Genomic DNA, 56,783 nt, shown 5'->3' with positions numbered 1-56,783 from the left:
CGACGGAGACGTTGTTGCGGTCCAGGTACGCCAGCATGTACATGATCGCCGCGACCGGGATGACGTAGACCCAGCGCTTGGCCGGCACCACACCGGCCGGTGCGGTGGCGGTCGGTGCGGTGGCGGCCGGGTGGTCGCCGCCGGCCCGCGGAGCGTCGTTCATCGGGCCACTGCCGTCCCGTAGGCGGCGCGGATCCGGTCCGTGCAACGGCTGAAGTCGGCGGCGGCGCGGAAGGCGGCGGCCATGGTGGCGTGCGAGGCGCGCCCGCTGCCGGCGAGGTCGAAGGCGGTGCCGTGGTCGACGGAGGTCCGCAGGATCGGCAGGCCGACGGTGACCGAGACCGTACCGGCGAAGTCGACCGTCTTGGCGGGGATGTGGCCCTGGTCGTGGAAGTGCGAGAGCACGCCGTCGAAGCGGCCTTCGAGCCCCTGGTGGAAGACCGCGTCGGCGGGCACCGGTCCGGTCACGTCCAGTCCGTCGGCCACCGCACCGGCCACCGCGGGGCCCAGCACGGTGATCTCCTCGTCGCCGAAGTGGCCGCCCTCGCCGCCGTGCGGGTTGACCGCGGCGACCGCGAGCCGCGGTGCGTCGTGGCCGAAGACCCGCAGTGCGGTGACCGCATGGCGGATGCTCGCGGCCACCCGGTCCTCGGTGAGCTGGTCCAGGGCCTTGCGGAGCGCGAGGTGCCGGGTGGTGAAGAAGATCTTCAGGCCGCGCACCACGAACATGGTGTCCACGCGGGCCGCCCCGGTCAGCTCGCCGAGCATCTCGGTGTGCCCCAGGTGCCGGGAACCCGCCGCCCAGATGGCCTCCTTGTTGATCGGTGCGGTGACGACGGCGTCGACCTCGCCGGCCAGCGCGGCCCGGGTGGCCGCCTCGATGGCGGCCACCGCCGAGCGGCCGGCGACCGCGTTCACCCGCCCCCAGGGCAGGTCACCGGGGGCGACGTCGAGGTCCCAGACGTCGATGGTGCCGGGGGCGAACCGTGCCTCGCCGGGCCCGCCCACCGGGTTCACCCGGACGTCGAGTCCGCAGAGCGCCACGGCGCGGCGCAGCACGGCGGCGTCGCCGACGGCCAGCCCGCGGCCGAGCGCCGCGCTCGCCGGGTCGGCGAGGGTACGGGCGGTGATCTCCGGTCCGATGCCGGCCGGATCGCCCAACGTCACGGCCAGCAGCGGGAGTTGCCCGGCAGGCGGCCGCCCGGATCTCATCGCCTCCGCTGTCTCCGCTGTCTCCGTCGTGTCCGTCATCGTCAACCGTTACCTTTCCGGGGTGAGCGCGGTGCGGGTGGCGGCCGCGCGCAGGTGTTCCAGGCAGTCGCGGGCCGCGTCCGGCCCGCCGATCAACCCGCCCTTCGTGGCGAAGGGCAGTCCATCACGGGGACCGCCGACCAGGCGTCCGGAGATGGCCAGCGGCAGCACCTCGCTGTCGATGGCGAAGCCGTCGGCGCCCAGCGCCGCGGTGACCGCGGCGGCGACGTCGCCGCCCGAGGCGTACAGCCCACCGGGGCGCAGTTCGTCCACCGCGCGCCGGGCGACGTCGGCCAGGCAGCGCAGGATGCCCGCCGCGGTGTCCGCACCGGACGGCGCCGCCCCCGGCGCGGCGGGCCGGACCCGGACGCCCAGGACGGTGGCGCCCGCGGCCGCGGCGGTGCGCAGCCCGTCCAGTGCCCGCTCGGCGTCGGGGCGGTCCGGGTCGACCTCGGTCCAGCGGGCGCCGAGTGCCGCCTCGGTGCGGGCGAGTTGGTCGCGGGTGCGGTCGGTGACGCTGCCGACGACGGCGAGCACCCGGACCGGGGCGACGGCGGGCCGGATGCCGAGCTCGGTGGCGAGGGCGGCGCCGAACGGGCCGGAGTCCAGGGCCAGCCAGCGGATGCCGTCCTGCGCCGCCAGTGCCGCGGCGGCCCGGGCGACCGTTTCGAGGTGGGTGTTGTCGGTGGCGTCGCAGACCACCACCTCGGCCGGGCTCGCCCGGAGCGCGGCGGCCACCGCATCGGGGCCGCACTCGACCACGTCCAGCGGCAGTTCGCCCGAGGTGCGACGGCTCTGGGCGCCCAGCACGGCGGTGACCCGGGAGTGCCGGACCGGATCGAACGGGTCGCGGGCCACCGCCGTGCGGGTCAGCGGCACCCCGTCGACGAGGTGCAGGCCGCCGACGGTGGTCCGGCCGGCGTCGGGGAAGGCGGGGACGGCCAGGACGCGCACCCGGCCGGCGGGGGCGCGGGCCGCCAACGCATCGGCCACCGCGTCGAGTTCGCTGCCCGGATTGCCGCGCAGGGTGGTGTCCACCCGCTTGACGACCAGCGGCGCGTCCCCGGCGGTGGCGGCGGCGGCCCGGACGGCGGCGTAGGCGCGGGCCGGGGACCAGTGCCGGGAGGCGGTGTTGACGACGAGGACGTCCACCCGGTGGGCGTAGCGGGCCACGTGGGTGGGGTCGCTGACGGTGACGGCCCGCAGGCCGCGTCGCGCGTACAGGGCGCCGGTGGCGTTGCTGCCGGTGAGGTCGTCGCCGATGACGAGCACCTGGGCCATGGGCTCCCCCTCCCGCCGGCTCCACAATGACCGGACCGCGCAAGGAAGTTGCGCGATTCACGCACTGGCAGGGTGGCGAGCGGCGGGACGCCTGTCAAGAGCCGGGCGTCGGGCCGGGGCCGTCCTCGGGCGCCGGCGGCCGACCGCACGGCAACACCGACCAGCCGGCCGCGGCGAACGTCGCCAAGTGCCGGGCGGCACCCCCGTCGTCCCCGTCGCGCGCCCCGCAACCGGGCTCCGCGGCGCCCGAGATGAGCCCGGTGCCGTGCGGCACCGCCGCCCAGTAGGGGAAGCCCCCGCCGCCGGCGAGCTTGGAGCCGTCGGCGAGCACCCAGGCGGTGCGGGCGCACCGCGCCATGGTCTCCTTCAGCGCGGCCTGCTCCGGGTCCGGGCAGTTCACCCCGCGCCGCGGGTCCAGGCCGTCGACGCCCAGGAAGGCGAGGTCCGGGGTGATCCCGCGCAGCGCCTGGTCGGTGCGGGTGCCCAGCAGCGACTCGTTGGGCCGCCGCAGCCGACCGCCGAGCACCACCACCTCCACCTCCGCGTCGGCCAGTTCGACGAGGGTGGACAGGCCGTTGGTGACGACCGTGATGTCGGTGCGGGCGCGCAGTTCGTGCGCCAGCCGCGCCACCGTGGTGCCGGCGTCCAGCAGGACCACGTCGCCGCTGCGGACCAGGGCGGCGGCGGTCCGGGCGATGGCGCCCTTCTCGGTGCGGTGCTGCCGGGCCTTGTCGTGCCAGGACCGCTCGGCGGCCCGGTGGTCGACCGCACCGCCGTAGGTGCGGGTGATCCGGCCGTCCCCGGCGAGCGCGGCGAGGTCGCGGCGGACGGTGGACAGCGAGACCCCGAAGGCGGCCGCCAGGTCGTGCACGCTGCCGTCCCCGACACCGAGCAGTTCCAGCATGCGTTCCCGCCGGTGGCGGGTGCTCGGACGTTCCCCACTGGTCACGTGACTGCGCCCCTCCTCGCCGCGTGCCGCCGCTCCCCCGACTGCCCCGAGTTGCGCGGTTCGCGCAACTTGAGGCTAGCAGCCGGGAGTTGTTCCGATCAGGGGCCGGCGTCGTCGGGGGCCGCCGGGGTCCGGACCGGGTCGGGCAGCGCCTGCTCCGTCCAGATCACCTTGCCGTCGCCGGTGTAACGGGTGCCCCACCGCTCGGCCAGCTGCGCGATCAGGAAGAGGCCGCGGCCGCCCTCGTCGGTGCTGGCGGCGTGCCGCAGGTGCGGCGAGGTGCTGCTGTGGTCGGCGACCTCGCAGATCAGCGAACGGTCGTGGATCAGCCGGACCCGGATGGGACCGGCGGCGTACCGGATCGCGTTAGTGACCAGCTCGCTGAGGATCAACTCGGTGGTGAACGCCTCCTCGGCCAGCCCCCATTCGATCAGCTTACGGACCGCGGCGGCGCGCACCTGGGCCACCGCGGAGGGGTCGGCGGGGACCTCCCAGTCGGCGATCCGCCCGGCGGGCAGCCGACGGGTGCGGGCGACGAGCAGGGCGATGTCGTCGGTCGGGCGGTCCGGCAGCAGCGCGTCGAGCGCGGCCTCGCAGGTCTCCTCCGGGGTCTGCTCGGGGCGACCGCCGAGGGTGCGGCCCAACAGGGCCATGCCGTCGTCGATGGCCCGGGAGCGGTGCTCGACGAGCCCGTCGGTGTAGAGCACCAGGCGGCTGCCCTCGGGAAGCCGGACCCGGCAGGTGTCGAAGGGCATCCCGCCGAGCCCGAGCGGCGGTCCGCCGGGCACCTCGACGAACTCCGCGCCGCCGTCCGGCCGCAGCACCAGCGGCTGGACGTGCCCGGCGCGGGCCATCGTGCAGTCGCCGGTGACCGGGTCGTAGATGGCGTAGAGGCAGGTGGCACCGGTGACGCCGGCCTTGGCGTCGCTGTCGGTGCCCTCGGCGCCCTCGTCCTGGTCGATGCGGGTGACCAGCTCGTCGAGGTGCCACAGCAGTTCGTCGGGCGGGACGTCGAGGTTGGCGAAGTTGTGGACGGCGGTGCGCAGCCGGCCCATGGTGGCGGCGGCGTGCAGCCCGTGGCCGACGACGTCGCCGACGACCAGGGCGACCCGGGTGCCGGGCAGCGGGATGATGTCGAACCAGTCGCCGCCGACGCCGCCCAGCCCGCCGAGTCCGGCGTGCGCCGGCAGGTAGCGGAAGGCGGCCTCGACGGCGTTCTGGTCGGGCAGGGCGCGCGGCAGCAGGCTGCGCTGGAGGGTGACGGCCATGGTGTGCTCGCGGGTGAAGCGGCGGGCGTTGTCGATACTGACCGCGGCCCGGGCGACCAGTTCCTCGGCGAGCGAGCGGTCCTCCTCGTCGAACGCCTCGGGGGTGTGCGAGCGCCAGAAGAGGACCACGCCGAGGACCACGCCGCGGGCCCGCAGCGGGACCGCGATCATCGAGTGGATGCCGTGTGCGACGATCTGCCGGGCGCGTTCGGGGTCCTGCCGCTGCCAGCCGGAGAACCCGGCCAGGTCGGCCTCCAGGACCGGCTCGCCGGCCGGCAGCCGGCTCCCGAGCACGGTGCTGGGGGCGAACCGCATCGGCTCCCCCACCGGGTAGAGCGACCCCTCGGGCACCTCGCCGCCGACCGCCGTGCGACGCATCTCGACGGCCGGTCCGTTCGGCTCGGGCTCCTCACCGTTCAGCACCGAAACCGCCAGGTCGACGGTGACGAGGTCGCTGAACCGCTCGGCGCCGAACCGCGCCAGCTCCTCGCAGGTGCGCACCACGTCGAGGGTGGTGCCGATCTCGGTGCCGGCGTCGTAGAGCAGTTTCAGCCGTCCGCGGGCGAGGTCGGCGCGGCCGGTCAGGGCCCGGAGTTCAGTGGTGTCGCGGAGCGTGGTGACGCTGCCGGGCGGGCCACCGGCGCGTTCGGTGGAGCGCTGGTTGACCGCGAGCAGCCGCTCCCCGACCGGATGCACCTCGTCGGTGACCACCCGGCCGGACTCCAGCAGCACCGCGGTGGCCGGGTCCAGGCCGATGGCGGCGACCTGCCGGCCCTCGACGTCCGGCGGCAGGTCGAGCAGGCGCCGGGCCTCGTCGTTGGCGAGCACCAGCCGCCCGTCGCCGCGGACGATGACCACGCCTTCCCGGACCGCGTGCAGCACCGCGTCGTGGTGCTCGTACATCCGCGTCATCTCTTCCGGGCCCAACCCGTGGGTCTGGCGCCGCAGGCGGCGGCTGACCAGGGCGGTGCCGCCGGTGGTGAGCAGCAGCACCCCGGCCGCGGAGCCGAACAGCAGCGGGAACTGGTCGTTGACGACGCCGCTCACCTTGGTGATGGTGATGCCGGCGGAGACCAGCCCGACGACCTTGCTGTCGTGGCCGACCACGGGCACCACCGCTTGGACCAGCGGTCCGATGGTGCCGTTGACCTTCTCGGTGGTGACGCGTCCGGCCAGCGCGGGCCCGATGTCGCCGACGAACTTCTTGCCGATGCGGTCGGGGAGCGGGTGCGTGTAGCGGATGCCCTGGGTGTTCATGACGACGAGGAAGTCGACCTGGGAGCCCTTGCGGGCGGCCTCCGCGCGGGGCTGGAGCACGGCGCTGGGGTCGGGGCCCGTCAGCGCGGCCGCGGTGCCGGGCGCGTTCGCGAAGGCTTGGGCCACGGCGACCGAACGGTGCCGGGCCTCCCGTTCGGAGTCGGTCCTGGACTGGAGCACCAGGGCCGCGATGGCGGCGGCGACGAGCAAGACGACGATCGCCACTTGCAGGAGAAAGACCTGACCAGCGAGGGTTCGCATCCTCAGAACCGAACGCGGGCGGCCGAAGCGTCCGGCCATGTCCTCTTTCTACACCTCCCGCATACCGTGGGCGAGCCGCGTGCAGCGCAGCGCAGCGGACCCCGAAATCCTGCGGCGCAGCAGCGTCAGTAAAACCTTTCGCCGGGTTTCCCGGCTACGGTCGTGCACTCCCCGAGCCGCCGCGTGTAACTCTTCCCACAGGCCGGAACGGTTGCGGAGCGGCCGCGGATCTGCCGGCCGCGGTTCGAGCCTCGCGCAACGTCCCTGGTCAGCGGTGCTTACTCGGGAGTCCGTCGGGGCGCGGGGGCGGCCGGTGGGCGCCCGGGGCCGGGCCGGGGGCCGTCGGGCGCGTATGAGACGTTCGTGGGATGCATGTTGCAGCAGAGGAGATCCGGGCCGAGGCGGCGGTGCTCATCGACCACCACGCGCGCGGCACGTGGCAGCCGAACGACGCGGACCGCCGGGCCGCCGTCGCGCTGTTCCGCTGCCTGGAGACGGGTCTGCCGCTCAGCGGCGAGCAGATCCGTACCGCCCTCGCGGGCCCGGAGCCGGCGGCGCCGGCGACCGCCGGGCTGAGTGCGCTGCTGCGGGCCACCGCCGGTCTGCTGGACGACGCGGACGTGGCCGACGGCCCCGCCGGGCGGGACGCCGTCGACCACGTCTGTCTGCTGTTGGACGCGCTGGCCCTGTCCCGGCCGAACGGCCGGTGAGGACGGCGCGGACCGCTCAGGAGCGGTCCGGACCGGTTGCCGTGGCCAGTTCGTCCTCGGGGACCGAGATCACCCAGCGGCTGTCCTGCCGCGGGCGGAGGTAGAGCGCCCAGTAGGCGGTGGCCACCACGATCAACCCGCCCGTGATCAGCAGGCTCTTGGCGCTCTGCTGCGCCAACACCCAGGCCAGGACCAGCACGATCAGCACCGGGATCACCGGCCACAGCGGCATCCGCCAGGCGAGCCGGTTCTTGTGCTCGCCGCGGCGGGAGACCAGCGCGCCCAGGGCGACGAAGACGTACATCCCGGCGACGGCCACGCCGGTGACCTCGTTGAGGGTGTCGAGGGTGGCGAAGCACAGCGCGGCACCGGGGACGCCGACCGCGAGGGTGGCCGCCCAGGGTGAGCCGAAGCGCTTGCCGACGTGCGAGAAGATCCGGTTGACCGGGGCCGGCCAGGCGGCGTCGCGGGCCGAGGAGAAGACCACCCGGGAGTTCTGGATCACCATCACGATCGCCGCGTTGATGATCGCCAGGGCGATGCAGAGGCTGACGAAGGTGCCAATGGCGGAGTTGCTCCAGCCCTGCACCATGCCGGCGACGTCGCCGGCGCCGAGCGTCTTGAGGTCGGGGGCGCCGAGGGTGATGGCGACGACCGGGACGAGGACCACGGCGGCGCCGATGCCCAGCGTCCACAGCACGGTGCGGGAGACGTTGCGCCGCGGGTTCTCCATCTCCTCCGCGAGGTACACCGCGGTGGAGAAGCCCTGGAGGATGAAGAGCGCGGTGGCGAGGCCGGTGACGATCAACCCGCCGGTGACCGCGGTGCTGGTGCCGTGTCCGGCGTCCATCACCGGGTGGACGAGGGTGGCGGCGGAGCGGTGGGTGTGGCTGAAGCCGAGGAAGGCCACGACCGCGGCGGCCACCACTTCCAGGACCAGGAAGATGCCGGTGATCCAGGCGTTGGCGCGCAGGTCGAGCAGGCCCATGGCGGTGGCCAGCAGCATCACCGCGGCGGCCGTCATCTGCTTGTCCAGGTGCACGATCGGGGCCAGGTAGTCGGCGGTGCCCAACGCGATGATGGGCGGCACGATCATGACGACGATCAGCGAGAGCACGAAAACCAGCCAACCGGCGAGCCGGCCCATCAGGGTGCCGACCATGGCGTACTCGCCGCCCGAGCTGGGGACGAGGGTGCCCAACTCGGAGTAGGTGAAGGCCACTCCCACGCAGAGCACCGCGGCGATGGCGATGGTCAGCGCCGTCCCGGTGCCGAGCGTGGCGAACGAGTCCGGCACGATCACGAAGAGCGAGGACGCCGGGGTCAGGCAGGACAGGGTGAGCAGGGTGCCGCCGACCACACCGATCGACCGGGTGAGTTTGGGGCTGTCCGCCGGTGTCGCGCTGCGGAATTCCGACGCTGCGGTGGCGGTGACAACGGGCGTGGTGGGCATATCGGTCATCCGGGTCCCATCGGTGCTGGAGGGCAGGAAGGGGGTGGCACTGTCGGAGGGAGTGCCGGAAAGCGGTCGCACCAAAGGCACTGCGGGGCCGCTTCGGTGACCGGAATACAACCTCCGTCAGACACTCCCGTCAAGAGTTCATTAAGGCCGTATGGCAACGAAATCCGTAGCCGCCAGAACGCCAAACATGGTTATCCACGTCACACAGGCGCCGTTCACGCGGATTCCGTGGGCCTGCGGCGGGCTGCGGATTCTTCGGCCGCACGGTCCGACGACTTTCTCCCCGCCGGTCCGCCAGGCCGCGGGCGTCAGCCCTCGGAGCCCCGGACGCGGGCGATCAGCAGCGCCACGTCATCATGGTCGTTGCCGTGCCGCAGCTCGCCCAGGAGGCGGTCACAGAGGTCCTCCAGCGGCCGCTCGGGCTCGGCGAGCAGTCCCAAGAGACGGTCCAGACGGGCGTCGATGGCCTGGTCGCGGGTCTCGATCAGCCCGTCGGTGTAGAGCACCAACTGATCGCCGGCGCGCAACGGCACGGTGGTCTGCTCGAAGGTGACGTCACCGACCCCGCCGACGCCGAGCGGGGCGCCGGTGGGCAGGTCGAGGAGTTCCGGCGGCCGGCCGGGGCGCACCACGACGGGCGGCAGGTGGCCAGCGACGGCGATCCGGCACTCCTCGCGGTGCGGGTCGTGCACGGCGTAGAGGCAGGTCGCGAAGGCCGGGTCGAGGCCACCGGCGATGTGGTCGAGGTGGTGGAGCACGCCGGCGGGGGCGAGGTCGAGGTCGGCCAGTGCGCGGGTGGTGGTGCGCAACTGGCCCATGGTGGCGGCCGCGTTGATGCCGCTGCCCATCACGTCGCCGACGACCAGAGCGGTCTTGTCGCCGGCGACCGGGATGACGTCGTACCAGTCGCCGCCCACCTCACTGGCCGCCTGCGCGGGCTGGTAGCGGTAGGCGATGTCCATCGTGGTGGGCTGCGGCGGCCGGTGGTTCATCAGGTGCCGCTGGAGGGTGAGCGCGGTGCGCCGTTCGCTCTGGTAGGAGCGGGCGTTGTCGATGCAGACCGCCGCCCGGGCGGCCAGTTCGACGGCGAGCACCGCGTCGTCCTCGTCGAACGGCACCGGATTGTCCGTGCGGTACAGCGAGAGCGCACCCAGCACCTCGCCGCGGGCGATCAGCGGCACCGCCAGGTAGGAGTGCAGCCCGGCCTCCCGCAGCAGCTCGGCACCCTGCGGGTCGGCGGCGATGTGCCGCCGCTCGTCCGGACCCACCTCCGCGACCAGCACCGGACGGGCCTCGGTGACGCAACGGGTGATCAACCGCTCGGTCTCGTAGGCGGCAAGCTGCCCGGTGGGGTCGGCGGCCCGGATGGCGGGCGTCTCGCCGGCCGCGGCGACCGCCAGGGCCCGGAACCGGGCCGGTCCGCCCCGGCCGGGCATGGGCGGACGACGGCCGTCCAGGACGGCGTCGAGGACGTCGACCGCGGCCAGGTCGGCGAGCTCGGGCACGATGACGTCGGCCAGTTCCTGGGCGGTCTGGCCCACGTCCAAGGTGGTGCCGACGCTCGCCGAGGCGTCCGCGATGATCGCGAGGCGCCTGCGGGCCCGGGCCGCCTCGGTCGCCGCCCGATGCTGCTCGGTGACGTCCACGACCGAGGTGGCCAGGCCCAGCACCCGCCCGTTGGCGTCCTCCAGCCGGTAGTACGACACCGACCACGCCTGGTCGACGTCGGGGTGGGCGGCGGTGCGGCCGACCGAGAACTGGTCCAGCAGTGGCCGGCCGGTGGCCAGCACCTCGCGCATCCGCTCCTCGATGACGCCGGTCTCCAGGAACGACAGGGCCTCCCGGACGTGCCGGCCGAGGTGCTGCTCGGCCGGCAGGTCGTTGATCCGCTCCAGTGCCGGGTTGACCATCACGAACCGCAGGTCGCTGTCGAGCACCGCCAGCCCGATGGGCGACTGGGCCACCAGCCGCACCGACAGCGCCAGGTCCCGCTCCACCTCGCGCAGTACGGCCTGGTCGGTGGCGATGCCCAGCGCGTAGGTGGCGCCGTGCTCGTCCTGGAGCCGCATGTTGCGGAATTCGACCAGTCGGGTGCTGCCGTCCTTGTGGCGGACGGGGAAGACCCCGGCCCAGCTCTCGCCGCCGGACATCACCTGCGCGAAGAGGCGCAGGACGAGTTCTACGTGCTCGGGGTGGACCAGCAGCCGGGCGGCGGACCGGCCGAGCGCCTCCTCGGCGGTCCAGCCGAAGAGTTCCTCGGCCTGGGGGCTCCACAACGCGATCCGGCCTTTGGCGTCGAGCATGACGGCGGCGACGCCCAGCACGTCCAGCAGACCGCCGGGCTGCGCCGGCCCGGCACCGGCCTGGGCAGCACTATCCGGGAACGCGTCGGTCGCACCCATCCAGGCACTCCTTCCGCCGGTCTCCTGACCGACAGCCGTGGCGCTCCGTGCACGGCCGTTTCTCGCCGTGCTGCCGCTGCCCTCCATCATCCCTCGACACCGGACGGACCCGCAGGCAGAGCGGGGCCCAGCGCAGGCGAGGGCCGTACCGGATGGAGCATTATGGGCCGCCCTCACCCGACCGGGCGACCCGGTTGACGATATTGATCCACTCAGCGGTGGCCGGACAACGCCCGCGCCGGGACACCCGACTTGGAGATGTCGATCTCTTGGGACTACCCTGACATTAGTTGCTGGAGGCAACCAATAATAGATTGTCGCACCCCCGGCGTACCCGCATGCGCCGCCGGGGTCAGGAGGAAGCCCCCGATGCCCATATCCGACCAGCCGTTCCGCACGTATGTGGAGGAGAACCTCGATGCGCTTAACCGCGACCCGGACCTTGAGGTCCTGGTCCACCAGGGCCGTCGGGTCACCGGCGGCGAGTTCCGCAGCCTCGTGCTGCGGATGGCCCGCGCCCTGCGCGACCGCGGCGTCGCCCGCGGCAGCACCGTCACCCTGCTGAGCGGCAACCTCCCCGAGACCGTCGCCGCCCGCTACGCCGCGAACCTCGTCGGCGCCCGGGTGAACCACCTGTACAACAAGCTCTCCGCCGACTCCCAGGCCGCGATCGTCCGCGACGTCGAGACCCGCGCCCTGATCGTGGACCCGCGGCTGGCCGAACGGGCCGCCGAACTGGTCGAGTTGGCACCCGTCGACGACGTCCTGGTGCTCGGACCGGCCAAGCTGGGCACCGACCTGCTGGAGCTCGCGGCCGGCCGGAGCGACGAGCCGTTCGCCTCCGACGCCCAGCCCGAGGACATCTGCACCATCCGCCACACCGGCGGCACCACCGGCCACCCCAAGGGCATCTGCACCACCTTCCAGCAGGTGCGCTGGTTCCAGGGCGTGCTCCCGGAGTACGAGGGCGTGCAGCACCGTCAGCTGGTCTGCACCACCCTCGCCCACGCGGCCGGGTACATGGCCGACACCATGCTCCAGTCCGGCGGCGCCGTCGTCCTGCTCGACGACTTCGACGCCGAGGAGGTGCTCGCCGCCATCGAGCGCGAGCGGATCACCGCCCTGTTCCTGCTGCCGCCGCTGCTGTACCAGCTGATGGACCACCCCAACCGGCCGCAGACCGACACCTCCAGCCTGCGCATGGTCACCTACGGCGGCTGCCAGGCGTCACCGGCCCGACTCGCCGACGCGGTACGGACGTTCGGCCCGGTGCTCGTGCAGGGCTACGGCCAGAACGAGGCCGGCGGCATCAGCGTGCTGCTGCCCGAGGACCACGACCCGGACCGCCCCGACCGGCTGCGTTCGGCCGGCAAGGTGCTGCCCGACGTCGAGGTGGCGATCCGTGACGAGTCCGGGCGGGACCTGCCGCCCGGCGAGCACGGCGAGGTCTGCGTCCGCTCCGCCATGATCATGCAGGGCTACTGGAAGCAGCCGGAGCTCACCGCCGAGGTGCTGCGGGACGGCTGGCTGCACACCGGCGACGTCGGGTTCCTCGACGACGAGGGCTACTTGACCATCGTCGACCGGCTCAAGGACATGATCGTCGTGGTCGGCGGCCACGTGTACACCACCGAGCTGGAGGACCTGCTGAACTCGCACCCGCAGGTGCTGCAGAGCGCCGTCTACGGCGTCCGCGACGCCGACCGGATGGAGCGGGTGCACGCGACGGTGGTGCGCACACCCGGCGGCGACGTCGACGCGGAGCAGCTGCGCGCGATGGTCCGCGAGGTCCGCGGCGCGATGTACGAACCGGCCCGGATCACCTTCGTCGACGCGCTGCCGCTGACCGACGCGGGCAAGCCGGACAAGAAGGAACTCCGCCGCCGCGCCGAGGAGTCGGTCGCCGCGGTCTGATCCTCCCCCGTCGGCCCCGGGACACCGGCGCCGGACGAGCAACGGCGGGCCGCCGCAGTGCGCAACTGCGGCGGCCCGCCGGGCTGCTAACGGTCAGAACCACCAGCCGAACAGGCCGTGGAGGATGCGTCCCAGCAGCCCCAGATCGCGGCCTTCGCAGCCCTCTCGGCCATGGTGGCCCTGCCGGCCGTGATGGCCTTCACGGCCCTCGTTGCCGAACCGACCGAAGCCGAAGAAGCCGCACTCGTCGTGCCGGCGGTGACGGAAGTCGCGACCGTGGTGGCCACGACCGTGGTCACCGCTCACCGCAACGGTCTGGCCCTGAGGAGCGGCCTCGGCCATACCGGCAACGGGAACGACGGTCGCGGCGGCCAGCGCCGCGGCGGCCAGGGAACGCCCTATGAACTTACGCATTGCGCTTCTCCTGATTGGCAGGAAATCGGACAACGTGATGGGTACCTCGCGCCGCGGCGTTCCTCGCAGGCGCGGCCCGCGGCCACTCCAACGGCCGCCGGAATTGGGCCGATCGAGGCAGCCACGGGCCGCCCGGGCGGGCCCTCCGCCAGCCGGAATCCGCTGGTCACCGGGGGCGCGCGGTCAGTGCTTGCGAGCCCGGCTCGGCTGGACCCGGGCCGGTTCGCCGGGCATCTTCGGGTGGTCCGGTGGGTACGGCAGGTCGCCCAGGCCCTCGTCTGCGGCGTGCCGGTCGGCCAGCTCCAGCAGAGACTCCAGGCCGAAGGCGTGGTCCGCCATGTCCGCGTGCACGTCGCCGAGTTCGGCGAACCGGGGCGGCACCGTCCGCAGGTCGAAGTCCTCGGGCACGACGTCGGCCAGCTCTTCCCAGTGCAGCGGGGTGGAGACCGTCGCCCGGGGGCGGGCGCGCAGCGAGTAGGGCGAGGCGATGGTGCGGTCGCGGGCCATCTGGTTGTAGTCGACGAACACCTTCGCGCCGCGCTCCTCCTTCCACCAGGCGGCGGTCACCAGCTGTGGCAGCCGCCGCTCCAGCGCCCGGGCCACCGCGATGGCCGCCCGTCTGACCTCGGTGAACGTCCAACGCGGGTGGATCGGCACGTAGACGTGCACGCCGCGGCCGCCGGAGGTCTTCGGCCAGCCGCGCAGCCCGTACTCGGCCAGCAAAGCGCGCAGTTCGTGCGCGACGGTGACGGCGTCGGCGAAGTCGGTGCCGGGCTGCGGGTCGAGGTCGATCCGGAGTTCGTCGGGGTGTTCGGTGTCCGCGCGGCGGACCGGCCAGGGGTGGAAGGTCAGGCAGCCCAGGTTGGCCGCCCAGAGGACGGCGGCGGGTTCGGTGGGGCAGATCTCGTCCGCGAACCGGCCGCTGGGGAAGGCGATCCGGGCGGTGGGCAGCCAGTCCGGCAGCCCCTTGGGGGCCCGCTTCTGGTAGAAGAACTCGCCCTCGACGCCGTCCGGGAAGCGCTGCATGGTGGTCGGCCGGTCGCGCAGGCCGCGCAGCACGCCGTCCGCGACGGCCAGGTAGTACTGGGCGACGTCCAACTTGGTGAAACCCCGCTCGGGGTAGTAGGTCTTGTCCGGGTTCGAGACGCGCACGGCGCGCCCCGCGACGTCCAACTCCACCGCTCGGGATCCGGCCATGCCTCCACGCTAGGTTCCGCCGGGTGCCGCCGCGCGTCGGACGGTCCGCCGGCGGAGGGGCTGGTTCCGGCGGGCGGGAACGCCCGTCGGCCCGCAGGATCGGGACCATGGACCTGCCCGTGATGCCCCCGGTCTCCCCCATGCTCGCCAAACCGGTGGCGAAGATCCCCGCCGGAATGCAGTACGAGGCCAAGTGGGACGGCTTCCGCGTCCTCGTCTTCCGGGACGGCGACGAGGTCGAACTCGCCAGCCGCACCACCAAGTCGCTCAGCCGCTACTTCCCCGAATTGCTGACGGCGGTCCGCACCGAACTGCCGCCGCGCTGCGTGCTCGACGGCGAGATCGTGATCGCGCACGACGGCCGGCTGCACTTCGAGGAGCTGTTGGAGCGCATCCACCCGGCCGCGTCCCGGGTACGGACGCTGGCCGCCCGCACGCCCGCCTCGCTGATCGCCTTCGACCTGCTGGCGCTGGATTCCGCGTCGCTGCTGGCCGAACCGCAGACGGCCCGCCGCCAGGCCCTGGTCGAGGCGCTGCGTCCGGCCCGGGCGCCGGTGCACACCGCGCCCGCCACCACCGACCGGGAGCTGGCGCAGCGGTGGTTCGGCCAGTTCGAGGGGGCCGGACTGGACGGGGTGATCGCCAAGCCGCTGGACCTGCCGTACCGGCCGGGCGAGCGCGTGCTGTACAAGGTCAAGCACGCCCGCACCGCCGACTGCGTGGTCGCCGGCTACCGCCTGCACAAGAGCGGGCCGGTGGTCGGCTCGCTGCTGCTCGGACTGCACGACGACGCGGGGCACCTCCAGCACGTCGGGGTGTGCGCGTCGTTCCCCATGGCCCGGCGGCGCGCCCTGGTCGAGGAGCTGGCGCCGCTGCGGATGGCCGACGACGAGACCGCCGGCCACCCTTGGGGCGACTGGGCGGACGGGGCTGCGCACGCCTCCCGCCGGATGCCGGGCGGACCGAGCCGCTGGAGCGGGGGCAAGGACCTGTCGTGGGTGGCGCTGCGGCCGGAGCTGGTGTGCGAGGTGGGCTACGACCACATGGAGGGCAGCCGGTTCCGGCACACCGCGCAGTTCCGCCGCTGGCGGCCCGACCGGACGCCGGAGAGCTGCACCTACGCGCAGTTGGAGGAGCCGGTCGGCTACGACCTGGGGGAGCTGCTGGGCGACTGAGCGGCGCGGCCGGTCAGCGCTCCGGCGGCCAGCGGCGGCTCTCCCCCGGGGCGAGGCGGTCCACCACCTCGGCGAGCTCCCAGCACACCTGCTCGATCCCCCGGCGGATGGTGTTCTGCTCGGTGACGATCGCCGACAGCAGCAGTGCGGTGAGCGCCGCGGAGGCGTTGAGGGCCTGGAGGTTGACCATGATCTCCAACAGGCTCAGGCCGTGGAACGGGCCGTACCGGCCGCTCGCCGCGCTGATCGCGAAGACCGAGATCACCAGGACGCAGGGCGCCGCGCCGATCAGTTGGAACCGCAGCGCCGCCCACACGATCACCGGGAAGACCAGGAAGAGCAGGGACATCGGGGACCGGGTCATCACCAGCGACACCAGCACCACGGTCCCCAGCAGTACGGCCGCCTCGGCCCACCGGTACAGGGGCATGTCGCGCGGCGGCCGGAACGTCCGGAAGGCGAGCACCAGCGGGGTGATCACCAGGACGCCCATCGCGTCGCCGGCCCACCAGGAGGCCCACGTGCGCCAGAAGTCCCCGGTGGGCAGCGCCCCGGTGAGCACCTGGGTGCCGCTGCCCAGCGTGGCGCTGAGCAGCATCGCGGCGAAGGCACCGAGGGCCACCAGCGCCACCCCGTCCCGCAGCCGGTCCAGTTCGACGCGGAAGCCCACCCGGCGCAGCATCAGACACGCGCACACGGGGGCGGCGGTGTTGCCCGCCACGACGCCGATGCCCGCGAGGTCCAGGCTGGTGAGCGTGGAGATGACCAGGAGGGTGCCGACGGCGATGCCCGGCCACATCCGCAGGCCCAACAGGAGCAGGAAGCTCAACGCGATGCCCGTGGGCGGCCACAGGGGGGTGACCACGGCACCCGCGACCACCACCTGCTCCAGCAGGCCGACCTTCGCGGCCCCGTAGTAGACGGCGGCGAGCGCGAGGTTCCCCAGGGCTGCCGGAGCAAGCCGACGAAGTTCCCCGGTGCGCACCACACCTGCCATCAGACAACGCCGGTGGCCGGGCACCGGACGCGACACGCGCGCGCGGTCCGCGCTTCACCCGGCCCCGTGCCGCGCCGCGTCGTGGCGCAGCACGATCACCGCGGCGTCGTCGGTGTGGCCGGTGAGCTCGGCGACGCACATCACCGCGGCGGCGACCTCGGCGGGATCGGCCCCCGCCTTGCCCCGGACCAGCCGGGCCACCTGCGCCAGCCCGGCCTCGATGGGGAACTTCGGCCCCTCGATCACCCCGTCGGTGAACAGCACGAACGCACCCGCCGCGGTGAGCCGCCGGCGGGTGACCGGGTAGCGCTGCCCGGGCAGCACTCCCAGCGGGATGCCGCCGGGGTCCTCGACCAGGCCCCAGCGCCGGTCGGTGGTCGCCCAGACGCCGGGGACGTGCCCGGCCCGGGCGCTGCTCAGCTCCCAGGTCGCCGGATCGAAGCGGACGAAGGTGCAGGTCGCGAAGAGTTCGCAGTCGATGGACAGGAGCAGGTCGTTGGCGCGGCTGAGCACCTCGCCGGGGTCGGCGGCGTAGGCGGCGACGGCCCGCAGGCCGATCCGGATCTGTCCCATGAACGCGGCGGCCTCGACGTCGTGGCCCTGCACGTCACCGACGGAGAAGGCCAACGATCCGTCCGGCAGCGCGAACCCGTCGTACCAGTCGCCCCCGACGGCGAGGCCGTGCCGGGCGGGGGCGTAGGTGGCGGCGGTGCGCAGACCGGGCAGCTCCGGGAGGGCGCCCGGCAGCATCTCGCGCTGCAGGACCTCGGCCAGCTCCACCCTGGCCCGTTGGAACTCGGCGCCTTCCCGCGCCTGGGCGGTCAGCCGCCCCAGCGTACTGAGCAGATCGTCGGCGCTCGCCGACCGCGGGGGACGACGCCGAAGCATGGCCCCATCATATTTCGGGGGTGCGGCATCCGCTTGGCGGCCGCGGGCGGCCCGTGGAGCTCAGGCGGCGGTCTGTCGGGCGGCGGTCAGCTGGCCGACGCCGGACCGCACCGCCCAGAAGAAGACCGCCAGCGCGACGGCGGCGACGGTCAGCGAGTCGTACGGGGCGGGCAGGTGCCCGGAGCCCTTGAAGGTGCCCAGCCAGGACAGTGCGGTGAGGGCGAGGAGGTAGACCACCAGCCACGCGCCGGTGCGGAGTTCGGCCGCGAGCGGGCGCCGGGGCCCTGCGCCGTCGTCGACCGTGGCGCGGGCGCCGGGCCGCCGCATCCCCACGAAGAGCAGCAGGCCGGCCAGGACCATCGGCAGCGCCAGGCGGAGGTGCTGCCAGCCCGACCAGTAGACGAACTCGCTGGCCACCACGAAGCTCAGCGGGGCGATCCAGCGCAGTCCCGGCACCCAGCCGGCGGTGCCGCCGCCGGCCTCGGTGCGGAAGACCGCCACGGCGACCGCGGAGGCCGCGTAGATCAGCAGGTACATGTCGCCCATGACGCTGACGATGTCCTGCCAGCCGCCGAACGGCAGCAGGAACAGCACGATCACGACGAGGTTGATCACCAGCGCCCGGCGCGGCATGCCGGAGCCCTCGTCGACCTTCATGAAGTAGCGGGGGATGGTGCCGTTCTTGGCCAGCGCGTAGGTGTGCCGGGCGTCGATCGCCACCCCGACGTAGGCCGAGCCGCCGGGCGAGAGCACCGCGTCGGCGTAGAGCAGCGTGGAGAGCCAGTGCAGGTTGAGGATCAGGGCCAGTTGGCCGAAGGGCGAGTCGAAGGAGACGCCCTGCCAACCGCCGCCGAGGAGGTGCTCGGGGACGGTGAACAGGTAGGCGACCTGGAGCGCCAGGTACATCAGCAGGGCGAGACCGATGCCCGCCAGGACGGCCCACGGCAGGGTGCGGCGCGGGTTGCGGGTCTCGCCGGAGAAGTCCAACGGCGCCTGGAAGCCGTTGACGGAGTAGACGATGCCGCCGCCGGCCAGCGCGGTCAGGCAGGCGACGTAGCCGTACGGGGCGAAGCCGCCGTGGTCGGTGAGCCGGCCGGAGTGCCAGCCGGAGGCGACCAGGGCGAGGACGGTGGCGATCGGCACCGCGATCTTGAAGATCGAGACCAGGGTGTTGAGCCGGGCGAACAGCCGGACCGCGAACCAGTTCAGCGCGGTCAGCAGCACGGTCAGCCCGCAGGCCAGCGCCAGTCCGGCGAGGGTGAGGGTGTGGCCGTTGTAGAGGCCGGGGAGGTAGTGCGCGGTGTACTGCATGATGGCGCTGATCTCGGCGGCGGTGCCGCCCACGGAGAGCAGCACCGACCAGCCGACGAGCGTGCCGACCAGCCGTCCGTTGGCGAACAGCGGCCACCGGACGGTGCCGCCGCCCTCGGGTCGGGAGGCGCCCAGTTCGATCATGACCAGGGCGACCAGCCCGCACAGCAGGCCCGCACCGATCCAGGAGAGCAGCGCGGCCGGGCCGGCGGTCTGTGCCGCGTACATCGCGGCGAACAGCCAGCCGGAGCCGACGATGTTGGAGAAGCCGATCCCGGTCAGTCCCCAGAACCCCAGGTCGCGTCGCAACCGGCGCTCCTGCGCCCGCACTTCGGGCCCGGTGCCCTGGGCGGACCCACCCGATACCTGACGTTCCGTCACAAAAAGCTCCTCCACCGACCGTCTGCGCTGGTCAGGACCCTACTCGACATGTTCGCGCCAGCAGGAGGCCGTTTGTTGCAGCAACGTGAAGCGTGCCGGCCCGGAGTCAGCGGAGCCGCTCGGGGGCGACGCCGAAGCTCCTCGTCAGGCCGTCGCGGCCGGCGTCGGTGAGCCGGACGACCCGTCGGTAGCGGCCGTTGCGCAGCCAGTCCAGGGCGAACAGCCGGGCGGTGACCGCGCCGCCCAGCGCGCCGGCGAGGTGGTGGCGGCGCTCGCCCCAGTCGACGCAGTAGCGGACCGCGGAGCGGCGGCGCGGCAGCCCCGCGAGGTCCACGCCGAGGGCGTCCAGTTCGCGGCGGCCGGACGGGGTCAGCAGGTAGGAGACCCGGGAGGGGTCGGTGCGCTCCGCGCGGAGGAGGGCGCCGGCCAGCAGCGCGTCCATCAGGGCGACGCCGAGGCGGCCCGCCAGGTGGTCGTAGCAGAGACGCGCGCGCAGCAGTGCCTTGGCACGCGTGTCGGCGTTCAAGGAGCGCACCGGCAGCGGCCGGGCGATCAGCGCGAGCTGCTCCAGGGCGCGGGCCACGTCGGGCGTGGCGAGCCGGTAGTAGCGGTGCCGGCCGTCGTGTTCGACGGTGAGCAGTCGGGCCTCGCGGAGCCGGGCCAGGTGGGCGCTGATGGTGGAGTTGCTCACCCCGGCCTCGGCGGCCAGGGCGCTGGCGGGCAGCGCACCGCCTCCGGCGAGGGCGAGCAGCACCTTGGCGCGGGAGGGGTCGCCGATCGCCGCGGCGACCGCGGCCACGTCGGTCTCGGTGCGGGTTTCGGGCTCCGTCCGGGCGTCCATGCCACGACCGTACGACGCACACGGTTCGCCGACCAGCGAAACGTCCTCGCGCTCCTGCGCGGCCGCCGCGCGCCCGCCATCGCCCCGCACCACGGTGCCTGCCACGGCGAGGACGTTTCGCCCGGCACCGCAACGACCGGACCCGACACTGACCGCATGTCGACGATCAACGCCTCCGCATCCGCCCCGGCGCGCACCGGCCGCGCCTCGCCGTTGCCCTTGGTGGCGGTGTGCCTGGGGTACTTCCTGGTGATCCTGGACGTCACCGTGGTCACCGTGGCGCTGCCGGACCTGGGGCGCGCGCTGGGCGCCGGGATGACCGGTCTGCAATGGGCGGTGGACGGCTACACCCTGGTCTTCGCGGGGCTGCTGCTCTTCTGCGGCGGGCTGGCCGACCGGCGCGGCGGACGACCGGTGTTCCTCACCGGACTGGTGGTGTTCGCGGCGGCCTCGGCCGGGTGTGCGCTCGCGGCGTCGATCCCGGTTCTGGTCGCCGCCCGGCTCGTGCAGGGCGTCGGCGCGGCGCTGCTGGTGCCGGCGTCGCTGACGCTGCTGCGGGCCGCGTACCCAGAACCGGCCGACCGCGCCCGCGCGTTCGGGCTCTGGGGCGCGGTCGCCGGCCTGGCCGCCGGCGCCGGGCCGGTGCTCGGCGGGGTGCTGGTCGCCTCGTTCGGCTGGCGCGCGGTGTTCCTGGTGAACCTGCCCGCCGCCCTGGTCGCCGTTGTATTGACGCTACGTCAGATACCGCGCTCCCCCACCACCCCGACCCGCCGCGGCCTCGACGTCCCGGCCCAGACCGCCGCGGCGGTGTGCGTGGCCGCGCTGGCCGCCGGCTGCATCGAGGCCGGGGCCCCGGGCCGACCGCGGGCCGTCGTCCTCGGCGTGTTCGTCGTCGCGCTCCTGGGCCTGGCCGCGTTCGTGCTGCTGGAGCGGCGCGCGCCCGCCCCGATGCTGCCGCTCGTCCTCTTCCGCAGCCGGGCCTTCACCGCCTCCGCGGTCGTCGGCGTCCTGCTCAACGCCGGCTTCTACGGGCTACTGTTCCTGGCCCCGCTCTACTTCCAGCAGGTCCACCACTACAGCGCGCTGCGCACCGGCTTCGCGCTGCTGCCGGCCGTCGGCCTGGTGGCGGTCGGCTCCGCATGGGCCGGGCGCCTGACGGCCCGGAGCGGGCCCCGGCCGCCGATGGTCGCGGGCCTGGTGATCGGGGCGGCGGGGCTGGCCGGCTGGCTGTGCGCGGGTCCCGGCACCCCCTACGCGGTGCTGGTCGCCCCGATGGCCGCGGCCGGCTTCGGCACCGCGCTGGCCGTGCCGGCCGCCACGGCGGCGGTGATGGAGTCCGTCCCCGGTGAGCGCGGCGGCGCGGCGGCCGCGGTGTTCAACGCCGCCCGCCAGCTGGGCAGCGTCCTCGGCGTGGCGGTGTTCGGCACGCTGACGACCGGTGGACTGGTGCCGGGGCTGCACGGCGCCGCGGTCGCCGGCGCCACCGGATTCCTGGCCGCGGCCCTCCTCGCGGCGCGCCGGGTGCCCGGCGCGGGCCCGCGGCCGGATCCCGTCGCGTAGCCCGCACCGGACGCACCGACCGGCCTGCCGCGTGCCCGTCCTGCGCGCCGGCGCACCCGCGTCCGCGTCAGGCGGTCACGCGCAGGTCCAGCAGCCCGCCCAGCAGGAGGAGCGCGCCCGGTGGTTGCGCAACTGGAGGTCGGTGAGCCCGCTGTCGGGTGGCTCCTTGAGGTGGCCGTCGGCGAGCGCGCGGGCCTGGGCCAGCCGGCCGTACACGACGACCATCAGCGCGGCCAGTTCCTCGGGCTCGGCACAGCCCCGGACGATGCGCAGCGGCGGTTCGGCGAGGTCCTCGGTCGGGCGAGTCACACGGCCGACGCTAGGAGCGGGTGCCGGCGGCGGCGCGGCGGCCTGCGCCGTTCGGCGGCCGGGCGGCCACCCCAAGCGTGATTTCGGTGGGCCCGGCCGTGTTGTTCCCGGACCGCGCGGGGCCGGCGGCGAGGATCGCGGCTCGGACACGCACACCGGCGGCACAGGCCGCAGTGGGGATGGTTGGGCGATGAGACGTGAGCGGACCGGCGACGACCGGGACCAGGCACAGGACGACGGGCGCCGGGGGTTCCTGAAGTACGCGGCGGGGGTCGCGGGGGTGGCGGCCGGCGCCGGACTGGGCGGCTGCCCGGCGGCGGTGGCCGTGCCGGCGGGCCGGTCGGCGGGCGACGCGGCGGCGGGCGGCCCCGCGCCGGAGCGGGCCTCGGACGGCCGGACGCTGCCCCCGGACCGGGTGCCGTTCCACGGACGCCGCCAGGCCGGCATCCTCACCCCGCAGCAGTTGTTCTCCGGCTTCGCCGCGTTCGACGTGCTGGTCCAGGACCGGGTGGGCCTGACCCGGCTGTTCAAGGCGCTCACCGAGCGGTGCCGGGTGCTGACCGCCGGGGTGAAGCCGAAGGACGAGCGGACGGCCTCGGAACCGCAGACCCCGGACTCGCTGACCGTCACGGTCGGCCTGGGCGCGTCCCTCTTCGACGACCGGTTCGGGCTGGCCGGCCACAAGCCGCGGCACCTGAAGGCGATGCCGGCGTTCCCCAACGACCGGCTGGACCCGGCGCGCTGCCACGGCGACCTCTCGCTCCAGGTCTGCGCCGAGCACCCGGACGCGATCGTGCACGTGCTGCGCGACCTGGGCCGGGCCACGCACGGCATGATCCGGCCGCGGTGGCGGATGGACGCGTTCATGAACCCGTCCCGGCCCTCGGGGTCGCCGCGCAACTTCCTCGGCTTCAAGGACGGCATCGTCAATCCCGACACCGCCTCGCGGGCCGAGATGGACCAGCTGATCTGGGTGACGCCGCCGTGCGGGGAACCGGACTGGGCCGAGGGCGGCAGCTACCAGGTGCTGCGGCTGATCCGGTTCCACTCCGAGTCCTGGGACCACGAGCCGGTGGACCGCCAGGAGAAGGTCTTCGGCCGGCACAAGGCCAGCGGCGCGCCCCTGGGACGCGTCAAGGAGGACGACCCGCCGGACTACCGCGACGACCCCGAGGGCCGGGTCATCCCGCTCGACGCGCACATCCGGCTCGCCAATCCCCGCACCCGGCACACCGACAAGTCCCGTTTCCTGCGCCGGAGTTATAACTACGACCAGGGCTACGACCGGCGCGGCCGGATGGACCTCGGGCTGGTCTTCTGCGGTTACCAGCAGAACGTGCAGCGGCAGTTCGCCACCGTCCAGCACCGGCTGCGGCACGAACCGCTGGCCCGCTTCATCACCCCGGAGGGCGGCGGCTACTTCTTCGCCCTGCCCGGCGTGCGGGACGAGAAGGACTGGTTCGGCTCCCGGCTGATGCGGGACACCCACTAGGCGAGCGGGCCCGAGGCCATCGGCGGGGCGCGCCGGGGCCTCGGGCTCGGCCGTCGGGTCCGGCGCGGCGTGCCGCCGGCCGGACGCCGTCGGGCGGGGGCGTCAGGCCGGGGGCTCCGGCGGGACGAGGGTGGTCAGTCCGTCGAGGAGCCATTCCAGGACCTGCTCGAAGGACTGCTCTTCCGGGGCGAGGCGTTGGGGGTCGGCGGCCCACCTGCTGAAGTGGGGGTGCCGGCCCTCGGCCGCGATGCGCGCGAGATAGGGGGCCGCGGCGGCGTCCAGGTCGCTGTCGGAGCGGAAGCCGACCCGGGCCCGCATGGTCCGCTCCTCCAACAGGGCGAGCCCGGAGCCGAGGACGTGGCCGAGCACCGTCGAGACGAACCTCATGCGGGTCGCCGCGTCGAGTCCGAGCGGTTCGAGCTCGGCCAGCGCCGCGTCGTAGAGGCGGAGGGCGTTGGGCCCCATGGGGGGACGGCTGAAGGCCAGGCGCGCGAACCACGGATGCCGCTGCACCGCGTCCCAACTGGTGCGGCCGAGCCCGCGCAGCGCGTCCCGCCAGCCCTGGCCCTGCTCCACCGTCATCTGGCCGTAGACCTCGTCGGTCATGAGGTCGACCAGGCCGTCCTTGCTGCCGACGTAGCGGTACAGGGCCATCGGGCTGCGCACGCCCAGGCGCGCGGCGAGCGCCCGCATGGTGATCTCGCCGGGCACCTGCTCGTCGGCGAGTTCCAGCGCGGCGGCCACGATGCGCGCGCGGCTGAGCTGCTCGGTGGCGCGCGGGGGTGCGGGCTCGTCGAACCACACCAGCCCACCGGGAGCGGTCCGGCGTTCAGAAGGAGTCATGGTCCGGTCACTCTAACGTGGTGTACGTTGTCCACCATGAGTGGACAACGTACACACGCGACGGAAGCGCTCGTGGTGGGCGGCGGACTGGTGGGGCTCACCTCGGCATTGGTGCTGCGCCATCACGGCGTGGCGGTGACCGTGGTGGAGAAGCGGTCGACCACCTCGCCGCAACCCAAGGCCCGCCGCTTCCACGTGCGCAGCATGGAGGTCTTCCGCGAGCTCGGACTGGCCGGCCTGGTCCACCGGGCGGCCCGGGACCTCGCCGGCCACGACCGCATGGCCGCGGGGCGGACCCTGGTCGAGGCGGAACTGCTGCCGCCGTGGCGCCCTTCCGGTACGGGCGGCGCCATCGTCGACGTCAGCCCGGAGGAGACCTGCCTGATAGCCCAGGACGCGTTGGAGCCGGTGTTGCGCGACGCCGCGGTCGCGGCCGGGGCCACGGTGCGCTTCGGCACCGAACTCGTCGCCTTCGCGCAGGACGCGGACGAGGTGGTCGCCGAACTCCTCGACCGCGGCAGCGGGGAGCGGTCCCGGCTGCGGGCCCGCCACGTGGTCGCCGCCGACGGCGCCCGCAGCCCCGTGCGCGAGGCGCTCGGCATCGGCCGCTCGGGCCACGGCCCCCTCGGCGACCCGAACGTGAACGTCTACTTCCACGCGGACCTCGGCGCGGTCGTCGACGGCCGGGAGTTCAACCTCTGCCAGATCGAGCACCCCGACGCCCCCGGCGCGCTGGCCTCGGTCGACGGCCGCCGCCGCTGGGTGTTCATGGGGCCCGGCGACTCCACCGACCGGGACTGGCCCGCCGTGCTGCGCACCGCCCTCGGCGTCGCGGCCCCGGACCTCGACGTCCGCAGCGTCCTGCCGTGGCGGGCCGAAATGCTCGTCGCCGACCGCTACTCCCGCGGTCGGGTCCATCTGGCCGGCGACTCCGCGCACGTCATGCCGCCGTTCGCCGCCAGCGGCGCCAACACCGGCATCGCCGACGCCCACAACCTGGGCTGGAAGCTCGCCGCGGTCCTGCGCGGCCGGGCGGCCCCGGCACTCCTGGACAGTTACGACGCGGAGCGACGGCCGGCCGGCTGGTTCGCGGCCGACCAGTCCAGCCGCCGCACCCAGGGCCTGCGCCCGCTGGCGACCGCCCCCGACCCCACACTCGCCCATCCGTTCGTGCTGGCCGCGGGCGGTTTCCAGTACGCCGAGGGGGCCCTCGTCCACGGTCCGGAGGGGCTCGACGACCCGGAACCGGTCACCGCGTTCGAGCCGGCCGGCCGGGTCGGGACCCGCATCCCGCACCGCTGGCTCGACCGGGACCGCACCCGGTCGACGATCGACCTCGCCGGGCCCGGCTGGGCCCTGCTGACCGGGACGGGGACGCCGATCGCCGCGCCGGGGCCGAGCGGCCTCGCGGTGCACCGCCACGACGTGGACTTCCTGCCCGCCGGGGAGTTGCTGCTGATCCGGCCGGATCACGTCGTCGCGTGGCGGGGCACCGACGCCGCCGCGGCCACCGCCGCGTTCCTCGGGCTGCTGAGCGGTCGGCACGCCGCGCCGGAGCCCGCCGGGGCGTAGCGCGGGGCGATGCCCGGGACGACTGTGCAGGTCAGCGCGGTGCGTGGCGATCGGGCCGACCAGCACGCGGTACCGGCCTCGACGACCGAGACGGCAGGGCCCGTGCGGTGCCACAGTGGAGGTTGTGGACGTCACAGAAAGGTGGCCACCATGCTGCTACTGGGACTGCTTCTCCTTGCTGCGACCGGGGCGTTCATCGGCGTGCTGATCGCCGACAACCTCTCCGGCGGACCGGATTACACCGTGGCGGTGTTCGGCAACCGGATCACCACCATGAACAGCCTCGCGATCTTCCTGGCCGGGATCGCGCTCACCTTGATCCTGGGCCTCGCGCTGGCCATGATCACGGCCGGTATGGCGCGGGCGCACCGGCGGCGCGCGGTCGTCCGCGACGCCCGGGCGGCCACCGCGGCGCGCGGCACGGCCGACGAAGTGCCCGAGGCGTCGGGCGGCACCACGACCAAACCGCCCAAGCACCACCACTTCCGATTCGGCCACTGAGTGACCGGGGCCCGGCCGTCGCCGGCATGGGTTCCGCGCCGGCGACGGCCCCCGGTCAGCAACTCAGCTTGTCCCCCGGCGTGGTGCCGAGGATCTGCACGAAGTTCTTGTAGTTGTCGATCCGGTTCTGTACCTGGGCGGGGTTTCCGCCGTTGCACTCCAGGGAGCCGTTGATGCTGCGGATGGTCTCCCCGAAGCCGGCGCCGCTGACCATGGCCTGGTGCGGGGTCATGGTGCCCGGGCCCTTCTGGGTGTTCCAGTACCACAGCGCGGTCTTCCAGGCGACGGCCGGATCCTGCTCCACCAGGTAGGGGTTGTTCAGCAGGTCGATCCCCAACGCGTCGCCCGCGGCCTTGTAGTTGAAGTTCCAGCTGAGCTGCATCGGCCCGCGTCCATAGTAGGCGGCCTGACCGGCCGGGCAGCCGTAGGGCTGGGTGGCGTCGCAGTAGTGCGGGTAGTTGCCGGTGTTCTGCTCCACCACGTAGACCAGACCGCCGGTCTCGTGGCCGACGTTGGCCAGGAAGGCCGCGGCCTCCTGGCGCTTGACCGTGTCGCTCCCGGTGTTCGCGAACTCCGGGTACGCGCTCAGTGCGGCGGTCAGACCGGCGTAGGTGTAGAAGGGATTCCGGTTCGGGAACATCTGGTTGAACTGGGCCTCGCTGACGACGAATCCCTCCGCCCGCGTGGCGGCGCCGGCCGGGGCCGTGCAGGACGGGCAGTCCGCCGTGGCCGCCGCGGGCGAAGCCGGTACGACGAGGGCGAGGCCCACGGCCATGGTGGTGGCGCTCAACAGGGCGGCGAGGCGAGTTCTCATGGCGGTGACTCCTTCGTGCGGCGCCGGGCTCCGGCGGAGGGTCCGGGGGCCGCGGTGGGGGGAAGTTCCGTACGAGAGGTGCGTGTTGACGTGCCGTCGGCAGCCGCCGGCCGTAGCGACTGACGGGGTCGGCGGTCTAGACCAGGTCACCCTACGAGCGGACATGTGAGCATGTCCATACCAATCCGGGGATCAGTCGGTGCCGTCTGGGCAACTACCGTTACGTCACGTGCAGTTGTCGGGTGCCGGCCGTCCCGCGAAGCGGTCGGCGAGCCAGTCGGCGGCCGGCGCCGCGCCCACGATCGCGCCGAGCACGTGCTCGCCGAGCGGGATCGAGGTCCACCGGACGCGGGCGCCCCTGGCGCACCACTCGGCGCGCAGCCGGGCGCCGACGGCGTACGGGATCAGCTCGTCGGCGGTTCCGTGGTACAGGTACACGGGCGCGTCCGGCGTCCGGGTACCGAGCGTGGACTCCCGCAGCCGCGCCTGCCAGTCCGGTCGCTCCAGCGGGTTGGTGACGGTGACGTCGGAGACCTTCCGGAAGAGTTCGGCGGCGACGTCGATCGCCACGCAGTGGTCGCGCAGGAAGGCGACGGCGCGCCGGCCCCGGTCGTTGAGGTACGTGTCCAGGTGCAGTTCGGGGAAGGCCGCGTTCTGGCCGATGGCGGCCATCAGGATCAGGCCGGCGCCGATGCCCCCGTCGTTGGCGGCCGCCACCTCGCGCAGGTCGGCCGGGACGCCGCCGGTCGCGGTGCCCTTGACGCGGAGTTCGGGCGCGTAGCTCCGATGGAGTTCGGCGGCCCAGCTACTGGCCTGCCCGCCCTGGGAGTAGCCCATGATGCCGACCGGGGAGTCCGCGGTGACGCCGGCGGCGGCCGCCTCGGGCAGCCGCTCGGCGGCCCGGGCGGCGTCCAGCACGGCCTGCCCCTCGGCGCGCCCGACGGTGTAGGTGTGCTCGCCGGGGGTGCCCAGCCCCTCGTAGTCGGTGACGGCGACCGCCCAGCCACGGGCGGTGAGTTGCTGGATGAGGTTGGCCTCCATGGTGGTGCCGGTGGGGAATCCGGCCGAGGGGGCGCAGGAGTCGGCGAGGCCGACCGTGCCGACCGCGTAGGTCACCAGTGGGCGGGGCCCGGTGCGGCCGTCGTCGGGCACGATGACGGTGCCGGAGACGGTGTTGGGTGTGCCCTTGGCGCTGGTCGAGCGGTACGTGAGGTGCCAGGATCGGGTCCGGGTCGGCTGGCCGGGCAGCGGGTGGAACGCGGTGGGGGTGGACGTCACGACGTCGCCGGGCCGGTCGGCCGCGGCCCGCGGCGGGTCCGCGACGGCGGAACCTGCGGTGCCGAGCGACAGGGCCAGCGCGGCGGCGGTGCCCAGTGCGGTGGCGCGGAGGTGCATGCGGCTCTCCCAACTGACCTGTGTGCCGGGGTGGTCGGGCCGACCGTAGTGACCTGCGGGTGCCGGGGCGCTGGCCGGAACGCTCAGCTTTGCTGGCCGCGGGGGGCGGTCGGCGGTTCGCCGCCGGGTGGACCGGCGCCGGCCAGCCGGTAGGCACCGGGGGTGGTGCCGGTCCAGCGGCGGAAGGCGCGGTGGAAGGCGGGGTCCTCGGAGAAGCCGATCCGGGCGGCGACCGCGGCGATCGGCTCCCGCCCGGCGGCCAGCGCGGTGAGCGCGGCGTCCCGGCGCACCGCGTCCTTGAGCCGCTGGTACGAGGTGCCCTCGGCGCGCAGCCGGCGCCGCAGCGTCGCCGGGCTGACCGCGAGCCGGGCCGCGACCTCACCGGCCTGCGGCAGCCGGGCCGGCGCCGGGGACCGCAGCGCCTGGGCGAGGGTGCGGCGCACCTGTTCGGCGACGGTGGTGCCGTAGTCACGGCGGGCCAACAGGTCGGCCGGGGCGCGGCGCAGCAGCGCGGCCAGCGCCGCCCGGTCCCGGACGACCGGTGCGGTGAGCCAGTGGGCGTCCCAACCGGCCGCGGTGTGCGGGGCGCCGAAGCGGACCGGGCAGCCGAACAGATCGGGGTACTCGTCGGCGTGGGCCGGCGCCGGATGGGCGAACCCGACCCAGTGCAGCGGGATGCGGCGGCCGATCAACCAGCCGGCGAGCCGGTGCCAGATGAGCAGCAGGCAGGCGGCGAGGAAGGCGGCCTCGTCGTGCCGGTGCAGCGCGCTGCGGACGGTGAAGACGGCGAGCCCGTCGTCCGGGCCGGCCCGCACGGCCAGGTCGGGGCCGCCGGGGAAGAGCCCGTAGAAGCGGGTGGCCCGGTCCAGGGCGGAACCGAGGTCCGGGCAGTCCAGACAGGTCTGGCACATCATGGCGAAGGTGCCGCGTCGACTGCGGACCGGGCCGAGGCCCAGGAACTCGTCGTCGGTGGCCCGGTGCAGGGCCCGGATCAGGCGGGTGAACTGGTCCGCGGTGACCCGGGCCCCGTCGTCGGCGAGCAGCAGCGGCGGGATCCCGGCGGCCTGGAGCAGCGGCGCGGTGTCGATGCCGAGCCGCCGCGCCCCGCCCAGCGCCGCCCGCACGTGGTGCACCGCGATCGATGACCGACTCATGTCCGCACACCGTAGCGGCGGTGCGCGCGGAGGTCAGCGGGCGGGCCGGCCCCGGTCCGTCGACCGCCGCCCGGGCCCGGCAGGTCCGGCTCGGGAGATCCGGCTCAGCAGATCCGCGGCAGTTGCTCGCCCAGCGGCAGGTCGACCACCCGCGTGCCGCCGAGCGGCGTGCGGGCCACCACCATGCCGGGGTGGGCGGCGACCGCCTCACCGATCACCGCGGCCCCGGCGCCCAGCGGGTGGGCGCGCATCGCGTCCAGCACCGCGTCGGCGTGCTCGCGGGGGACGAACGCGACCAACTTGCCCTCGTTGGCGACGTACATCGGGTCCAGGCCGAGGATCGCGCAGGCGTTGGCGACGGCCGGTGGGACGGGCACGGCGCGCTCGTCGATGACCACGCCGGTGGCGGAGGCGGTGGCGATCTCGTTGAGCGCGGCGGCCAGACCACCGCGGGTGGGGTCGCGCAGCACGTGCAGGTCGGGGGTGACGGCGAGCATGGTCTGGACGAGTCCGCCGAGCGCCGCGCAGTCGCTCTCGATCTCGACGCCGAACTCCAGGCCCTCGCGGACGCTCATGATGGCCACGCCGTGCAGGCCGATGGGCCCGCTGACGATCACCACGTCCCCGGGCACCACCCGTTGCGGACGCAGGTCCACGCCGGCCGGGACCACCCCGATGCCGGCGGTGTTGAGGTAGATCCCGTCACCGCGGCCGGCCTCGACGACCTTGGTGTCCCCGGTGGCCACCTCCACGCCGGCGGCCCGCGCCGCGGCGCCCATCGCGTCCGCGACGCCGGCGACCACCGGCATCTCCACGCCCTCCTCCAGGATGAAGCCGCAGGAGAGGTAGGCGGCCCGGGCGCCGCTCATGGCGAGGTCGTTGACGGTGCCGTTGACCGCGAGGTCACCGATGCTGCCGCCGGGGAAGAACAACGGCCGTACGACGTAGGAGTCGGTGGAGAACGCCAGCCGCTGCCCGCCGAGCGCGAACACCGCGGAGTCGCCGAGCTGGGCGAGGAGTTCACCGCCGAACGCCGGCGCGAAGATCTGCTGGACGAGCTCGGCGGAGAGCGCCCCGCCCCCGCCGTGCCCCATGACGACGCGCGGCGTCTCGCGCAGCGGCGTCGGGCAGGTCCAGCCGGTGATGTCGACGGTGGGCAGGTCCCGCGGGCCGGGCGCAGCGGTGCGGGCCTGGGGGGTGGTGTCAGACAACGGGGGTCGCCTCCAAGGGGGTCGGCGTGCTGCCGAGCCGGCGGTACAGGAAGTAGGCGGCGCAGGCGCCCTCGCTGGAGACCATGGTGGCCCCGAGCGGGTTGCGCGGGGTGCAGGTGGTGCCGAACGCCTCGCACTCGTGGGGTTTGATCAGCCCTTGCAGGACCTCGCCGCTGTGGCATGCCGCGGGCTCGCGGGTGGCGATGCCCTCGACCGAGAAGCGGTGTTCGGCGTCGTAGTCGCGGTAGCGCTCGGAGAGCCGCCAGCCGCTGGCGGGGATGGTGCCGATGCCGCGCCAGGACCGGTCGGTGACCTCGAAGACGTCGGCGAGCATGGCCCGGGCGGCCGGGTTGCCGTCGGCGCGGACGGCCCGCGGATAGGCGTTGTCGACGGTGTGCTCGCCCCGCTCCAGTTGCCGGACGGTGCGGCGGATGCCCTCCAGGATGTCCAGCGGTTCGAAGCCGGTGACGACGATCGGCACCCGGAAGCGGTCGGCCAGCGCCGGGTACTCGTCCATGCCCATCACGCTGCACACGTGTCCGGCGGCCAGGAACGCCTGGACCCGGCAGCTGGGCGAGGTCATGATCGCCTCGATCGCGGGCGGCACCCGGACGTGCGAGACCAGCATGCTGAAGTTGCGGATGCCCAGTTTGCGGGCCTGATAGACCGTCATGGCGTTGGGCGGAGCGGTGGTTTCGAAGCCGATGCCGAAGAACACCACCTCGCGCTCGGGGTTCTGCTGGGCGATCTTCAGGGCGTCGAGCGGCGAGTAGACCACGCGGACGTCGCCGCCCTCGCTGCGCACCCGGAACAGGTCACGGTCGGTGCCCGGCACCCGGAGCATGTCGCCGAACGAGCAGAAGATCACGTCGGGGCGGGCGGCGATCTCCAGCGCCTTGTCGATGACGGCCAACGGCGTGACACACACCGGGCACCCCGGACCGTGGATCAACTCGACCTCTTCGGGCAGGAGTTGATCGATGCCGTGTCGGATGATGGTGTGCGTCTGGCCGCCGCAGACCTCCATCAGCGCCCACGGGCGGGTCACCGTGGCCCGGATGTCGTCCAGCAGTCGCCGGGCCAGCTCCGGGTTCTGGAACTCGTCGAGGTACTTCACTGCCGCGCCTCCTGCGCCTGTGGTCCGTCCTGGCCGGCGGCCGCTTCCCACGGATCGCCGAACTCCTCCTGGAGCAGGCCGAGTTCCTCGAACAGGGCCAGGGTCCGCCGGGCCGACTCCTCGTCGAGCCGCTGGAGCGCGAAGCCCACGTGGACGATCGCGTACTCGCCGACCGCGAGGTCCGGCACGTATTCCAGGCACACCTCCTTGACCACCCCGCCGAAGTCGACGGTGGCCATCCGGGTGCCGCCCCGTTCCTCGATCTCCATCACCTTGCCGGGCACCGCCAGGCACATGGCTCCTCCTCGTCGTGCGGGTGCGGATGCGGGTTCGTGGGGGTCAGGCGCCGCGCCGGCGGGCCGCGACCAGCAGTTGGCCGAGCGCCAGCCCGCCGTCGTTGGGCGGGACCAGCCGGTGCCGCAGCACGGTGAAGCCGTCCTGCCGCAGCATCCGGGCCGCGGTCTCGGCCAGCAGCGCGTTGCCGAAGACCCCGCCGGTCAGTGCCACGGTCGCCAGGCCGGTGCGCTCCCTGGCCAGCCCGCAGCAGCGCCGGACCAGTGCGGCGACCGCGGTGTGGAAGCGGGCCGCGACCAGCGCCGGGTCGGTGCCGGCGGACACGTCCTCGACCACCGCGGCGAGGACCGGGCCGGGGACGGCGACCAGCGCGGCGCCCCCGCCGGACGCGGCGCCGGTGCGCAGCGCGAAGGTGTAGCCGGGGCCGCGGTCGTCGCCGGCGGTGCGGGCGGCGGCCTCCAGCGCGACGGCGGCCTGGGCCTCGTAGCCGGCGTGGTGGCAGATCCCGGTGAGCGAGGAGACCGCGTCGAACAGCCGGCCCATGCTGGACGTCGGCGCGCAGTTGAGGTCGCGCGCCAACTGACGTTCCAGCAGGCGCAGTTCGTCCGGTGGGCAGGCGACGACCGGCGGCAGCTCCGCGGTCCAGGGCAGGCCCGCGGCGTGCAGGTGGGCGAGGGCCATCCGGTAGGGGCGACGGACGGCGGTGTCGCCACCGGGCTGCGGGACGTAGTCGAGGTGGGCGAAGCGGCGGTATCCGGCGTAGTCGGCGAGCAGGATCTCGCCACCCCAGATCGCGCCGTCGTCGCCGTAGCCGGTGCCGTCGAAGGCGACGCCGATCACCGGCTGCCGGCCGTCCAGCCCGTGTTCGGCCATCGCCGCGGCGATGTGGGCGTGGTGGTGCTGGACCCGGACCAGCGGCCGGCCGGCGGTGTGCCGACGGGCCCACTGGCCGGTGCGGTAGGCGGGGTGCAGGTCGGTGGCGAACAACCGCGGCCGGACCCCGGTGAGGGTCTCCAGGTGCGCGCCGGCCCGTTCGAACGCCAGCTGGGTGGCCAGGTCGTCCATGTCGCCGATGTGCGCGGACAGCCAGGCCCGGCGCCCCTCCCCCAGGCACAGCACGGTCTTGAGGTCGCCGCCGGTGGCCAGCGCCGGCCGCACCGGCACCGGGAGGGGCACCGGGTACGGTGCGCAGCCGCGCGAGCGCCGGACGTACAGCGGTTCGCCGTCGCTGATCCGGACCACCGAGTCGTCGCACGGGACCTGGATCGCCCGGTCGTGGCCGAGCCAGGCGTCCGCCAGGTTCGCCAGTCGCACCACCGCGTCGGCGTCGTCGATGACGAGCGGGTCGCCGGCCACATTGCCGCTGGTCATCACCAGCAACCGGGGTCCGGGCGGGTCGCCCGGCAGGCCGAACAGCAAGTGGTGCAGCGGGGTGTAGGGCAGCATCAGCCCGAGGTCGGGGCAGCCGGGGGCGACGGCCGCGGCGACCGCGGGCGCCCCGGGCGCGGGCCCGCCGGCGCGCCGGCGCACCAGCACGATCGGCCGCACCGGCCCGGTGAGCAGCGCCCGTTCCTCCGTCCCGAGTTCCACCAGCTGCGCCACGTCGTCGACGTGACGGGCCATCAACGCGAACGGCTTGTCGCCGCGCGCCTTGCGGCGCCGCAGTTCCCGCACCGTGCGGTCGTTGCCCGCGTCGCACACCAGGTGGTAGCCGCCGAGCCCCTTGACGGCGACGATCGCGCCCTCGGCGAGCAGCCGCCGGGCCCCCGCCACCGGGTCGCCTGGCATCGGGCGCGGCGCACCGCCGGGGGCGTCCGGGGCGACGGCGAGCAGGTGCAGTCGCGGGCCGCAGTCGTGGCAGGCGACGGGCTGGGCGTGGAACCGCCGGTCGGCCGGATCGGCGTACTCGGCCGCGCAGCGCGGGCACATGGGGAAGCCGGCCATGGTGGTCTGGGCGCGGTCGTAGGGCAGCGCCCGCACGATGGTGAAGCGGGGACCGCAGTGCGTACAGGTGACGAAGGGGTGCCGGTAGCGGCGGTCGGCCGGGTCGGTCAGCTCCGCCAGGCAGGCGTCGCAGGTGGCGGCGTCCGGGGCGACCAGGGTGCGGGCGGGGCCGTGGGCGTGGGAGGGGAGGATGGCGAAGCCGGTGCCGCCGGTGACCGCGATGTACTCGCCGTCCACCGCCTCCACGACCGCCAACGGCGGCGCCTCGGCCCGTAGTCGGGTACCGAAGTGGTGCAGTGCGCCCGGTGGTCCCTCGACCTCGGTGACCACGCCCTCGCCGGTGTTGCTGACGTGGCCGCTCAACCCCAGCTCGGTCGCGAGTCCGTGGACGAACGGGCGGAATCCGACGCCCTGGACGATGCCGCGCACGGTGATCCGACGGCGGGCGGCGGCCGGGTCGACCTCGACAGGGCGCACGGTGCGCAACGCTCCGGCGCTCGGCGCCCGCCCCGCGCTTCCGGCACCAGCCTGCGGCAGCGGAGGAGACGCCTCGGGGGAGGGCGCGAGACCCTGTGGAGCGGTGCGTGCACCGGGCTGCCCGACGGTCATGAGCGGCTCGACCCCACCGTGCCGCGGTCGCCGATCCGGTCCTCGGGGGCGTCGTGCACGTGGTGCGACTGGCGGGTCATCACCGGGATGTGCGCCGGCCCGTCGTCCCGGGCGGCCAGCGCCCGGTCCAGCAGCGTTCCGACGCCCTCGCCGCCGCGGACCGAGGTGCGGACCACCTCGGCACCGGGGTTGACCCGCTCCACGTTGGCGCGGAACGCCACCTCGTCGAACTCCACCGCCGTCGCGATGTCGGTCTTGGTGACCAGCACCAGGTGGGCCAGGCCGAAGGCGGTGGGGTACTTGAGCGGTTTGTCCTCGCCCTCGGTCACCGACGCGAGCACCACCCGCAGCGTCTCCCCCAGGTCGTAGGAGGCGGGACAGACCAGGTTCCCGACGTTCTCGACGAACAGCAGCCGGGTGCCGGTGGGCAGCCAACCGTCCAGGTGCCCGCCGAGCATCTCGGCCTCCAGGTGGCACAGGCCGTCGGTGAGCACCTGCTTGACGGGGACGCCGGAGCGGGCCAGGCGGACCGCGTCGTTCTCGGTGGCGAGGTCGGCGGTGAGCGCCGCGACCGGCACCCCGCGTTCCCTGGCCAGGGTCAGTTCGCGTTCCAGCAGGGCGGTCTTGCCGCTGCCCGGACTGGAGAGCAGGTTGACGACCGCGGTTCCGCGCGCCGCCAGTTCCTCGCGCAGGGTGTGGGCGCAGGCGTCGTTCTTGGCGAGCACGGCCTGCTGCAGGTCAAGGACACGGCACATGGGATCAGCGCTCCTCGTGCGTCGGAGGGGGTGCCGGGGCGTCCAGCCAGCTGACGTCGGCGATCCGCAGTTCGCGGCCGGACAGCAGCTCCACGGACGCCCCGCCGCACCCGGGGCAACTCAGGCGCGGCGGCATGCCCGCCGGCCAGGTCCGGTCGCAGGAGGCGCAGCGGGCGCGGGCCGCGACCGGTTCGGTGATCAGCTCGGCGCCGGCCAGGACCGTGCCCTCGCAGGCGAGTTGGAAGGAGAAGGCCAGGGCGTCGGGGACCACGCCGGCCAGTTCGCCGACCTGGAGTCGGACGCGGCTGACCGCGCTCGCGCCGGCGGGCCGTACCGCACTCTCCACCTGGTCGATGACCGCCAGCGCGATGGACATCTCGTGCATCGGCCCGTCTCTCTCTGGTGTGCCGACCGGTTGCCGCTGGCCTCATTAGACGGTGCGACCCCCGGGCGTCCCGGGTGCCTCGCCGGGGCGGCGCGGCGGCATACACCGTTCGGTGCAGCCGCACCCGCCACCCGTGGGACCGGCCCGCGTCACATGGCGCGCATCCGCAGGTAGCGCCTGACGTCGGGCAGGTTGCGCAGGGCGAGGGCGAGGGCGGCGGCCAGGACGCCGCCGAGGGCGAGCTTCAACATGGTGTGGTGTTCCTCTCCGTGGTGGCCGGGGCAGCGGTGGCGGCCGGCTCCGATGCGTCGGCGTCGGCGCCGACCAGCCGCAGCACGAGGCGGACGGCCTCGTCGACGGCGGCGGCGACCGGCGCACTCAGGCCGATCCCTTCGGCGGTGTCGGCGGGTTCGCAGCCGACGACCAGGACGCGTTCCGGGCGCCGCGCGCCGGTGCCCGCGCTGAGCGTGTCGAGCAGCGCCAGGACGGCGTCCGGGGTCATGTGGTGGGCGTCGATCGGGGTGTTGCCGCGGCGGGGGGCGGCGTCGGCGGGGTCGGTGGCGTCGAGGAGGTAGAGCGAGCCGGGCTCGCCGCCGCGCGCCGCGGCGTCCACCAGCAGCACCGTCGCGTAGCCGTCCAGCATCCGGTAGGCGAGGTGTACGCCGCGGACGCCGGCGTCGACGAGTTCCACCCCGTCGGGCAGGGCGTGCGCCCCGAGCGCGCGGACCGCCTCGACGCCGAAGCCGTCGTCGCCGAGGAAGATGTTGCCGACGCCCGCGACGAGCGTGCGGCCGGACGGCGGGGTGGCGGGCGCGGCGCTGCTCACTCGTTCTCCAGGGGCGCGAGTTCGTCGGGTTGGAAGTAGAGGAACCGGCCCTGTTCGCGCCGGATGTCGGCGCCCGGGTCGCCGTCGACGGTCACCGCGAGGTGCACCCCGCCGTCCACGTCGTGCAGGACTGCCTCGACCTGCGCGGCGCGGCCGTGCAGGAAGAGGTCCTGGGCGTCGGTGCGGCGGCGTCCGGGGCGCAGGACGACGCGGCTGCCGGCCCCGACCGAGCGGCCGTCGAGGGTGATCCGGTCGGTGAGGGGGTCCACGTCGCGGTCGCCGCCCGGATCCCACCAGGGCGTGTCGGGGCGGGCCGGGTCCGGCGCCGGGTCGGGTCCGGTGACCTCGCGCAGCGCCCGGACGGCACCGTGCAGGCGCTCCAGCACCTCGGGCGGCATGCCGTCGGCGAGGTCGATCACCTCGGCGGCCCGGGGGTCGGTGCCGCGGGCCTCGCGCTTCTCCTGGTCGGTCAGGGCCGCGGTGCGCAGGGCGAGGATCTCGTCGATCTCCAGGGCGTCGTAGAGCGCCCCGGGGCTCTCAGGGGCGATCTCCGGGTGGTCCTCCAGGATGATCGGGGCGGACAGCATCACCTCGGCGCTCCCGGGCGGACCGGCCAGCACCGGCCAGGTGTGTTCGTTGCGGCAGTCGGCGACCGCGCCGCGGGCCCATTCGGGCGGGTCGGTCTGGGAGTGGAACCGACCGGCCGTCACGCCGAGGAACAGGTGCGCGGCGACGAGGGAGCGGGGCAGCGCCGCGTCCCGGTCGTCCGCCGCCGGGTCCGGGACCCAGCCGCTGGTGTTGCGCACCGTCGCGGTCAGCTTCAGCACCGCGTACGGGCCGGCGATCTCCTGCGCGGTCAGCCGCAGCACCGCGCTGATCTCCTCGCGGCGGCGCACCAGCCGGCCGACGACCCGGCCGTCCGCGTCGTGCACCGGCTCGGTGTCCTCGCCCGGGGGCCAGACCAGCGGGACGGTGACGCCGTCCCCGACGAGGTCGGCGACCGCCACGTCGAGCGGGCAGCGTTCCTCGGTGCCCTCGTCCCAGGGGACCAGCACCCGGTCGGGCAGTTCCAGTTCCGCGACGTCCTCGAACTCCCCGTCGGGGCCCCGCCGTTGGACGGTGCGGCGTTGGGTGCGCAGGAACCGCAGCTCGACGGTGAGCCGGGCGCCGGCGCGGGGTTCGACGAGGCATTCGGTGCGCTGGTGGGAGTGTTCGGCCCGGTCGGCGCCCCAGCCCGGCGGCACGAGGACGCCGAACTGCCAGCGCAGCCGGTTCTTGGCGGCGGACGCCCGGTAGGGGTAGAGGACGTAGCCCTCGAAGAGCACGGCGTCCGCGACCTGCCGGGCGGCGGCGAACCGGTCCGCCGGGGTGTCCGTGGGCGCGGAGGTGGTCACGGTGCGGTCCTTTCGGTGGCGGGGCGGACGACGGCGCTGGGGAAGCCGCGGGAGCCCGGCCCGCTGCCCTCCGCGGCGGCCAGCAGCGCCGCGACGGTGGCCTCCCAGGACGGCAGGGCGTGCCGGGACCGGAACGCCAACAGCGCGTCCAGGCTCTCCCGCGGCAGCCGCAGCCAGCCGCAGCCGGGGAAGTGGGTGTCGGTCATCTCCCGCCACACGGCGGTCGGCAGCCGGCACTCGGCTTCCTTGTGCCAGGGCACCGGGGAGACCTGGAAGCCGCCCGGGCCGGAGAAGACGGTGCCGGAGAAGAGCAGCAGCAGCGGTACCTCGCCGTCGCGCAGGGCGTGCACGTAGCGGCCGGCGGCGACCTCCAGGTCGTAGCTGCACGGGACCGGCAGGTCCACCTCGGTCTCGCCGGTGAAACCGGGGACCACCTGGGAGACCTGGGCGAACTGGAGGGGCTTGAGGGTGTTGCTCCACCGGGTCCGGGCGCCGAAGAGGTCGGCGAGCGCGGCGGTCTCCTCGTCGTCGTAGTCGCGGCGGGCAGGTTCGATGCGCAACTGGCAGCGCAGCGCCAGGGCGTGCACCCGCGCCCCGTCGGCGGCGGTGATCCGCAGCCGGAAGAGGAGCGTCGGGGCGGCGGCGTAGCGGTCGGCGCGGACGCCGGTGCAGTCGAAGGACAGCTCGGTCACGGCCGCCGGGCCTCCTCGCGCGGTTCGCGGGCCCGGTGGGTGATGTCGGCGAAGAAGTCCGCCAGGGCGGCGCGGGCCTCGGCGCCGCCGTCGAAGCCGCGCCACAGCAGCCGCAGCCGGCCGGTGAGTTCGTAGGCCAGGTCGACCGGGATCAGGTGGCAGTCGGTGCGGTCGTCGTCGCGGTGCAGCAGCAGCGCCTCGACGTCGGGTGCGAGCAGGTCGGCGAGGCGGGTGGCGTCGCGGACGGCCTGCCAGGCGGCCGGGTCGAGTTCGCTCTCGGTGGCGCCGGCCGGGCTGGGGTAGAGCGCCACCACCCGGCCCAGGGCGGTGTTGTCCAGCAGGAAGGCGACGCCGACGGGGATCCGCAGCCGGTCCCAGACGGCTTCGTCGAGGCGGTGCGCGGGGTCGGACAGGAAGCGGTCCGGCACGGTGCGGAACTGCCCGCCGCCGGCCCCGGGCCGCTCGAAGAGCAGCGCGCAGCGCGGGCAGGCGCAGGCCAGTCCGCGGTTGCGGGTGTCGACGAGGTGGCGGTGCCGGCCGCCGAGTTCGGTGCCGCACAGTTCGCAGCGTTCGGGCAGCGGGGGCGCGGGGGCCCGGAAGCGCCGCAGGCCCCGGTGGGCGGCGGCGGTCCGCGGGGCGCTCACGTCGCCGGGGCGGCGGTCGGCGGACGGCGGGAGATCTGGAGCAGGGGCGGCTCCGGCGCGGCGGCCCGGGTCTCCCACCCGACCGAGGTCACCTCCGGCACGAAGCACGACAGCGCGCCCTCGACCGCGGACCGGTCGGCCCCGGCGCCGCACCCGCAGCCGCCGGAGGCGCTCTCCACCAACCGCAGCGCCCCGGTCTCCGGGACGAACTCCTCGACGGTGACCGCGTCCTGGCTCCGGGCGCTGGACAGCGCCCGGTCGATCCGGGTGGCGGCGTCCTCGGGGTGCAGGTCGTGCAGCACCAACAGGCTGCTGACGAGGGCGTCGCCCAACAGCGCGGCCCGCGGCCCGGCGTCACCGGTGCGCCGCTCGACCAGCTGCATGACGCGGGTCAGCCCCGCGCCGTAGAAGTCCATCAGGACCCGGACGAGTTCCTCGGCGGTCTGCACGGTCGCGGCGTCGCCCTGCCCGGCGAGCCGGTCCAGCAGTTCCTCGACCCGACGGCCGGTCAGTTCGGCGTCCGGGGCGGCGACGGGCGCGGTCATCCGGCCAGCCCGCTCAGCCCGGTGGGAACGTGCATGGTCTCGACGGTCCGGCCACCGACGTACATGTGCACGCCACAGGGCAGGCACGGGTCGAAGCTGCGCACCGCCCGCATGATGTCGATGCCCTTGAAGTTCTCCGGGGAGTTCTCCTCGAAGATCGGGGTGTTCTGGACGGCGTCCTCGTAGGGGCCGGGGGTGCCGTAGGAGTCGCGGGTGCTGGCGTTCCACGGCGTCGGCGGGTACGGGTGGTAGTTGGCGATCTTCCCGTCGCGGATCACCATGTGGTGCGACAGGACGCCGCGCACCGCCTCGGTGAACCCGCACCCGATGGACTCGTCGGGCACCTCGAACTTCTCCCACGTCTGGGTGCGCCCGGCGCGCACCTCCTCCAGCCCCTGCTCGGCGAAGTGCAGCGCCATGGCCGCCGCGTACGCCTGGAAGTAGGTGCGGGCCCGGTTGCGCTCCAGCGCGTTGCTCCACTTCGGGATCTTCCACTCGAAGCGGGTCTCGGGCCGGGTCATGCTGCGCGGCAGGTCGATGACGACGCTGTTGCCGGTGGCCTTGACGTACGGGGTGTCGACGAGCCCGGAGAGCGCGGTGGACCACAGGCGGGCGATCGGGCCGCCGCCGGTGTCCAGCGCCAGGTGCTCCTTGCCGTCGAACCAGCGCGGCGACATCACCCAGCTGTACTTGTCGTTGAAGTCCCGCTTCTGCGGGGCGGGGATGGTGTGCTGGTTCCAGGGGTGGCGCGGGTCGATGGGGTTGCCGAGCGGGTCGTGGGTGACGAACTGCTCCTGGCCCTCCCAGTCCTGGTAGTAGGAGCTGCCGAGCAGGATGCGGATGCCGAGGTTGATCTCGGTGAGGTCGTTGGTGACGAGCTTCCCGTCCACGATGATGCCCGGGGTGACGAACATCCGCCGGCCCCAGTCCGTCATGTTGCGGTAGGTGAAGTCGCAGTGCTCGGGGTCGTTGAGGGCGCCCCAACAGCCGAGCAGCACCCGCCGCCGGCCGACCTCCTCGTAGCCGGGCAACGCCTCGTAGAAGAAGTCGAAGAGGTCGTCGTGGAGCGGCACCACGCGCTTCATGAACTCGACGTAGCGCATCAGCCGGCTGAGGTAGTCGGTGAAGAGCTGGACGCTGGCCACCGTGCCCACGCCGCCCGGGTAGAGCGTGGAGGGGTGCACGTGGCGCCCCTCCATCAGGCAGAACATCTCCCGGGTGTAGCGGCTGACCTGGAGCGCCTCGCGGTAGAACTCGCCCTCGATGGGGTTGAGGGAGGTCATGATGTCGGCGATGGTGCGGTAGCCGTGCTCGCCGGCGTGCGGGGCCTCGGTGCGCTGGGCCAGCTCCCAGACGCCCGGATTGGTCTCCCGCACCATCTTCTCGCAGTAGTCGACCCCGACCAGGTTCTCCTGGAAGATGTTGTGGTCGAACATGTACTCCGCGGACTCGCCGAGGTTGATGATCCACTCGCCGAGGTGCGGGGGCTTGACGCCGTAGGCCATGTTCTGCGCGTAGACGGAACAGGTCGCGTGGTTGTCGCCGCAGATCCCGCAGATCCGGCTGGTGATGAAGTGCGCGTCGCGCGGGTCCTTGCCGCGCATGAAGACGCTGTAGCCGCGGAAGACCGACGAGGTGCTGTAGCACTCGGCGACGCGCTTCTGCTTGAAGTCGATTTTGGTGTGGATGCCCAGGCTGCCCACGATCCGGGTGATCGGGTCCCAGGACATCTCCGTCAGACCGCTGCCGTCACCGGCCGTCTTGGTCTTCGGTGCCATTTCTGTGCCATGCCCTTCTTCGCGTGCCGGGGTGGGGATCTGACGGAGCGTCGGGTAGGGGTGGGGTCACCAGGGCCGGCGGTAGCCGGTGGTCAGCTGCTCGCCGCGGTGCCGCCACTTGGGTTCGTGGTCCACGGTCCGGGCGGTGATGCCGCGCAGTCGGCGGACGACGTTGCCGTAGGCGGAACTGGCGGTGCTGGAGAGCTTGGCGCCGGGCGGCTCGTCCATGAACGGCATGAACTTGTCGGGGAAGCCGGGCATGGTGCAGGCGATACAGACCCCGCCGACGTTGGGGCAGCCGCCGATGCCGTCCATCCAGCCCCGCTTGGGCACATTGCATTTGACCACGGGACCCCAGCAACCGATCTTCACCAGACACTTGGGCGAGTCGTAGGTCGTGGCGAACTGGCCCTGTTCGTAGTACCCGGCCCGGTCGCAGCCCTCGTGGACGGTCTCGCCGAAGAGCCAGGTGGGTCGCAGCTGGTCGTCCAGCGGGATCATCGGGGCCGCGCCGGCCGCCTGGTAGAGCAGGTAGACCAGGGTCTCGGAGAAGTTGTCCGGCTTGATCGGGCAGCCCGGCACGCACACGATCGGGATGCCGGCCTTGGACTTCCAGTCCCAGCCCAGGTAGTCGGGCACGCCCATGGCGCCGGTCGGGTTGCCGGCCATGGCGTGGATGCCGCCGTAGGTGGCACAGGTCCCGATGGCGACGACGGCGAGCGCCTTGGGGGCCAGTCGGTCGATCCACTCACTGGTGGTGATCGGCTGCCCGGTTTCCGGGTTGTCGCCGAAGCCGCACCAGTAACCCTCCGGCTTGATGGCTTCGTTGGGGACGGACCCCTCGACGACCAGCACGAACGGGTCGATCTCACCGCGCTCGCCCTTGAAGAACCACTCGATGAAGGTGTCCGCGCCCTGGGTGGGCCCGCTCTCGAAGTCGATCAGTGGCCAGTGCACCTGGATCTTCGGCAGACCCGGCAGCACGCTCAGGGCGATCTCTTCGATGCTCGGTTGGGTCGCGGCGGTCAGCGCGACCGAGTCACCGTCGCAGCTCAGACCGGCGTTGATCCAGAGGATGTGGATCGGGGACTCTTCCTCGTCCTTCCGGGCGGACGGGGTGGTCGCGGTGGCAGGTGCGGCATCCATGGCGATGTGCCTCCTCGGGGAGGTGGGCAGCGGAAGCGCTCGGCACGGCTTCCGTTCACCTTGGTAACACCGCCGGGGGAACGAGGAGAGCCGACGAGGGCCGTTCCGGTGACGCACCAGCACCGGAACGGCCCTCGGGCCCGGGGAGGGACTGCCGTCAGGACGGCACTCCCGCCTCCACCGTGGTGACGGTGAAGGTGCCGCCGCACACCCGCAGCCCGCTGCTGCCGGTGGTCATGGACTCCTTGGAGCCGGGCGGGTAGACGAACACGATCTGCGAGTTCTTCCAGCACGGGATGTCCGAGACGCCCTCGTTGACCGTGTGCAGCACCGCGTGCGCGCTCTGTCCGGGCTGCAGCCGCACGCTGCCGCCGGCGCCGCCCTCGCGGGAGGCGGGCGTGCCGACCGACGAGCCGTCGCGCTGGATGAGCGAGACGCCCGGGAAGCCGCGCAGCGAGCACGCCTTCTTGCCCTTGTTGGTGAAGACCAGCGGCACCCGGATGTTGCCCGCGCCGATGTCGGTGCGGCCCATGTGCAGCGACATGTTCGCGGCGGTGCAGCGGTCCGGGTCGGTCATGCCCGAGGGGTTGGCCTTGCTCGCGTTGGGGACCCCGGGGGAGCCGGCGGAGGGCTTGGCCACGCCGGAGGGCCGGGCGCCGTTGCCGGCGGACTGCGCACTGCCACCGGCCGACGGCGCACCGTTCGCGCTGGACGTGGCGGGCGCCGCGGCCGAGGAGGACTTCGACGCGCCGTCCGTGCCGTTCTGGCAGGCGGAGAGCGTCAGCGCGGTGACGGCGATCAGCGATCCGGCGGCGACACGGCGGCCGCGGCCGAGGGTCTTGAAGGTGAGCGACATGAGTCCCCCTCGTCTGGGGTTGGTGGGTACCCTCGTATCAGTGGGTGCGTACGGTCCGTCCGTTGCTCTTCCAGCGTGCTCCCGGGCACTGCCGGTCCGCTAACGAGGCACTAACACCCCGCTAACGAGGCCGCACGCCCGGCTCGACGCTGCTCCGGCGCCCGGTGTGACCAGGCGGAACTCCGGTGCGCCGCCCAGGCTCGCAGAAATCCGCGCGGTTGCGGGCGCGGCACTACGAGGTTCGGCCGTTTCAGCCTTCCTGCTCACGGGCCTCAGAAAACCCATGAATTCCCAGGCGCCCCACCTCGCGGCCCCATGCCACTGGTAAGTGCGCAGGGCCGATCCCCGAGCGCCGGTGCCGAGGGAGTCGCTGCGCGCCCGGGGCGGACCGGGGGTCCGCACTCGACCGAAATCCCACCATAGGGTGTGGACGAGACGCTCTCCTTGACGCCGGGGTTGCACGGCGACGGCACTTTCCGGCCACAGGCCACCAGTCACCCGGCCGCGCTACCTTGGCGCCGCGCCGTCCGCAACTGACGGCGTTTCCGGACCGGCCCCCTGCGGTGGCACTCCTCCGCTCCGCTCGATGGCGGCCGGGCGCGCGCGAGTGGCGCGGGCCGTTGCCGGGGCCCGGGAGGAGGCGGCGGGGAGGCGGCGAGCGCGAAGGTGGCGGGGCAGAGGCGCGGGCGTAGGCGCGAGGCCCGCCCGGGGATTACGTGCGCGGGCCGACGGTTGCCGCAGGGCGACGCCCACCGGGCGGAGCCCCACCGTCGAGGGCCGGATCCCAACCCCTCCCGGGGCCTTCCGCCTCTCAACTGGCGTGCGAAAAGGCGGAGTTGGCAACTCCCCGCCCCGGGCAGGCAGCCTCCCCCGGCCGCCGGTCCGGGACGACGCCCCGTCGGCCGTGGCAGGCGGGGCCGACGGGGAGGGTCGTCGTGGTGGGGGTCGTCGTGGGGGTCGTCGTGGTGGGGCGTCAGCGCCCGCCGCCGGCACCCGGCTGGGCCAAGTCGAGGTCCAGTCGCTCGTCGGCACCGCCCGTCAGGGATATGGGCTCCGCGTGCGGCGGATACCCGGCCGCCGACAGCGTGTACTGACGGCCCTTCAGGTCTGCGAACGCGTAGGCGCCGTCCGCGCCTGTGACGGTGTGGCCGGTGACCGTGCCGTCCTCCAGCAGCGTCACGGCGGCATCCGCCAACGGCCGTCCGTCGGGCCCGCGGACGGTACCGCGCACCGTGGCGGTCGGCCGCAACCGCACGTCCTGACTGCCCGGCCGGTTCGGGGAGTCCGTCCCGTCAGCGCCGGTCAACTGCACCGCAAGGGCCTCCGGCTGGTGCCCCGCGGCGCTGAGGACGAGTGTGTAGTCACCGTCCGGCAACTGGCCCACCTCCCAATGCCCGTCGGCGTCGGTCGACGTGCAGGTCACCACGTCCCCCCGGCCGTCGGTGACCACCACGCCGGCGCCGGTCAGCGCCGCGCCGTCCGGACCGCCCCGCAGGGTGCCGCGGAGCCGGCTGCCGGTGGGCACCAGGGCCAGTCGCACCTCGGCGACCGTGCCCTCGCCGTAGTGCGTGGCCGAGGCGGCCTGCGGGGTGTGGCCCGGGGCGGCGCCGGTGAGGACGTACGTGCCGGCGGTCGGGACGGCCAGCGCATAGCTGCCGTCGGCCGCGGCCGTGGTGACCCCGGCCTGCTGCCCGTGCCGGTCGATCAACGTGACCGTGGCGCCCGCGACCGGCCCACCCGCGGAATCGACGACCCGCCCGCGGAAGCCCGCACCGACCGCCTCGGCCGCTTCGGTCTGCTCCGCGACCGGCGCCCCGGCCGCGCTCGGCTCCTCGGACGCGACCGCACCCGGGGAAGGAGCCGTCGGCCGGACCGCCGTCGACTCCTGGCCGGCGGCCGGAGTGCCCTCCGTGCTCTGCGCCACCCGTGTGCCGGTCGCCTTCCGCTGGGACGGCAGGAAGGCCGCCACCAGCACGCCGAGCACGACCGCGGCCGTGGCGATCAGGAACGAGACCCGGAACCCGGCCATCGTCGGCACCGCCACCGGCCCCAGCGGCTCGGACATGTGGGCCAGCACCATGCCGATCACGGCGCTGGACACGGAGGTGCCGATCGAACGCATCAGGGTGTTCAGGCCGTTGGCCGCGCCGGTCTCGGACGGGTCGACGGCCTTGATGATCAGCGCCGGCAGCGAGGAGTACGCCAGGCCGATGCCCGCGCCGACCACCACCGCGATGATCACGGTCTGCCAGGGGGCCTGCATCAGGCCGATCCCGCCGCCATAGCCGACGCCGATGATCAGCATGCCGAGCAACAGCGAGACCTTGGGGCCGCGGCGGGCCGCGATCCGGGCGTACACCGGTGCCACGACCATCATCGTCAGCCCCAGCGGGGCCACGCACAGCCCGGCGACCACCATCGACTGACCGAGGCCGTAACCGGTCGACTTGGGCAGTTGGAGCAGTTGTGGCAGCACCAGCGAGATCGCGTAGAACGCCACTCCGACGGTGATGGACGCGAGGTTGGTGAGCAGCACCTCGCGCCGGGCGCTGGTGCGCAGGTCGACCAGCGGATCGGCGATCCGCAGCTCCATCACGCCCCACAGGACCAGGATCACCAGGGCGACCCCGAACAGGACGAGGGTGCGCGGCGATGCCCAACCCCAGTCACTGCCCTTGGTGATCGGCAGCAGGAGGGCGACGAGTCCGGCGGACAGGCCGATGGCGCCGGCGACGTCGAAGCGTCCGGGCGCCCGCACCGAGGTCTCCGGAACGGCGAAGAGAGTGAGCAGCATCGACAGCACGCCGAGCCCGGCGGCGGCGAAGAACAGCGTGTGCCAGTCGGCGTGTTGGGCGATCAACGCCGCCACGGGCAGCGCCAGACCACCGCCGACGCCGATCGAGGAGCTCATCAGGGCCATGGCCGAGCCGAGCCGCTCCCGGGGCAGTTCGTCACGCATCAGCCCGATGCCGAGGGGTATCGCGCCCATCGCGAAGCCCTGGAGCGCCCGGCCGACGATCATGATGAGCAACTGGCTGGTGAATCCGCAGATCAGGGAGCCGATGACCATGACGGCCAGGCTCGCCAGCAGCATCCGGCGCTTGCCGTAGAGGTCACCGAGACGCCCCATGATGGGGGTGGCGACGGCCCCGGCGAGGAGGGTGGCCGTCATGACCCAGGTGGCGTTGCTGGAGGCGGTGCCGAGCAGCGTCGGCAGGTCCTTGATGACCGGCACCAGCAGCGTCTGCATCACCGCGACGACGATGCCGGCGAAGGCGAGGACGGGGACGAGGCCGGCGCGCGCTCTGCGGTGCCCGCTCGCGGGGAGCGGGGCGGGCGGCGGCCCGGCGGCGGAGTCCGCCGTCCTCACGGGAAGCTGGTCGGTCGTCGTCTGGGACATGCGGGCGGCCTCCAGGGCGGCAGGAGCAAGCGAAAGGGTGCGCCGTGCGCTGCGGTGCGCGCTACGCGGGCAGGGGAATACACCCCCTGATACGTGCATGACGAACGTTTCAGCGCAAGGGGCTATTCCAGGCCAGTGGGCCGTCTCGCACCGTGGGCAGTGATCTCCCTCACGCCCGCCGTGTACACCCGAGCACCACACCAACTTCCGTACGCGGCACGGCCGGTCGACCCCCTCGGCCCCTCAGCCTCTCCGGCCCGCCCGGGCACCGCACCTCGCCCGCACCCACTCGTCACCCCGTCCATCGGCCCTCCCCCGGCCTCGATCCCGATCCCGTTGCGCACGTGGAATCCAGTGAACCGCACGCCACTGACAATCGGTCGCCCGAGGGATCAAGAGCGGGTCAAGAGCAGAGCGCACCGCTTGACGGCACGCCGGGACGGAACCGACGTACCGGCACACCGGGGGATCTACCGCCCCAGGCCCGGCACGGCCTTCCGCGCCGCCGCATCGCGCACAGTACATCCACCCCAACCCGGTTCGAGCCGATTCCGAGCACCGATCCCCCGAGCCGCACGACGCCGACGGCACAGTCCGGGAAGGCTCCGCGCGCAAGGTCGGGCGCCGCCCGCCACGGCATGAGGGATTTCCCGCCGGGGTCATCCCGCACAACCACTGAGGATTCACCCTTCAACACCGCGTGCGCGGTATATTTCAGCCCCGCATGAGGCCCGTGGCCAGCATCCCGGGCCGGGGTCGGTCAGCTCGCCACGGCCTCGCCATCGCCCTGGGGCTGCGCACTCGACACGGCCTTCTCCTGCAATGCGGCGTCGATCTTCTCCCCGCGCTCGGGATCCAGTTTGAGCTTGGCGAGCACCGCGGGCACCGCGATGCTCGGCAGCGTGTGCTCGAAGAAGACGGCCAACCGATGGCCGAGGTCAGCACGGTTGGTCAGCGCGTGGGACATCATTTGGAGCCCTGCGAACGCACCAACGAACAGTTCGGCGGTGTCACGCACGTCCACGCTCTCCATGATTTCGCCGCGCTCCCGCGCCTCGCTCAGCAATCCCTCGACGAACCGGGTCCAGGAGAGCATGGACTGCTTGCGATCGAGGTGGGTGGAGCCCTGCTCGACGGCCAACCGAGCCGCCCCCCGCTGGATCGGGTCGTTGCGCAGGCGGTACGCGAGCACCTGTCCCGCGTCGACGAATTCCTGCAGTCTGACCTGTTGCGGCTCCACGGCGATGTCCAGCACGTGCTCATTCAGCACGGCGAGCGCCAACTGCTCCTTGGAAGCAAAGTGGAAATACAGGGCGCCCTTCGTCACGCCGGCGCGTTCAAGAACCTCGGCGATGGTCGCGCGATCGTACCCTCGGTCGTCGAAGACCGATGCCGCCGCCTCCAAGATCATTCGCCGGGTCCGAATCGCGCGGTCCTGCTGTGCCACAGGAACGCCTCCTGTCTCTCGAATTCCTCAAGTGTGCCAACCGCTCGCTGGAGCTCAAGTCTCCGCTCGGTCAGCCTATTTCCTCTTTCCGTCAGCCCGGCATTGAAAATAAAACCGGATGGTACGTATCTTATCAGCGACGGACCTCAACCTGTAAAAACGCCTGGGGGCATACATGAGCGACACGATGCACGTCAGCGGCGCGGTACAGCCCAGGGCCCCGCACCAGCTACGTCCGGATCAGGACGAGCGGGACGCCCAGCAGAACCGCACCGACGCCCCAGTTCCTTGTGAATACGTGCACCGTCCGGTCGTCGACGACATTCTGGTCACGTCCTGGAGTCGCGTGGACGACTGTCATTTCTCGGTCACCGCCCACTGGCCACGGGATCACGGGTATTTCGCGCCGCGGCGTGGCCGGGACTCGCTCATCCTGACCGGTGAAACCATTCGCCAGGCCGGACTGCTGCTCTCGCACACCGAATTCAACGTGCCGGTGGGACACCACTTCATCCTCGGTGACCTCGTCTACACCATGCGGCCCGAGCACCTCCCCGCCGACGGTGGACCCACCACGCTGACGATCGACGTCGCCTGCAGCAGCCTGCGCACCCGACGCACCACGCTGACCAGCGGACGCTTCGACATGACCATGCGCACCGCGGACCAGGTCGTCGTGGTCGGGCACTCCCACGTCACCGTGGCCTCCCCCGCCGTCTACCGCCGGATCCGCGGGGAGCATCTGACGGCCCAGCGCGACGTCGGACCCCTGCCATCGCCCGTCGTCCCCCAGCTGACCGGCAGCGACACCGAGCACGACGTCCTGCTCTCCCCCACCAACCGGCCCGGGCGTTGGCACCTGCGCATCGCCCCCGGCCATGCCGCGGTCGTCAACCCGGCCAACGACCACGTCCCGGGCATGGTGCTGGTCGATGCCGCACAGCAGGCCGCGCACGCCCTGACCGCGCCCGAGCGCTTCGCGCCGCACACCTTCGACATGCAGTTCAGCCGCTATGCCGAGCACGGAACCCCCTGTGTCATCGAGGCCAGCCGGGTCGCGTCCGCGCCCGGCACCGCGACCGTCCGGGTCACGGGAGTTCAGGACGGTGAGCCGGTGTTCCTATGCACCCTGACCGCGCAGGACGAACGCGACTGAAGGACCGTGCCGGCCTTCTGCGCCGCATGGCGCGGGGCCGGACCGGCCAGGCATCCTCACAGCAGGCGGACGGGCTGACGCACCCGCACGGAACGTCGCACCGCAACGCCCGGCAACGCACCCCGTTGCCCCGCAATCAGCACGAGATCGACAGTCCGCGTCGGCGCACGCCGGCCGCGGAACGAGAAAGGCCAACGACGACATGGGTGACCTCAACGGAAAGACCGCACTGGTGACAGGCTCGAGCCGGGGCATCGGCCGGGGCATAGCCCAGCGCCTCGCTCGGGAGGGTGCGCTGGTCGCCGTGCACTACAACACCGATGACGTAGCGGCCAAGGAGACCTTGGACGGCATCAAGGCCGAGGGCGGGCGGGCCTTCGTCATAGGCGCGGAGCTCGGGGTGCCCGGCGACGCGGCGGCCCTGTTCGCCGCCTTCGACGCCGAACTCGCCGCGTACGGCGCCGAACCGGGTCTCGACATACTCGTGAACAACGCAGCGACGCGGTTCTCCGGGCACATCGGCGAGACCACGGAGGACGAGTTCGACCGCACCGTCGCGATCAACCTCAAGGCGCCGTTCTTCATCGTCCAACACGCCCTGCACCGCATGCGGGACGGCGGACGCATCATCAACATCTCGTCGGCGGTGACCAGTACGGCGTACCCGTCGTCGATCGCCTACAGCGTCTCCAAGGGCGGCATCGACACGCTCACCCGTACCCTCGCCAAGGATCTCGGCGCGCGGGGCATCACGGTGAACGCCCTCGCCCCGGGCTGGGTCGAGACCCACGTGACGGCGGCGCGGACGGCGGTGCCTGAGCAACGGGCGGCACTGGCGGCCTATTCCGTGTTCAACCGCATCGGGCAGCCCACCGACATCGCCGACGTCGTCGCCTTCCTCGCCTCCGACGACTCTCGTTGGATCACCGGCCAGCGCATCGACGTGACCGGCGGGTCGATGCTGTGACGGCCGGGCCCGGGTGCTCCGACCCCCGTCCGGAGCGCCCGGGCCGGGCCGCGCCGTCTCAGGCGGCGTCCGCTGCCGCGCCTTCCAGGTCCAACAGCAGCCGCTTGCGCGCCAGGCCGCCCGCGTATCCGGTGAGCGAGCCGTCGGCTCCGATGACACGGTGGCAGGGGCGGACCACCAGGAGCGGGTTGGCGCCGATGGCCGTCCCGATGGCGCGGACAGCGCCGCGCGGGGCGCCGATGGCGGTGGCGATCGCGCCGTAGGTGGTGGTCGTGCCGCGCGGGACGGCCTCCAGCGCCGTCCAGACGCGCTGTTGGAACTCGGTGCCGCGGGGGACGCACTCGACGGTGAACGGTGCCGTCGCGCCGTCGAAGTACGCGCGGAGCTGGCGGGCGATCTCGGCGAACGCGGTCGGGTCGTGGGTCCAGCCCTCCTGGACGACCGCCCCGCGCTTCTGGTCCGGCACCGAGAGCGAGGCCAGTGCGGTGCCGCCGGGCGCGGTGGCCGATCGCTCGCCCACCAGCAGGAGTTCGCCCAGAGGGCTGTCGAGGGTGGCGTACAGGGTCATGCGTCGATCCGTTCTTCCTGGGGCGAGTGCCGGGCCGGGGTGCCGGCGGGGTCGGCCGCGTGGAGGTAGTGGGTGGCGTAGGAGCGCCAGGGGCTCCAGAGTGCCGGAGTGGTGCCCGGAGGCGGTGTGCCGAGGAGGACGTCGGGGTCGCCCAGGGCCCGCATCCGCACGTAACCGGCGGTCCACGGGCCGATGCCCGGCAGTGCGCGCAGGGCGCGTTCGGCGTGGTCGCGGTCGGTGCCGGCGTCCAGGACGACGTCCCGGGCGGCGAGCGCCGCGGCGAGGGCCCGCAGTGCGGCGGCCCGCGACGGGGACGGGGCGAGCCCGGCGAGCGGGGCCCGGGCCAGTTCCCCGGCCCGCGGGAACAGGTGGGTGAGGCCGCCGACGGGGCGCGGCAGCGGCTCCCCGTAGCCGGCGACCAGGCGTTCGCCCAGGTCCCGGCCGGCGGCCGGTCCGGTCCGGCGGGCGAGGACGGCCCGCACCGCCAGTTCGACCGGGTCCACGGTGCCCGGGGAGCGCAGTCCGGGGGAACGGGCGACCAGCGGGGCCAGCACGGGATCCGCACCGAGCCGTTCGCCGACCGCGTACGGGTCGGCGTCGAGGTCGAAGAGGCGGCGGACGCGCTGGGTGGCGGTGGTGAGGTCGCGCAGTTCGGCGAGGTGCAGGCGGCAGTCCAGCCAGCCGTCGCCGATCACCTCGTCGACCTCCACGATGCCGGTGCCGTTCGGCAGCCGCAGGGTCCGCCGGTAGGTGCGGCGGCCGGGCGCCCCGGTGACCTCCTCGATCCCGCCGAGCGCCTGCGCTTGCAACTGGTCGAAGACCTGCCGGGCCGCGTACGGGCCGCGGAACGCGAGCCGCAGCGGCAGTATGCCGGGCGTGCCGGGCGGGGGCGTCGGGCCGCTACGGGCGCCGGGGCGGACCGCCCGCAGCCCGCTCGGGGTGAGGGCGTAGACCTCCTTGATGGTGTCGTTGAACTGCCGGACGCTGGCGAAGCCGGCGGCGAAGGCGATCTCGGCGATCGGCAGGCCGGTGGTCTGCAACAGGACCCGTGCGGTGTGCGCGCGCTGGGCCCGGGCCAGTGCGGTGGGCCCGGCGCCGAGTTCGGCGGTCAGTTGCCGTTGGAGTTGCCGGGCGCTGTAGCCGAGCCGGGAGGCCAGCCCGGCGACGCCCTCCCGGTCGACCACCCCGTCGCCGATCAGCCGCACCGCCCGTCCCACGACGTCGGCCCGGGCGTTCCACTCGGCCGAGCCGGGGACCGCGTCGGGGCGACACCGCCGGCAGGCCCGGTAGCCGGAGCCCTGGGCCGCCGCGGCGGTCGGGAAGAAGGTGACGTTGCGCCGTCGCGGGGTGGTGGCGGGGCAGCTCGGCCGGCAGTAGATCCCGGTGGTGGACACCGCGAAGAAGAACGCCCCGTCGAACCTGGCGTCCCGGCTCCGCACCGCCTCGTACCTGCTGTCCTCACTCATCACACCCCCCACTGTGCGCCATCCCGCGCCCGCGCTCTGGCGGAAATCGGACATGGCGTCTGGTGCGGTGGGTGCCTCTGTGGTCGGTCGGCGGACGGTGCCCGCTCCACCGGCCGGGGCGGGGCCGTCACGCCGGCGGCATCGGCCAGTCGTCCAGGGAGCCGCCGCGCCACTCGATCAGGCGGGGGTCGTCCAGCGAGACGTCGTGCGCCGGATCGGCGACGCCCGCGCGGCGCAGGAACTCCGCGACGTCGCCGCGGCCGTGGGCCAGGCCGACGATCTGCCCGTGCACGGTCACCCGGCGTCCACCGGACGGGGTCGGTGGGTGCACGATGACAGGCGGATGCTCGGACATGCCTCAAGCGTGCGCCGGGCTCCGCGCGCTCGCACGTCGGCGGCCTGATCTCACCCGGGTGGTTGGGATCCCGGCCGGGCGGTGCCGCCGGCGCCGGTGCGGGCGTGGTCCTGGGCCGGCCCGGGACGGCGGGCGCGGACCCGAACCGCGAGCGAGAGCCGAGGACGCCAGTGAACGACCCCATGGAATCCGCCGAGTTCTCCCGGGATCCGTATCCGCTGCTCGCCGCGCTCCGGGCGCGCGGCCCGGTGCAGCGGGTGCGGACCGGGAAGGACCGCACGACGTGGGTGGTGACCGGTTGGGCCGAGGCGCGTGCGGCGCTGGCCGACCGACGGCTTTCGAAGGACACCGCCCGCTACTTCGCCAATCGGCCCTCCGGGCGCGATCTGGCACCGGCGGTCAGCCAGAGCATGCTGGCCACCGATCCGCCGGACCACGGCCGGCTGCGGAAGCTGGCCGTGGCGGCCTTCACCCCGGCGGCGGTGGGCCGGCTGGAGCCGCGGATCCGGGAGATCGCGGAGGGGTTGGCCGCGGAGCTGGGGCGGTCGGCGGGGGCTGCCGGCGGTCCGGTCGATCTGGTCGAGGGGTTCGCGGTGCCGCTGCCGATCGCGGTGATCTGCGAGCTGCTGGCGGTGCCGGAGGCGGACCGGGCCGTGGTGCGCCGGTGGTCCGACGACCTGTTCGCGGCGGCGGACCCGGACACCGCCGACCGGGCCTCGCATGCCCTGGCCGGGTACGTGGCGGAGCTGATCGCGGCCCGGCGCGCGGCGCCCGGGGACGATGTGCTCAGTGCGCTGATCGCCGCCCGGGACGCCGGCGACCGGTTGTCCGAGCGTGAACTCGTCTCGCTGGCCGTGCTGTTGGTGGTCGCCGGGCACGAGACCACGACGCACCTGATCGGCAACGGGACGCTGGCCCTGCTCCGTGACGACGCGCTGCACGCCCGCCTGCGGGACGATCCGGGGCTGCTGCCGGCCGCGGTGGAGGAGTTCCTGCGGTACGAGGCGCCGGTGACGCTGGCGACCTTCCGCTACGCCACCGAGGCGTTCGACCTCGGCGGGGTCCGCATCGGAGCGGGGGACGTGGTGCTGGTCTCCCCGGGTGGCGCCAATCGCGATCCGGCGCGGTTCGACGAGCCGGACGCCGTGCGGCTGGCCCGGTCGGGCGCGGGCGGGCACCTGTCGTTCGGGCACGGTCCGCACCACTGCCTGGGGGCGCCGCTGGCCCGCGCCGAGGCGCGGATCGCGTTCGAGGTCCTGCTCGCGCGGTTCCCCGGACTGCGGCTGGCAGCGGGCTGGGGCCAGGGCGCCGGGAGTTCCGACGGCGCGGACGGGGTCACGTGGCGGCGCACGCGGTTGATGCGCGGACCGGCCCAACTGCCGGTGCTCCTGGGGCCGTTGCGGGAGGCACCGGAGGGTCGGGACTGACCGCTCCCGCGGAGGCGGGCGGGGCGGACGCCCCTTGCACGCACCCCATCCATTCTCGTGCACTATGAATTGATTTGGTCGAAAAAAGCGGAATGTATGATGCTGGCGACCTCCAGGGTTACCCCTGGTCCGCCGACCCGTCCGACCCGTCCGACCCGTCCGACCCGTCCGACCCGTCCGACCGAGAGGGTGCCCGTGGGCAAGCCGAAGCCGATGCGTCCGGCGCCCGCACTGGCGCTGGCCGTCGCGCTCACGGCGGTGGCGGGGTGCGGGGAGGTCGCCCCGCTGCGGGTGGAGGGCGCGGCTCCGCAGTCCGGTGCCACCCACGGGCCGGTGTACGCCGCGGACGCCATGGGCCAGCCCCTGGGGCGGCCCGCGCACTTCGCACTCACCGAACACGCCTCGCTGTCCAGCTTGAGCTGGCGCCGCTGGGGCGGCCCCCAGGCCGTCGCCACCGGCCGGGTCGGCGGCATGTGGTGCCTGCCCGGCTGCGCGTCGTCCGGCTACCCGGCCACGGTGGAACTCTCCGGGCTGGAGCACCACGAGCGGGTCTCCTACTACACCCGCGCCACGGTCCGGTCCGCGGACCTGCCGCCCGACCGGGCGCGCGAGTTGCGCGACGTTCCCCTGCCCGTCCCCGCACCGTGAGCGGCCCCGCCATGAACGCCGTCCCGGCCGTCCCGCCGCCCCCGCCGCGCCACGGGCGCGAGGACCCAACCACCCGCCCCCGCGGGTGCCCGACCGCGGGCTGAACCATGGGGCTGCGTACCAAGACCGCGCTGGTCATCGCCCTGACGACCGCACTGGCCGCCGCCGTCATCGGGTTCCTGGTCCACCACCGCACCGCGGAGAACCAGCAGCAGAACGCCCGGACCGCGGTGGACGACCTGCTGGTCGAGGCCCTGCACGACGCGGCCTCCGGCACCGGTGGCAGCGCCCTGCTCGATCCGCCGGAGCTGCCCGCCGCCCTGCGGCGGGCCGTCACCGAACGCCCGGTGCGGGCCACCTACTTGAGCGCGCCCGGCGGCGCCGACGGACCGGTGATGTGGGCCGCCGCCCGCCAGGGGGACGAGGTCATCGCCGTCCGCCGCTCCTACGCCCCGCAGGCCCGGGCGCTGGCCGACCTCGACCGGGTGCTGTTGGGCTCCGGGATGGCCACCACGGTGCTGGGCTGCGCGCTGGGCGGCGGGGCGGCGGCCGTCATCGGGCGCCGGATCGGGGCGTCCGCCAAGGCGGCGCGGCAGATCGCCGACGGTGACCTCACCGCCCGGGTCCGGCGGGCCGGCAAGGACGAGATCGGGCAGTTGGGCGCCGCCGTGAACACCATGGCGGACGCCCTCAACGACCGTCTGGAGGCCGAGCGGCGGGTCACCGCGGACATCGCGCACGAGCTGCGCACCCCGGTCGCCGGGCTGGTCACCGCCACCGGCCTGCTGCCCCCGGGCCGGCCCACCGAGCTGGTCACCACGTCCGTCACGGCCCTGCGCGACCTGGTGGAGGACGTGTTGGAGGTGGCGCGCCTGGACGTCCCCGGTGTCGAGCAGGCGGACTGCGCGGACGTCCTGGTGAGCGCGCTCGCCGAACGGGCCGTGCGGCGGACGGGGAAGGCCGCGGAGGTCCGGGTCGTTCGGGACGGCACCGTGCGGACCGATCCCCGTCGGGTCGAGCGGATCATCGCGAACCTGGTGTCCAACGCCCACCGGCACGCGGCGCCGCCGGTGGTGGTCGAGGTGGCGGGACCGGTCGTCGGCGTCCGGGACCACGGCCCCGGCTTTCCGGACGCGCTCCTCAGCGAGGGCCCGCGGCGGTTCCGCACGGGTGCCCGGGGCCGGGGATTGGGCCTGGGCCTGACGATCGTCGTCGGTCAGGCGCGGGTGCTGGGGGCGCGCGTGCGCTTCGAGAACCTGCCCGGTGGCGGCGCCCGAGCGACCCTCGACCTCGGCCCGGCCGCCGGGGCCGCGTCCTCATCGGCCGGCGACGAGGACGCGGCATAAAACGGCGAACCGGCGCCGTGACCGCAGTGCGGCGGTCACAGCGCCGGTTGTCCGGTGCCGGTCGCGGTCCGGGACCGCTACCGGGTCTCAGCCCTTGAGGTCGTAACCGGAGAGGCGTTCCACGCCGCGCAGGAGGGCGGAGTGGTCCAGGCCGCCGTCGCCCTGGGCGCGCAGGGAGGCGACGAGGGAGGCGACGACGGAGCCGACG

Annotated in this window: 50 protein-coding genes and 1 pseudogene (1 of these 51 running past the window's edge); 12 read left to right on the top strand and 39 right to left on the bottom strand. The window is 73.8% G+C overall.

What is annotated here, in order from left to right; genetic code table 11:
• The 5 genes from ACLJT4_RS35385 to ACLJT4_RS35365 form a co-directional block, all read right to left on the bottom strand.
• Positions 1-163, bottom strand: partial view of an MFS transporter gene (locus ACLJT4_RS35385; protein WP_411128791.1) — the start only. The gene continues 1,211 nt to the left of window position 1, outside the view; 163 of the gene's 1,374 nt are visible here — the first part of the coding sequence; its start codon is at positions 161-163; its stop codon lies beyond the left edge, outside the window.
• Positions 160-1,251, bottom strand: coding sequence for a 4-hydroxythreonine-4-phosphate dehydrogenase PdxA (gene pdxA, locus ACLJT4_RS35380; protein ID WP_411128789.1), 1,092 nt, complete (start codon positions 1,249-1,251; stop codon positions 160-162). The genes ACLJT4_RS35385 and pdxA overlap by 4 nt, the downstream gene beginning before the upstream one ends.
• Before the next feature lie 9 nt (positions 1,252-1,260).
• Positions 1,261-2,532, bottom strand: a complete 1,272-nt coding sequence (locus ACLJT4_RS35375) for a four-carbon acid sugar kinase family protein (RefSeq protein WP_411128787.1) — start codon at positions 2,530-2,532, stop codon at positions 1,261-1,263.
• A gap of 94 nt (positions 2,533-2,626) precedes the next feature.
• Positions 2,627-3,481: a DeoR/GlpR family DNA-binding transcription regulator gene (locus tag ACLJT4_RS35370; protein ID WP_411128785.1), complete on the bottom strand. Its 855-nt coding sequence runs from the start codon at positions 3,479-3,481 to the stop codon at positions 2,627-2,629.
• Between the two features lie 98 nt (positions 3,482-3,579).
• On the bottom strand, positions 3,580-6,306 hold the full coding sequence (locus ACLJT4_RS35365) for a SpoIIE family protein phosphatase (RefSeq protein ID WP_411128783.1): 2,727 nt from the start codon (positions 6,304-6,306) through the stop codon (positions 3,580-3,582).
• Between the two features lie 329 nt (positions 6,307-6,635).
• Between ACLJT4_RS35365 and ACLJT4_RS35360 the strand changes: the two genes are divergently transcribed.
• Positions 6,636-6,977: a hypothetical protein gene (locus ACLJT4_RS35360; RefSeq protein WP_411128781.1), complete on the top strand. Its 342-nt coding sequence runs from the start codon at positions 6,636-6,638 to the stop codon at positions 6,975-6,977.
• 16 nt (positions 6,978-6,993) lie between these two features.
• On the opposite strand, the gene ACLJT4_RS35355 is transcribed toward ACLJT4_RS35360, so the two are convergent.
• Together ACLJT4_RS35355 and ACLJT4_RS35350 are read right to left on the bottom strand one after the other, a co-directional pair.
• On the bottom strand, positions 6,994-8,439 hold the full coding sequence (locus tag ACLJT4_RS35355) for an APC family permease (protein ID WP_411128779.1): 1,446 nt from the start codon (positions 8,437-8,439) through the stop codon (positions 6,994-6,996).
• Between the two features lie 308 nt (positions 8,440-8,747).
• Positions 8,748-10,841, bottom strand: coding sequence for a SpoIIE family protein phosphatase (locus ACLJT4_RS35350; RefSeq protein WP_411128777.1), 2,094 nt, complete (start codon positions 10,839-10,841; stop codon positions 8,748-8,750).
• Positions 10,842-11,210: 369 nt separating this feature from the next.
• Between ACLJT4_RS35350 and ACLJT4_RS35345 the strand changes: the two genes are divergently transcribed.
• Entirely contained in the window at positions 11,211-12,755 is a 1,545-nt protein-coding gene (locus ACLJT4_RS35345; RefSeq protein WP_411128775.1) for an AMP-binding protein, read from the top strand.
• Between the two features lie 93 nt (positions 12,756-12,848).
• Here ACLJT4_RS35345 and ACLJT4_RS35340 read toward each other — a convergent pair whose 3' ends face one another.
• Entirely contained in the window at positions 12,849-13,169 is a 321-nt protein-coding gene (locus ACLJT4_RS35340; protein ID WP_016578713.1) for a hypothetical protein, read from the bottom strand.
• Positions 13,170-13,352: 183 nt separating this feature from the next.
• Complete coding sequence (gene ligD, locus ACLJT4_RS35335) at positions 13,353-14,366, bottom strand: non-homologous end-joining DNA ligase (protein ID WP_411128773.1); 1,014 nt, start codon at positions 14,364-14,366, stop codon at positions 13,353-13,355.
• 107 nt (positions 14,367-14,473) lie between these two features.
• Here ligD and ACLJT4_RS35330 point away from each other — a divergent pair, with 107 nt between their 5' ends.
• Complete coding sequence (locus tag ACLJT4_RS35330) at positions 14,474-15,541, top strand: ATP-dependent DNA ligase (RefSeq protein ID WP_411128771.1); 1,068 nt, start codon at positions 14,474-14,476, stop codon at positions 15,539-15,541.
• A 13-nt stretch (positions 15,542-15,554) separates the two neighbouring features.
• Here the strand turns inward: ACLJT4_RS35330 and ACLJT4_RS35325 are convergent, their stop codons facing one another.
• From ACLJT4_RS35325 to ACLJT4_RS35310, 4 genes are all read right to left on the bottom strand, one after another.
• A complete protein-coding gene (locus ACLJT4_RS35325; RefSeq protein WP_411128880.1) occupies positions 15,555-16,529 on the bottom strand; it encodes an MASE1 domain-containing protein in 975 nt (324 codons plus the stop codon).
• A gap of 63 nt (positions 16,530-16,592) precedes the next feature.
• A complete protein-coding gene (locus tag ACLJT4_RS35320) occupies positions 16,593-17,426 on the bottom strand; it encodes a PP2C family protein-serine/threonine phosphatase (RefSeq protein WP_411128769.1) in 834 nt (277 codons plus the stop codon).
• 60 nt (positions 17,427-17,486) lie between these two features.
• Complete coding sequence (locus ACLJT4_RS35315) at positions 17,487-19,046, bottom strand: APC family permease (protein ID WP_233661094.1); 1,560 nt, start codon at positions 19,044-19,046, stop codon at positions 17,487-17,489.
• Positions 19,047-19,224: 178 nt separating this feature from the next.
• Positions 19,225-19,959: an ArsR/SmtB family transcription factor gene (locus tag ACLJT4_RS35310; RefSeq protein ID WP_411128767.1), complete on the bottom strand. Its 735-nt coding sequence runs from the start codon at positions 19,957-19,959 to the stop codon at positions 19,225-19,227.
• Positions 19,960-20,115: 156 nt separating this feature from the next.
• Between ACLJT4_RS35310 and ACLJT4_RS35305 the strand changes: the two genes are divergently transcribed.
• Positions 20,116-21,519: an MFS transporter gene (locus ACLJT4_RS35305; RefSeq protein ID WP_411128765.1), complete on the top strand. Its 1,404-nt coding sequence runs from the start codon at positions 20,116-20,118 to the stop codon at positions 21,517-21,519.
• A gap of 75 nt (positions 21,520-21,594) precedes the next feature.
• On the opposite strand, the gene ACLJT4_RS35300 is transcribed toward ACLJT4_RS35305, so the two are convergent.
• Complete coding sequence (locus tag ACLJT4_RS35300; protein WP_411128763.1) at positions 21,595-21,828, bottom strand: acyl-CoA carboxylase subunit epsilon; 234 nt, start codon at positions 21,826-21,828, stop codon at positions 21,595-21,597.
• A gap of 190 nt (positions 21,829-22,018) precedes the next feature.
• On the opposite strand from ACLJT4_RS35300, the gene ACLJT4_RS35295 reads away from it, so the two are divergent.
• A complete protein-coding gene (locus ACLJT4_RS35295) occupies positions 22,019-23,320 on the top strand; it encodes a Dyp-type peroxidase (RefSeq protein WP_411128761.1) in 1,302 nt (433 codons plus the stop codon).
• Between the two features lie 102 nt (positions 23,321-23,422).
• Here ACLJT4_RS35295 and ACLJT4_RS35290 read toward each other — a convergent pair whose 3' ends face one another.
• Entirely contained in the window at positions 23,423-24,163 is a 741-nt protein-coding gene (locus ACLJT4_RS35290) for a TetR/AcrR family transcriptional regulator (RefSeq protein WP_411128759.1), read from the bottom strand.
• A 36-nt stretch (positions 24,164-24,199) separates the two neighbouring features.
• Between ACLJT4_RS35290 and ACLJT4_RS35285 the strand changes: the two genes are divergently transcribed.
• Together ACLJT4_RS35285 and ACLJT4_RS35280 are read left to right on the top strand one after the other, a co-directional pair.
• The gene (locus tag ACLJT4_RS35285; protein ID WP_411128757.1) at positions 24,200-25,735 is read left to right on the top strand and encodes an FAD-dependent monooxygenase; all 1,536 of its coding nucleotides are present in this window, start codon (positions 24,200-24,202) and stop codon (positions 25,733-25,735) included.
• 150 nt (positions 25,736-25,885) lie between these two features.
• Positions 25,886-26,236, top strand: a complete 351-nt coding sequence (locus ACLJT4_RS35280; RefSeq protein ID WP_411128878.1) for a hypothetical protein — start codon at positions 25,886-25,888, stop codon at positions 26,234-26,236.
• A 55-nt stretch (positions 26,237-26,291) separates the two neighbouring features.
• Here the strand turns inward: ACLJT4_RS35280 and ACLJT4_RS35275 are convergent, their stop codons facing one another.
• From ACLJT4_RS35275 to ACLJT4_RS35180, 20 genes are all read right to left on the bottom strand, one after another.
• Complete coding sequence (locus ACLJT4_RS35275) at positions 26,292-27,050, bottom strand: chitinase (RefSeq protein ID WP_411128755.1); 759 nt, start codon at positions 27,048-27,050, stop codon at positions 26,292-26,294.
• A 225-nt stretch (positions 27,051-27,275) separates the two neighbouring features.
• Complete coding sequence (locus ACLJT4_RS35270; protein WP_411128753.1) at positions 27,276-28,445, bottom strand: lipase family protein; 1,170 nt, start codon at positions 28,443-28,445, stop codon at positions 27,276-27,278.
• An 83-nt stretch (positions 28,446-28,528) separates the two neighbouring features.
• Positions 28,529-29,599 carry an AraC family transcriptional regulator gene (locus ACLJT4_RS35265; protein ID WP_411128751.1) on the bottom strand — a complete coding sequence of 357 codons (1,071 nt, stop codon included), beginning with the start codon at positions 29,597-29,599 and terminating at the stop codon, positions 28,529-28,531.
• Between the two features lie 104 nt (positions 29,600-29,703).
• Positions 29,704-30,810, bottom strand: coding sequence for a hydrogenase expression/formation protein HypE (gene hypE / locus ACLJT4_RS35260; protein WP_411128749.1), 1,107 nt, complete (start codon positions 30,808-30,810; stop codon positions 29,704-29,706).
• Positions 30,803-31,927 (bottom strand): hydrogenase formation protein HypD, encoded by a 1,125-nt coding sequence (gene hypD, locus ACLJT4_RS35255; RefSeq protein WP_411128747.1) that lies wholly within the window; start codon positions 31,925-31,927, stop codon positions 30,803-30,805. Before hypD ends, hypE begins: the two co-directional genes overlap by 8 nt.
• Positions 31,924-32,223 (bottom strand): HypC/HybG/HupF family hydrogenase formation chaperone, encoded by a 300-nt coding sequence (locus tag ACLJT4_RS35250; RefSeq protein ID WP_411128745.1) that lies wholly within the window; start codon positions 32,221-32,223, stop codon positions 31,924-31,926. Before ACLJT4_RS35250 ends, hypD begins: the two co-directional genes overlap by 4 nt.
• Positions 32,224-32,266: 43 nt before the next feature.
• On the bottom strand, positions 32,267-34,774 hold the full coding sequence (gene hypF, locus ACLJT4_RS35245) for a carbamoyltransferase HypF (protein WP_411128743.1): 2,508 nt from the start codon (positions 34,772-34,774) through the stop codon (positions 32,267-32,269).
• Positions 34,771-35,529 carry a hydrogenase nickel incorporation protein HypB gene (gene hypB, locus ACLJT4_RS35240; RefSeq protein WP_411128741.1) on the bottom strand — a complete coding sequence of 253 codons (759 nt, stop codon included), beginning with the start codon at positions 35,527-35,529 and terminating at the stop codon, positions 34,771-34,773. Before hypB ends, hypF begins: the two co-directional genes overlap by 4 nt.
• Before the next feature lie 4 nt (positions 35,530-35,533).
• Entirely contained in the window at positions 35,534-35,914 is a 381-nt protein-coding gene (locus ACLJT4_RS35235) for a hydrogenase maturation nickel metallochaperone HypA (RefSeq protein WP_411128739.1), read from the bottom strand.
• A gap of 149 nt (positions 35,915-36,063) precedes the next feature.
• A complete protein-coding gene (locus tag ACLJT4_RS35230; RefSeq protein WP_020930701.1) occupies positions 36,064-36,165 on the bottom strand; it encodes a DUF6893 family small protein in 102 nt (33 codons plus the stop codon).
• On the bottom strand, positions 36,159-36,740 hold the full coding sequence (locus ACLJT4_RS35225; RefSeq protein WP_411128737.1) for a hydrogenase maturation protease: 582 nt from the start codon (positions 36,738-36,740) through the stop codon (positions 36,159-36,161). The genes ACLJT4_RS35230 and ACLJT4_RS35225 overlap by 7 nt, the downstream gene beginning before the upstream one ends.
• The gene (locus tag ACLJT4_RS35220; RefSeq protein ID WP_411128735.1) at positions 36,737-38,134 is read right to left on the bottom strand and encodes a hypothetical protein; all 1,398 of its coding nucleotides are present in this window, start codon (positions 38,132-38,134) and stop codon (positions 36,737-36,739) included. Before ACLJT4_RS35220 ends, ACLJT4_RS35225 begins: the two co-directional genes overlap by 4 nt.
• Entirely contained in the window at positions 38,131-38,826 is a 696-nt protein-coding gene (locus tag ACLJT4_RS35215) for a DUF6084 family protein (RefSeq protein WP_411128733.1), read from the bottom strand. The genes ACLJT4_RS35220 and ACLJT4_RS35215 overlap by 4 nt, the downstream gene beginning before the upstream one ends.
• The gene (locus ACLJT4_RS35210; RefSeq protein ID WP_411128731.1) at positions 38,823-39,470 is read right to left on the bottom strand and encodes a DUF5947 family protein; all 648 of its coding nucleotides are present in this window, start codon (positions 39,468-39,470) and stop codon (positions 38,823-38,825) included. The genes ACLJT4_RS35215 and ACLJT4_RS35210 overlap by 4 nt, the downstream gene beginning before the upstream one ends.
• A complete protein-coding gene (locus ACLJT4_RS35205) occupies positions 39,467-40,015 on the bottom strand; it encodes a hypothetical protein (RefSeq protein ID WP_411128729.1) in 549 nt (182 codons plus the stop codon). The genes ACLJT4_RS35210 and ACLJT4_RS35205 overlap by 4 nt, the downstream gene beginning before the upstream one ends.
• Positions 40,012-41,793: a nickel-dependent hydrogenase large subunit gene (locus ACLJT4_RS35200; protein WP_275461449.1), complete on the bottom strand. Its 1,782-nt coding sequence runs from the start codon at positions 41,791-41,793 to the stop codon at positions 40,012-40,014. Before ACLJT4_RS35200 ends, ACLJT4_RS35205 begins: the two co-directional genes overlap by 4 nt.
• A 66-nt stretch (positions 41,794-41,859) precedes the next feature.
• Positions 41,860-42,939 carry a hydrogenase expression protein HypE gene (locus ACLJT4_RS35195; protein WP_411128727.1) on the bottom strand — a complete coding sequence of 360 codons (1,080 nt, stop codon included), beginning with the start codon at positions 42,937-42,939 and terminating at the stop codon, positions 41,860-41,862.
• A gap of 157 nt (positions 42,940-43,096) precedes the next feature.
• Positions 43,097-43,795 (bottom strand): DUF4232 domain-containing protein, encoded by a 699-nt coding sequence (locus ACLJT4_RS35190; RefSeq protein WP_038523945.1) that lies wholly within the window; start codon positions 43,793-43,795, stop codon positions 43,097-43,099.
• 973 nt (positions 43,796-44,768) lie between these two features.
• On the bottom strand, positions 44,769-47,195 hold the full coding sequence (locus ACLJT4_RS35185) for an MFS transporter (protein ID WP_411128724.1): 2,427 nt from the start codon (positions 47,193-47,195) through the stop codon (positions 44,769-44,771).
• A gap of 760 nt (positions 47,196-47,955) precedes the next feature.
• Complete coding sequence (locus tag ACLJT4_RS35180) at positions 47,956-48,642, bottom strand: ScbR family autoregulator-binding transcription factor (protein WP_411128722.1); 687 nt, start codon at positions 48,640-48,642, stop codon at positions 47,956-47,958.
• A gap of 175 nt (positions 48,643-48,817) precedes the next feature.
• Between ACLJT4_RS35180 and ACLJT4_RS35175 the strand changes: the two genes are divergently transcribed.
• Both ACLJT4_RS35175 and ACLJT4_RS35170 read left to right on the top strand, forming a co-directional pair.
• On the top strand, positions 48,818-49,798 hold the full coding sequence (locus ACLJT4_RS35175; RefSeq protein WP_411128720.1) for a ScbA/BarX family gamma-butyrolactone biosynthesis protein: 981 nt from the start codon (positions 48,818-48,820) through the stop codon (positions 49,796-49,798).
• Positions 49,799-50,000: 202 nt separating this feature from the next.
• Positions 50,001-50,765 carry an SDR family oxidoreductase gene (locus ACLJT4_RS35170; protein WP_366408425.1) on the top strand — a complete coding sequence of 255 codons (765 nt, stop codon included), beginning with the start codon at positions 50,001-50,003 and terminating at the stop codon, positions 50,763-50,765.
• 58 nt (positions 50,766-50,823) lie between these two features.
• On the opposite strand, the gene ACLJT4_RS35165 is transcribed toward ACLJT4_RS35170, so the two are convergent.
• The 3 genes from ACLJT4_RS35165 to ACLJT4_RS35155 all read right to left on the bottom strand — a co-directional run bounded on the left by ACLJT4_RS35165 (position 50,824) and on the right by ACLJT4_RS35155 (position 53,154).
• Positions 50,824-51,333, bottom strand: a complete 510-nt coding sequence (locus tag ACLJT4_RS35165; RefSeq protein ID WP_411128718.1) for a methylated-DNA--[protein]-cysteine S-methyltransferase — start codon at positions 51,331-51,333, stop codon at positions 50,824-50,826.
• A complete protein-coding gene (locus ACLJT4_RS35160; protein ID WP_411128716.1) occupies positions 51,330-52,799 on the bottom strand; it encodes an AlkA N-terminal domain-containing protein in 1,470 nt (489 codons plus the stop codon). Before ACLJT4_RS35160 ends, ACLJT4_RS35165 begins: the two co-directional genes overlap by 4 nt.
• Positions 52,800-52,926: 127 nt before the next feature.
• Positions 52,927-53,154, bottom strand: coding sequence for a hypothetical protein (locus ACLJT4_RS35155; protein ID WP_275461458.1), 228 nt, complete (start codon positions 53,152-53,154; stop codon positions 52,927-52,929).
• A gap of 170 nt (positions 53,155-53,324) precedes the next feature.
• On the opposite strand from ACLJT4_RS35155, the gene ACLJT4_RS35150 reads away from it, so the two are divergent.
• From ACLJT4_RS35150 to ACLJT4_RS35140, 3 genes are all read left to right on the top strand, one after another.
• Positions 53,325-54,581, top strand: coding sequence for a cytochrome P450 family protein (locus tag ACLJT4_RS35150; RefSeq protein ID WP_411128714.1), 1,257 nt, complete (start codon positions 53,325-53,327; stop codon positions 54,579-54,581).
• Positions 54,582-54,776: 195 nt separating this feature from the next.
• Entirely contained in the window at positions 54,777-55,229 is a 453-nt protein-coding gene (locus ACLJT4_RS35145) for a hypothetical protein (RefSeq protein WP_411128712.1), read from the top strand.
• A 107-nt stretch (positions 55,230-55,336) separates the two neighbouring features.
• A complete protein-coding gene (locus ACLJT4_RS35140; protein WP_411128710.1) occupies positions 55,337-56,575 on the top strand; it encodes an ATP-binding protein in 1,239 nt (412 codons plus the stop codon).
• Between the two features lie 87 nt (positions 56,576-56,662).
• Here ACLJT4_RS35140 and ACLJT4_RS35135 read toward each other — a convergent pair.
• Positions 56,663-56,783 (bottom strand): annotated as a pseudogene (locus ACLJT4_RS35135) (2-hydroxy-3-oxopropionate reductase); the annotation flags it as partial.

It is taken from the genome of Streptomyces sp. x-19 (assembly GCF_046549115.1).
Classification (GTDB): domain Bacteria; phylum Actinomycetota; class Actinomycetes; order Streptomycetales; family Streptomycetaceae; genus Streptomyces; species Streptomyces albulus_C.
This window is presented reverse-complemented; position numbering and strand designations above follow the sequence as displayed.

Coding starts and splice junctions, on each gene's coding strand:
- ACLJT4_RS35190 (WP_038523945.1), bottom strand. CDS start 43,795: ATGTCGCTCACCTTCAAGACCCTCGGCCGCGGCCGCCGTGTCGCCGCC.
- ACLJT4_RS35350 (WP_411128777.1), bottom strand. CDS start 10,841: ATGGGTGCGACCGACGCGTTCCCGGATAGTGCTGCCCAGGCCGGTGCC.
- ACLJT4_RS35195 (WP_411128727.1), bottom strand. CDS start 42,939: ATGGATGCCGCACCTGCCACCGCGACCACCCCGTCCGCCCGGAAGGAC.
- ligD (WP_411128773.1), bottom strand. CDS start 14,366: ATGGCCGGATCCCGAGCGGTGGAGTTGGACGTCGCGGGGCGCGCCGTG.
- ACLJT4_RS35320 (WP_411128769.1), bottom strand. CDS start 17,426: ATGCTTCGGCGTCGTCCCCCGCGGTCGGCGAGCGCCGACGATCTGCTC.
- hypB (WP_411128741.1), bottom strand. CDS start 35,529: ATGTGCCGTGTCCTTGACCTGCAGCAGGCCGTGCTCGCCAAGAACGAC.
- ACLJT4_RS35280 (WP_411128878.1), top strand. CDS start 25,886: ATGCTGCTACTGGGACTGCTTCTCCTTGCTGCGACCGGGGCGTTCATC.
- ACLJT4_RS35185 (WP_411128724.1), bottom strand. CDS start 47,195: ATGTCCCAGACGACGACCGACCAGCTTCCCGTGAGGACGGCGGACTCC.
- ACLJT4_RS35310 (WP_411128767.1), bottom strand. CDS start 19,959: ATGGACGCCCGGACGGAGCCCGAAACCCGCACCGAGACCGACGTGGCC.
- ACLJT4_RS35345 (WP_411128775.1), top strand. CDS start 11,211: ATGCCCATATCCGACCAGCCGTTCCGCACGTATGTGGAGGAGAACCTC.
- ACLJT4_RS35250 (WP_411128745.1), bottom strand. CDS start 32,223: ATGTGCCTGGCGGTGCCCGGCAAGGTGATGGAGATCGAGGAACGGGGC.
- ACLJT4_RS35360 (WP_411128781.1), top strand. CDS start 6,636: ATGCATGTTGCAGCAGAGGAGATCCGGGCCGAGGCGGCGGTGCTCATC.
- ACLJT4_RS35160 (WP_411128716.1), bottom strand. CDS start 52,799: ATGAGTGAGGACAGCAGGTACGAGGCGGTGCGGAGCCGGGACGCCAGG.
- ACLJT4_RS35295 (WP_411128761.1), top strand. CDS start 22,019: ATGAGACGTGAGCGGACCGGCGACGACCGGGACCAGGCACAGGACGAC.
- hypF (WP_411128743.1), bottom strand. CDS start 34,774: ATGACCGTCGGGCAGCCCGGTGCACGCACCGCTCCACAGGGTCTCGCG.
- ACLJT4_RS35285 (WP_411128757.1), top strand. CDS start 24,200: ATGAGTGGACAACGTACACACGCGACGGAAGCGCTCGTGGTGGGCGGC.
- ACLJT4_RS35330 (WP_411128771.1), top strand. CDS start 14,474: ATGGACCTGCCCGTGATGCCCCCGGTCTCCCCCATGCTCGCCAAACCG.
- ACLJT4_RS35275 (WP_411128755.1), bottom strand. CDS start 27,050: ATGAGAACTCGCCTCGCCGCCCTGTTGAGCGCCACCACCATGGCCGTG.
- ACLJT4_RS35205 (WP_411128729.1), bottom strand. CDS start 40,015: ATGACCGCGCCCGTCGCCGCCCCGGACGCCGAACTGACCGGCCGTCGG.
- ACLJT4_RS35235 (WP_411128739.1), bottom strand. CDS start 35,914: ATGCACGAGATGTCCATCGCGCTGGCGGTCATCGACCAGGTGGAGAGT.
- pdxA (WP_411128789.1), bottom strand. CDS start 1,251: ATGACGGACACGACGGAGACAGCGGAGACAGCGGAGGCGATGAGATCC.
- ACLJT4_RS35270 (WP_411128753.1), bottom strand. CDS start 28,445: ATGCACCTCCGCGCCACCGCACTGGGCACCGCCGCCGCGCTGGCCCTG.
- ACLJT4_RS35340 (WP_016578713.1), bottom strand. CDS start 13,169: ATGCGTAAGTTCATAGGGCGTTCCCTGGCCGCCGCGGCGCTGGCCGCC.
- ACLJT4_RS35365 (WP_411128783.1), bottom strand. CDS start 6,306: ATGGCCGGACGCTTCGGCCGCCCGCGTTCGGTTCTGAGGATGCGAACC.
- ACLJT4_RS35200 (WP_275461449.1), bottom strand. CDS start 41,793: ATGGCACCGAAGACCAAGACGGCCGGTGACGGCAGCGGTCTGACGGAG.
- ACLJT4_RS35355 (WP_411128779.1), bottom strand. CDS start 8,439: ATGACCGATATGCCCACCACGCCCGTTGTCACCGCCACCGCAGCGTCG.
- ACLJT4_RS35290 (WP_411128759.1), bottom strand. CDS start 24,163: ATGACTCCTTCTGAACGCCGGACCGCTCCCGGTGGGCTGGTGTGGTTC.
- ACLJT4_RS35230 (WP_020930701.1), bottom strand. CDS start 36,165: ATGTTGAAGCTCGCCCTCGGCGGCGTCCTGGCCGCCGCCCTCGCCCTC.
- ACLJT4_RS35175 (WP_411128720.1), top strand. CDS start 48,818: ATGAGCGACACGATGCACGTCAGCGGCGCGGTACAGCCCAGGGCCCCG.
- ACLJT4_RS35140 (WP_411128710.1), top strand. CDS start 55,337: ATGGGGCTGCGTACCAAGACCGCGCTGGTCATCGCCCTGACGACCGCA.
- ACLJT4_RS35170 (WP_366408425.1), top strand. CDS start 50,001: ATGGGTGACCTCAACGGAAAGACCGCACTGGTGACAGGCTCGAGCCGG.
- ACLJT4_RS35265 (WP_411128751.1), bottom strand. CDS start 29,599: ATGAGTCGGTCATCGATCGCGGTGCACCACGTGCGGGCGGCGCTGGGC.
- ACLJT4_RS35155 (WP_275461458.1), bottom strand. CDS start 53,154: ATGTCCGAGCATCCGCCTGTCATCGTGCACCCACCGACCCCGTCCGGT.
- ACLJT4_RS35165 (WP_411128718.1), bottom strand. CDS start 51,333: ATGACCCTGTACGCCACCCTCGACAGCCCTCTGGGCGAACTCCTGCTG.
- ACLJT4_RS35305 (WP_411128765.1), top strand. CDS start 20,116: ATGTCGACGATCAACGCCTCCGCATCCGCCCCGGCGCGCACCGGCCGC.
- ACLJT4_RS35375 (WP_411128787.1), bottom strand. CDS start 2,532: ATGGCCCAGGTGCTCGTCATCGGCGACGACCTCACCGGCAGCAACGCC.